This window comes from Ruegeria haliotis, from assembly GCF_013377785.1.
In the GTDB taxonomy this organism is placed as follows: domain Bacteria; phylum Pseudomonadota; class Alphaproteobacteria; order Rhodobacterales; family Rhodobacteraceae; genus Ruegeria; species Ruegeria haliotis.
Genome location: NZ_JABXWT010000003.1, coordinates 338,969 through 395,421, shown reverse-complemented (window position 1 = coordinate 395,421; position 56,453 = coordinate 338,969). Strand labels below are relative to the sequence as shown.

General features: G+C 58.6%; 56 protein-coding genes (2 of these 56 running past the window's edge). 26 read left to right on the top strand and 30 right to left on the bottom strand.

The genetic code is table 11. The features are described 5' to 3' along the window. The 3 genes in view from deoC to HW561_RS10440 are tightly spaced (at most 48 nt apart) and all read left to right on the top strand, a layout consistent with a single transcriptional unit that may run on beyond the window. Positions 1-256, top strand: partial view of a deoxyribose-phosphate aldolase gene (gene deoC / locus HW561_RS10450; RefSeq protein ID WP_176864407.1) — the end only. 743 nt of this gene lie to the left of the window's left edge; the window shows 256 of its 999 coding nt (coding positions 744-999); its start codon lies off the left edge, out of view; the stop codon is at positions 254-256. A 48-nt stretch (positions 257-304) separates the two neighbouring features. After that, positions 305-2,638: an aldehyde dehydrogenase family protein gene (locus tag HW561_RS10445; protein ID WP_176864405.1), complete on the top strand. Its 2,334-nt coding sequence runs from the start codon at positions 305-307 to the stop codon at positions 2,636-2,638. A 25-nt stretch (positions 2,639-2,663) separates the two neighbouring features. Further along, positions 2,664-3,473, top strand: a complete 810-nt coding sequence (locus HW561_RS10440; RefSeq protein WP_176864403.1) for an SDR family oxidoreductase — start codon at positions 2,664-2,666, stop codon at positions 3,471-3,473. Between the two features lie 21 nt (positions 3,474-3,494). Here HW561_RS10440 and HW561_RS10435 read toward each other — a convergent pair whose 3' ends face one another. From HW561_RS10435 to HW561_RS10405, 7 genes are all read right to left on the bottom strand, one after another. Continuing rightward, positions 3,495-4,805 carry a M16 family metallopeptidase gene (locus HW561_RS10435; protein WP_176864401.1) on the bottom strand — a complete coding sequence of 437 codons (1,311 nt, stop codon included), beginning with the start codon at positions 4,803-4,805 and terminating at the stop codon, positions 3,495-3,497. Next, complete coding sequence (locus HW561_RS10430; RefSeq protein WP_176864399.1) at positions 4,802-6,142, bottom strand: M16 family metallopeptidase; 1,341 nt, start codon at positions 6,140-6,142, stop codon at positions 4,802-4,804. Before HW561_RS10430 ends, HW561_RS10435 begins: the two co-directional genes overlap by 4 nt. 81 nt (positions 6,143-6,223) lie before the next feature. Beyond that, positions 6,224-6,739, bottom strand: coding sequence for a DUF3035 domain-containing protein (locus tag HW561_RS10425; protein WP_176864397.1), 516 nt, complete (start codon positions 6,737-6,739; stop codon positions 6,224-6,226). A gap of 50 nt (positions 6,740-6,789) precedes the next feature. Then, complete coding sequence (lspA, locus tag HW561_RS10420; protein ID WP_176864395.1) at positions 6,790-7,260, bottom strand: signal peptidase II; 471 nt, start codon at positions 7,258-7,260, stop codon at positions 6,790-6,792. Next, positions 7,260-8,849, bottom strand: a complete 1,590-nt coding sequence (gene purH / locus HW561_RS10415; protein ID WP_176864393.1) for a bifunctional phosphoribosylaminoimidazolecarboxamide formyltransferase/IMP cyclohydrolase — start codon at positions 8,847-8,849, stop codon at positions 7,260-7,262. The genes lspA and purH overlap by 1 nt, the downstream gene beginning before the upstream one ends. 22 nt (positions 8,850-8,871) lie before the next feature. Beyond that, a complete protein-coding gene (locus tag HW561_RS10410; RefSeq protein WP_176864390.1) occupies positions 8,872-10,611 on the bottom strand; it encodes a heparinase II/III family protein in 1,740 nt (579 codons plus the stop codon). Between the two features lie 88 nt (positions 10,612-10,699). Further along, entirely contained in the window at positions 10,700-11,959 is a 1,260-nt protein-coding gene (locus HW561_RS10405) for an RsmB/NOP family class I SAM-dependent RNA methyltransferase (RefSeq protein ID WP_176864388.1), read from the bottom strand. An 88-nt stretch (positions 11,960-12,047) separates the two neighbouring features. Here HW561_RS10405 and HW561_RS10400 point away from each other — a divergent pair, with 88 nt between their 5' ends. Continuing rightward, complete coding sequence (locus HW561_RS10400; protein WP_176864386.1) at positions 12,048-12,230, top strand: DUF1674 domain-containing protein; 183 nt, start codon at positions 12,048-12,050, stop codon at positions 12,228-12,230. Between the two features lie 4 nt (positions 12,231-12,234). On the opposite strand, the gene HW561_RS10395 is transcribed toward HW561_RS10400, so the two are convergent. Further along, on the bottom strand, positions 12,235-13,089 hold the full coding sequence (locus HW561_RS10395) for a LysR family transcriptional regulator (RefSeq protein WP_176864384.1): 855 nt from the start codon (positions 13,087-13,089) through the stop codon (positions 12,235-12,237). Positions 13,090-13,188: 99 nt separating this feature from the next. On the opposite strand from HW561_RS10395, the gene tmpA reads away from it, so the two are divergent. From tmpA to HW561_RS10380, 3 genes are all read left to right on the top strand, one after another. Further along, positions 13,189-14,325, top strand: a complete 1,137-nt coding sequence (gene tmpA, locus HW561_RS10390) for a 2-trimethylaminoethylphosphonate dioxygenase (RefSeq protein ID WP_176864382.1) — start codon at positions 13,189-13,191, stop codon at positions 14,323-14,325. Next, the gene (gene tmpB / locus HW561_RS10385) at positions 14,322-14,912 is read left to right on the top strand and encodes a (R)-1-hydroxy-2-trimethylaminoethylphosphonate oxygenase (protein ID WP_176864380.1); all 591 of its coding nucleotides are present in this window, start codon (positions 14,322-14,324) and stop codon (positions 14,910-14,912) included. The genes tmpA and tmpB overlap by 4 nt, the downstream gene beginning before the upstream one ends. Before the next feature lie 137 nt (positions 14,913-15,049). Then, complete coding sequence (locus tag HW561_RS10380; RefSeq protein WP_176864378.1) at positions 15,050-15,910, top strand: hypothetical protein; 861 nt, start codon at positions 15,050-15,052, stop codon at positions 15,908-15,910. Between the two features lie 417 nt (positions 15,911-16,327). Here the strand turns inward: HW561_RS10380 and dapB are convergent, their stop codons facing one another. After that, the gene (gene dapB / locus HW561_RS10375) at positions 16,328-17,137 is read right to left on the bottom strand and encodes a 4-hydroxy-tetrahydrodipicolinate reductase (protein WP_176864376.1); all 810 of its coding nucleotides are present in this window, start codon (positions 17,135-17,137) and stop codon (positions 16,328-16,330) included. A 92-nt stretch (positions 17,138-17,229) separates the two neighbouring features. Between dapB and rbfA the strand changes: the two genes are divergently transcribed. The 7 genes from rbfA (at position 17,230) to HW561_RS10340 (ending at position 21,937) form a co-directional block, all read left to right on the top strand. Beyond that, the gene (gene rbfA / locus HW561_RS10370; RefSeq protein WP_176864374.1) at positions 17,230-17,625 is read left to right on the top strand and encodes a 30S ribosome-binding factor RbfA; all 396 of its coding nucleotides are present in this window, start codon (positions 17,230-17,232) and stop codon (positions 17,623-17,625) included. Continuing rightward, positions 17,622-18,359 (top strand): phosphodiester glycosidase family protein, encoded by a 738-nt coding sequence (locus HW561_RS10365; protein WP_176864372.1) that lies wholly within the window; start codon positions 17,622-17,624, stop codon positions 18,357-18,359. The genes rbfA and HW561_RS10365 overlap by 4 nt, the downstream gene beginning before the upstream one ends. An 82-nt stretch (positions 18,360-18,441) precedes the next feature. Next, entirely contained in the window at positions 18,442-19,347 is a 906-nt protein-coding gene (truB, locus tag HW561_RS10360) for a tRNA pseudouridine(55) synthase TruB (RefSeq protein ID WP_176864370.1), read from the top strand. Between the two features lie 21 nt (positions 19,348-19,368). Then, positions 19,369-19,878: a DUF1643 domain-containing protein gene (locus tag HW561_RS10355; protein ID WP_176864368.1), complete on the top strand. Its 510-nt coding sequence runs from the start codon at positions 19,369-19,371 to the stop codon at positions 19,876-19,878. A 95-nt stretch (positions 19,879-19,973) separates the two neighbouring features. Then, complete coding sequence (locus HW561_RS10350) at positions 19,974-20,984, top strand: calcium-binding protein (protein ID WP_176864366.1); 1,011 nt, start codon at positions 19,974-19,976, stop codon at positions 20,982-20,984. Between the two features lie 144 nt (positions 20,985-21,128). Further along, entirely contained in the window at positions 21,129-21,398 is a 270-nt protein-coding gene (gene rpsO / locus HW561_RS10345; RefSeq protein WP_176864364.1) for a 30S ribosomal protein S15, read from the top strand. A 311-nt stretch (positions 21,399-21,709) separates the two neighbouring features. Then, positions 21,710-21,937 (top strand): hypothetical protein, encoded by a 228-nt coding sequence (locus HW561_RS10340; protein ID WP_176864362.1) that lies wholly within the window; start codon positions 21,710-21,712, stop codon positions 21,935-21,937. A gap of 542 nt (positions 21,938-22,479) precedes the next feature. On the opposite strand, the gene HW561_RS10335 is transcribed toward HW561_RS10340, so the two are convergent. The 3 genes from HW561_RS10335 to HW561_RS10325 all read right to left on the bottom strand — a co-directional run bounded on the left by HW561_RS10335 (position 22,480) and on the right by HW561_RS10325 (position 27,742). Continuing rightward, positions 22,480-23,931, bottom strand: a complete 1,452-nt coding sequence (locus HW561_RS10335) for a hypothetical protein (RefSeq protein ID WP_176864360.1) — start codon at positions 23,929-23,931, stop codon at positions 22,480-22,482. Between the two features lie 381 nt (positions 23,932-24,312). Continuing rightward, positions 24,313-25,914: a BCCT family transporter gene (locus tag HW561_RS10330; RefSeq protein WP_176864359.1), complete on the bottom strand. Its 1,602-nt coding sequence runs from the start codon at positions 25,912-25,914 to the stop codon at positions 24,313-24,315. A gap of 253 nt (positions 25,915-26,167) precedes the next feature. Continuing rightward, positions 26,168-27,742 (bottom strand): arylsulfatase, encoded by a 1,575-nt coding sequence (locus HW561_RS10325; protein WP_176864357.1) that lies wholly within the window; start codon positions 27,740-27,742, stop codon positions 26,168-26,170. Positions 27,743-27,890: 148 nt separating this feature from the next. On the opposite strand from HW561_RS10325, the gene HW561_RS10320 reads away from it, so the two are divergent. Continuing rightward, positions 27,891-28,793, top strand: coding sequence for a LysR family transcriptional regulator (locus HW561_RS10320; RefSeq protein ID WP_176864354.1), 903 nt, complete (start codon positions 27,891-27,893; stop codon positions 28,791-28,793). Here HW561_RS10320 and HW561_RS10315 read toward each other — a convergent pair. Then, a complete protein-coding gene (locus HW561_RS10315; protein WP_176864352.1) occupies positions 28,790-29,149 on the bottom strand; it encodes a hypothetical protein in 360 nt (119 codons plus the stop codon). The two genes, HW561_RS10320 and HW561_RS10315, sit on opposite strands and share 4 nt — an antisense overlap. A 765-nt stretch (positions 29,150-29,914) precedes the next feature. Here HW561_RS10315 and pnp point away from each other — a divergent pair. Continuing rightward, complete coding sequence (gene pnp / locus HW561_RS10310; protein ID WP_176864350.1) at positions 29,915-32,065, top strand: polyribonucleotide nucleotidyltransferase; 2,151 nt, start codon at positions 29,915-29,917, stop codon at positions 32,063-32,065. 169 nt (positions 32,066-32,234) lie between these two features. Continuing rightward, positions 32,235-33,215: a Hint domain-containing protein gene (locus tag HW561_RS10305; protein WP_176864348.1), complete on the top strand. Its 981-nt coding sequence runs from the start codon at positions 32,235-32,237 to the stop codon at positions 33,213-33,215. 73 nt (positions 33,216-33,288) lie between these two features. Here HW561_RS10305 and HW561_RS10300 read toward each other — a convergent pair whose 3' ends face one another. Next, positions 33,289-33,927, bottom strand: coding sequence for a DUF1326 domain-containing protein (locus HW561_RS10300; protein WP_176864346.1), 639 nt, complete (start codon positions 33,925-33,927; stop codon positions 33,289-33,291). Between the two features lie 447 nt (positions 33,928-34,374). On the opposite strand from HW561_RS10300, the gene HW561_RS10295 reads away from it, so the two are divergent. Both HW561_RS10295 and HW561_RS10290 read left to right on the top strand, forming a co-directional pair. Continuing rightward, entirely contained in the window at positions 34,375-35,064 is a 690-nt protein-coding gene (locus HW561_RS10295) for an outer membrane protein (protein ID WP_176864344.1), read from the top strand. A 70-nt stretch (positions 35,065-35,134) separates the two neighbouring features. Further along, entirely contained in the window at positions 35,135-35,902 is a 768-nt protein-coding gene (locus HW561_RS10290; RefSeq protein WP_176864342.1) for a glycosyltransferase family 25 protein, read from the top strand. 26 nt (positions 35,903-35,928) lie between these two features. Here the strand turns inward: HW561_RS10290 and HW561_RS10285 are convergent, their stop codons facing one another. After that, the gene (locus HW561_RS10285) at positions 35,929-36,579 is read right to left on the bottom strand and encodes a peroxiredoxin (RefSeq protein WP_176864340.1); all 651 of its coding nucleotides are present in this window, start codon (positions 36,577-36,579) and stop codon (positions 35,929-35,931) included. 216 nt (positions 36,580-36,795) lie between these two features. On the opposite strand from HW561_RS10285, the gene HW561_RS10280 reads away from it, so the two are divergent. Further along, complete coding sequence (locus HW561_RS10280) at positions 36,796-38,235, top strand: aldehyde dehydrogenase family protein (protein WP_176864338.1); 1,440 nt, start codon at positions 36,796-36,798, stop codon at positions 38,233-38,235. A 54-nt stretch (positions 38,236-38,289) separates the two neighbouring features. On the opposite strand, the gene HW561_RS10275 is transcribed toward HW561_RS10280, so the two are convergent. Both HW561_RS10275 and HW561_RS10270 read right to left on the bottom strand, forming a co-directional pair. Further along, the gene (locus HW561_RS10275; protein WP_176864337.1) at positions 38,290-38,724 is read right to left on the bottom strand and encodes a glyoxalase superfamily protein; all 435 of its coding nucleotides are present in this window, start codon (positions 38,722-38,724) and stop codon (positions 38,290-38,292) included. A 177-nt stretch (positions 38,725-38,901) separates the two neighbouring features. Next, the gene (locus HW561_RS10270) at positions 38,902-39,747 is read right to left on the bottom strand and encodes a methylated-DNA--[protein]-cysteine S-methyltransferase (RefSeq protein ID WP_176864335.1); all 846 of its coding nucleotides are present in this window, start codon (positions 39,745-39,747) and stop codon (positions 38,902-38,904) included. 116 nt (positions 39,748-39,863) lie between these two features. Between HW561_RS10270 and nth the strand changes: the two genes are divergently transcribed. Then, a complete protein-coding gene (gene nth / locus HW561_RS10265; protein ID WP_176864333.1) occupies positions 39,864-40,508 on the top strand; it encodes an endonuclease III in 645 nt (214 codons plus the stop codon). Continuing rightward, a complete protein-coding gene (locus HW561_RS10260; protein ID WP_176864331.1) occupies positions 40,505-41,494 on the top strand; it encodes an adenosine kinase in 990 nt (329 codons plus the stop codon). The genes nth and HW561_RS10260 overlap by 4 nt, the downstream gene beginning before the upstream one ends. A gap of 9 nt (positions 41,495-41,503) precedes the next feature. Here HW561_RS10260 and HW561_RS10255 read toward each other — a convergent pair whose 3' ends face one another. From HW561_RS10255 to HW561_RS10240, 4 genes are all read right to left on the bottom strand, one after another. Beyond that, positions 41,504-42,343, bottom strand: a complete 840-nt coding sequence (locus HW561_RS10255; RefSeq protein WP_176864329.1) for a DUF547 domain-containing protein — start codon at positions 42,341-42,343, stop codon at positions 41,504-41,506. Next, on the bottom strand, positions 42,340-43,713 hold the full coding sequence (locus tag HW561_RS10250; protein ID WP_176864327.1) for a radical SAM protein: 1,374 nt from the start codon (positions 43,711-43,713) through the stop codon (positions 42,340-42,342). The genes HW561_RS10255 and HW561_RS10250 overlap by 4 nt, the downstream gene beginning before the upstream one ends. A 104-nt stretch (positions 43,714-43,817) precedes the next feature. Further along, the gene (locus HW561_RS10245; protein ID WP_176864325.1) at positions 43,818-44,768 is read right to left on the bottom strand and encodes a glycosyltransferase family 2 protein; all 951 of its coding nucleotides are present in this window, start codon (positions 44,766-44,768) and stop codon (positions 43,818-43,820) included. A gap of 61 nt (positions 44,769-44,829) precedes the next feature. Continuing rightward, the gene (locus tag HW561_RS10240) at positions 44,830-45,315 is read right to left on the bottom strand and encodes an RNA pyrophosphohydrolase (protein WP_176864323.1); all 486 of its coding nucleotides are present in this window, start codon (positions 45,313-45,315) and stop codon (positions 44,830-44,832) included. A gap of 135 nt (positions 45,316-45,450) precedes the next feature. Between HW561_RS10240 and HW561_RS10235 the strand changes: the two genes are divergently transcribed. Beyond that, positions 45,451-47,478, top strand: coding sequence for an NADPH-dependent 2,4-dienoyl-CoA reductase (locus HW561_RS10235; protein WP_176864321.1), 2,028 nt, complete (start codon positions 45,451-45,453; stop codon positions 47,476-47,478). A 21-nt stretch (positions 47,479-47,499) separates the two neighbouring features. On the opposite strand, the gene HW561_RS10230 is transcribed toward HW561_RS10235, so the two are convergent. Both HW561_RS10230 and HW561_RS10225 read right to left on the bottom strand, forming a co-directional pair. Continuing rightward, entirely contained in the window at positions 47,500-48,108 is a 609-nt protein-coding gene (locus HW561_RS10230; RefSeq protein ID WP_176864319.1) for a LysE family translocator, read from the bottom strand. 98 nt (positions 48,109-48,206) lie between these two features. Continuing rightward, positions 48,207-48,647 (bottom strand): DUF4399 domain-containing protein, encoded by a 441-nt coding sequence (locus HW561_RS10225; protein WP_176864317.1) that lies wholly within the window; start codon positions 48,645-48,647, stop codon positions 48,207-48,209. A gap of 227 nt (positions 48,648-48,874) precedes the next feature. On the opposite strand from HW561_RS10225, the gene HW561_RS10220 reads away from it, so the two are divergent. Then, a complete protein-coding gene (locus tag HW561_RS10220) occupies positions 48,875-49,780 on the top strand; it encodes a LysR family transcriptional regulator (protein WP_176864315.1) in 906 nt (301 codons plus the stop codon). 74 nt (positions 49,781-49,854) lie between these two features. Here the strand turns inward: HW561_RS10220 and HW561_RS10215 are convergent, their stop codons facing one another. The 5 genes from HW561_RS10215 to HW561_RS10195 all read right to left on the bottom strand — a co-directional run bounded on the left by HW561_RS10215 (position 49,855) and on the right by HW561_RS10195 (position 53,382). Beyond that, positions 49,855-50,757, bottom strand: coding sequence for an OmpA family protein (locus tag HW561_RS10215; RefSeq protein WP_176864313.1), 903 nt, complete (start codon positions 50,755-50,757; stop codon positions 49,855-49,857). Beyond that, positions 50,754-51,326, bottom strand: coding sequence for a peroxidase-related enzyme (locus tag HW561_RS10210; RefSeq protein WP_176864311.1), 573 nt, complete (start codon positions 51,324-51,326; stop codon positions 50,754-50,756). The genes HW561_RS10215 and HW561_RS10210 overlap by 4 nt, the downstream gene beginning before the upstream one ends. 14 nt (positions 51,327-51,340) lie before the next feature. Then, positions 51,341-52,051: a GNAT family N-acetyltransferase gene (locus HW561_RS10205; RefSeq protein ID WP_176864309.1), complete on the bottom strand. Its 711-nt coding sequence runs from the start codon at positions 52,049-52,051 to the stop codon at positions 51,341-51,343. Continuing rightward, the gene (locus tag HW561_RS10200) at positions 52,048-52,770 is read right to left on the bottom strand and encodes a competence/damage-inducible protein A (RefSeq protein WP_176864307.1); all 723 of its coding nucleotides are present in this window, start codon (positions 52,768-52,770) and stop codon (positions 52,048-52,050) included. Before HW561_RS10200 ends, HW561_RS10205 begins: the two co-directional genes overlap by 4 nt. Before the next feature lie 69 nt (positions 52,771-52,839). Then, positions 52,840-53,382 (bottom strand): TetR/AcrR family transcriptional regulator, encoded by a 543-nt coding sequence (locus HW561_RS10195; protein WP_211198577.1) that lies wholly within the window; start codon positions 53,380-53,382, stop codon positions 52,840-52,842. A gap of 120 nt (positions 53,383-53,502) precedes the next feature. Between HW561_RS10195 and HW561_RS10190 the strand changes: the two genes are divergently transcribed. Continuing rightward, complete coding sequence (locus HW561_RS10190; protein ID WP_176864304.1) at positions 53,503-54,258, top strand: SDR family NAD(P)-dependent oxidoreductase; 756 nt, start codon at positions 53,503-53,505, stop codon at positions 54,256-54,258. Positions 54,259-54,297: 39 nt separating this feature from the next. Next, entirely contained in the window at positions 54,298-55,011 is a 714-nt protein-coding gene (gene sfsA, locus HW561_RS10185) for a DNA/RNA nuclease SfsA (protein WP_176864303.1), read from the top strand. 15 nt (positions 55,012-55,026) lie between these two features. Here sfsA and HW561_RS10180 read toward each other — a convergent pair whose 3' ends face one another. Together HW561_RS10180 and HW561_RS10175 are read right to left on the bottom strand one after the other, a co-directional pair. Then, complete coding sequence (locus HW561_RS10180; RefSeq protein WP_176864302.1) at positions 55,027-55,398, bottom strand: VOC family protein; 372 nt, start codon at positions 55,396-55,398, stop codon at positions 55,027-55,029. Positions 55,399-55,554: 156 nt separating this feature from the next. Then, positions 55,555-56,453, bottom strand: the 3' portion of a protein-coding gene (locus HW561_RS10175) for a tetratricopeptide repeat-containing sulfotransferase family protein (protein ID WP_176864301.1). 781 nt of this gene lie beyond the right edge of the window; 899 of the gene's 1,680 nt are visible here — the last part of the coding sequence; its start codon lies beyond the right edge, outside the window; the stop codon is at positions 55,555-55,557.

Below are 56,453 nucleotides of genomic sequence, written 5' to 3'. Positions count from 1 at the left end.
GGTGATGATCCGGGCAATCCGCGAGTACTATGACCGCACCGGATACCGCGTCGGGTATAAGCCCGCCGGTGGAATTTCCAAGGCCAAGGATGCCCTCGTCTACCTGTCTTTGATCAAGGATGAGCTGGGCGACCGCTGGTTGGAACCAGACCTGTTCCGCTTTGGCGCGTCGTCCTTACTGGGCGATATTGAACGGCAGTTGGAACACTATGTTACCGGCGCGTATTCCGCCGGTTATCGTCATTCAATTGGCTAGGCCAGTGGCGAAGATCGGGACAGTGAGTATTTGGGAAAAGATGAAGTCATGACAGTCAAAGAAATCTTCGAGACCATGGACTATGGCCCCGCCCCCGAAAGCGCCGCCGAGGCATTGGCCTGGCTGGTCGATCAGGGCGACAAGTTCGGCCATTTCATCGATGGGGCCTTCACTAAACCGGGCAAAGGGTTCGAAAGCCGCAACCCGGCGACAGGCGAAGTTTTGGCAACGCTGACACAGGCGAAACAGGCGGATGTGGACGCCGCTGTCAACGCCGCCCGCAAGGCGCAACCCAAGTGGGAGAAGCTGGGCGGTGCGGGTCGTGCGCGGTACCTTTATGCGATTGCGCGTTTGCTGCAGAAACACTCGCGCCTGTTTGCCGTGCTGGAGAGCCTCGACAATGGCAAACCGATCCGCGAATCGCGCGACATCGACATTCCGCTGGTGCAACGCCACTTCTACTACCACGCGGGCATGGCCCAGCTGATGGACAGCGAACTGCCAGAGGCACAAGCGCTGGGTGTGTGTGGGCAGATTGTTCCGTGGAACTTCCCACTGTTGATGCTGGCGTGGAAGATTGCTCCGGCTTTGGCCATGGGCAACGCGGTGGTTTTGAAGCCTGCCGAATACACTTCGCTGACCGCGCTGCTGTTTGCCGATATCTGTTCGCAGGCCGGGCTGCCCAAGGGCGTGGTTAACATCGTCACCGGCGATGGAACAGTCGGCGAAATGATTGTTGCGTCGGACGTGGACAAGATCGCCTTCACCGGCTCAACAGTCGTGGGCCGCCGCATTCGCGAGGCGACCGGTGGTTCGGGCAAGGCGCTGACATTGGAGCTGGGCGGCAAGTCAGCCTATGTCGTCTTCGACGACGCTGATATCGATTCCGCCATTGAAGGTCTGGTCGACGCCATCTGGTTCAATCAGGGTCAGGTCTGCTGTGCGGGCTCACGCCTGCTGGTGCAGGAGGGCATCGCGGACCACTTCCACGCTAAGTTGCGCGCCCGGATGGACAAGTTGCGCATCGGTGATCCGCTGGACAAATGTATCGATGTGGGCGCGGTTGTAGACCCGGTCCAGTTGCAAACCATCAAAGGCATGGTCGAAAGCAACACCGCCGGTCACGTATATCAGGCTGCTTGTGAGTTGCCTGCGAACGGATGCTACTACCCGCCGACACTGATCTCAGGCCTCGAAACGTCCGATCCGCTGATGCAGGAAGAGATCTTTGGCCCGGTGCTGGTGTCATCCACCTTCCGCACGCCTGCCGAGGCGGTGGAGCTGGCCAATAACACCCGCTACGGGCTGGCCGCGACTGTCTGGACCGAGAATGTGAACCTTGCCCTGGACATCGCGCCCAAGCTGGTTGCGGGCGTGGTCTGGGTGAACGCCACCAACCTATTTGACGCAGCTGCCGGATTCGGCGGTGTGCGGGAAAGCGGTTTTGGCCGCGAAGGTGGCTGGGAAGGTCTGAGTGCCTATACCAAGCCCAAAAGCAAAACCAAGCCATTGGCAAAAGTCGAGGCCGTAACAGGCGAGGGTGCCCCGGTTGATCCCATCGACCGTACCGCCAAGATGTACATCGGCGGTAAACAGGCGCGACCTGACAGTGGCTATTCGAAACCGATCTGGGGCAAATCCGGCCTGTTGGGTCATGTCGGCCTAGCCAATCGCAAGGATGTGCGCAACGCGGTTGAGGCTGCGGCTGGCGCAAAGGGCTGGTCTAACACCACCGGCCATCTGCGTGCGCAGATCCTGTATTACATCGGTGAAAACCTCTCAGCCCGCGCTGATGAATTCGCAGCCCGTATCGATGCCATGACTGGCAAGAAGGACGGTGCGAAAGAGGTCGAAGCCTCGATCCAGCGCCTGTTCACCGCTGCGGCCTGGGCTGATAAGTATGACGGTCAGGTGCATGGCGTTCCGATCCGGGGCGTGGCGATTGCCATGAAAGAGGCTGTTGGCGTCATCGGAGCTTTGTGTGCCGACGACGCACCTCTGTTGGGTCTGGTCTCGACCATGGCCCCGGCGATTGCGATGGGCAACCGGGTCGTTCTGGCCGCGTCCGAACCTTATCCGCTGGCGGCGACGGATTTCTATCAGATTCTGGAGACATCGGACGTCCCTGCAGGTGTGGTCAACATCCTGACCGGCAGCCACGCAGAACTGGCGAAACCGCTGGCCTCGCATCTGAACGTGGATGCTGTCTGGTCGTTCTCATCGACGGACCTGTCGAAGGAGATCGAGGTCGTCTCAGCTGGAAACCTGAAACGCACCTGGGTCAATAACGCGACGGCATTCGATTGGAGCATGGACCATTCCCGCCGCTTCCTTCAGGCTGCGACCGAAATCAAGAACATCTGGGTGCCCTACGGCGAATAGGGCACCCGCATCAGCGGAGGCCCACATGGATTTTTCAGGAAAGACCGTCATCGTGATCGGCGGCACCAGCGGCATCAATCGCGGCATTGCCGAGGCCTTCGCGGCCTCGGGTGCCAAACTGGCGGTGGCCAGTCGGTCTCAGGAAAAGGTTGATGACACCGTCGTTGCGCTGAAAGAGGCTGGTGCGTCCGACGCAATGGGCGTTGCGTTCGATGTACGCGATCCTGACGCAGTGGCAGATGGCCTGAAACAGTTCTACGAGGCGTTCGGCGATTTCGACGTTCTGGTCTCGGGCGCAGCGGGCAATTTCCCGGCCTTGGCGGCCGAGATGTCGGTGAACGCGTTCAAGACGGTGATTGATATCGACCTGATGGGTACGATCCACGTGATGAAGGGGGCGTACCCTTACCTCAAGCGCCCCGGCGCCAGCATCATCAACATATCAGCCCCGCAATCCTACCTGCCCTATGAAGGTCAAGCCCATGTCTGCGCGGCCAAAGCAGGTGTGGACCAGATTACCCGCACTCTGTCGATGGAATGGGGCGTCGAGGGCATCCGAGTGAACTCGGTCGTTCCCGGCTTCATCGAAGGGACCGAAGGCGCCAAGCGCTTGGCCCCCACCCCGGATGCCGGTGAACAGCTGCGTCGGGATGTACCGCTTGGTCGCTGGGGACAGCCACAAGACGTGGCCAATGCTTGCCTGTTCCTCAGCTCGGACATGGCCAGCTATATCAGCGGAACGATTCTGGCCGTCGATGGCGCGCTGTATCAACGCGGCTCGGGCAAGTTCGGTCAGATGATGGGGCAGATGCTGCGCAGTATGAGAAAGGGGTGAGCACAGCTCACCCCCATACAATCAGTTCGTGGTTTCAAGCCCAACCGGCTTACCCACCACAGTAAAGTGCAACCCATCCGGGTCCAGCAACTCGGACGCGACGCGGTTCACATCGTCCAGCGTCACCGCGTTCACCTTGTCGTTGCGGGTGGCGATGTAGTCGATGGGCAGACCTTCCATCTGCATGCCCACCATGATCCCGGCAATCTGGCCGTTACCATCAAAGCGCAGCGGATAGGCACCGGTCAGATAGGTCTTGGCGTCATCCAGTTCATTCTGTGTCACGCCCTCAGTGGCGGCGCGCGCCCACTCGTTGCGGATCACCTCAACCGCGTCCGCGATGCGATCATTGGCCGAAGACACCGACCCCAGGTAGACCGAGGCCAGATCCTTTGGCACCAGATAGGAATAAACCCCATAGGTCAGACCCCGCTTTTCGCGGACCTCCTGCATCAGGCGGCTTTCGAACCCGCCGCCGCCGATGATATGGTTCAGGATGTAAGCGGCAAAGAAATCCGGGTCGTCCCGATCAATACCCTTTTGCCCAAATAGCGCCACGGATTGCGGTGTGTCGAAATCCACGACGTTCACGCCCCCGGGGATGGTGACCTCAGCCCGGTCTGGAATAGGTTTACCGGTTTCCGGCAGGTCGGCCAGCAATTTGTCCAGCAATGTGCCCAACTCTGCTGCGGAGATGTCCCCGACGGCCCCCACATACAGGCGGTCCTTGGCGAAGACGCTGCCATAGGCGGTCACGACATCGTCGCGCGTCAGGGCCGAAACGCTGTCCATCGTGCCTTTACCCTCGGACCCGTACGGATGATCGCCATAGGCCATTTCCGCAAAGCTGCGACCCGCAATATCATTGGGGTCCTTCAGATCTGATTTCAGGCCAGACAGAATCTGAGCCTTCACCCGATCAACGGCGTCCTGATCAAAGCGCGGTTCGTGAATCGTCGTGCGCAACAGATTGATCACGTCCTCACGATTCTCGGTCAGAAACTTTGCCGAGATAGACACCGTGTCGTCACTGGCGCTATAGCCGAACGAGGCTGCCAGAGATTCCAGTTCACGCGCATAGGTGCGGGCATCCATGTCGCCGGCGCCTTCTTCGATCAGCCCGCTCATCAGATAGATCGCCCCGCGCGTGTCCGGATCATCAAGCGACGTACCACCCCGGAACCGCAGATCAAGCGCGGTGAACGGGATCGACTGATCCTCGACCAGCCAGGCCTTGATACCACCGGGAGATGTCACCTCCTGAATTTCGATCTCGGCCCATGCAGGCAAGGCGAGAGTGATGGCGATCAGGGTTGCGAAAATCCGTTTCATTGCGTCACCTCATCGTCGCGCATCATCCAGCCGGTAACCGACGCCTCGGGTTGCAGGACCTCGCGGGCGGCGGCGATGATTTCATCGCCGGTAACCGCCTGTAGAACCTCGGGCCAGGCTTGAACGTCCTCGACCGTCAAACCGGTGGTCAATGCCCGGCCATAGCGGTTGCCAATGCCATCAACATTGTCGCGCGCATAAATCTGAGCGGCGCGCAGCTGCATCTTGATCCGGTTCAGATCCTCTTCGTTCACACCCTCGGCGATAAAATCGGCAACGGTCTGATCCATGGCCTCTTCTGCCTCTTGCAGAGACACGCCTTCGGCCGGAACCACCAACAGATCAAAGGTCGTATCATCCAGTGATACGCCGCGATAGAAAGCACCGGCATAGACGACCTTCTGGTCCTCGAATTGCAACTTCTCGTTCAGGTAAGACGTTGTGCCGCCACCCAACAATTCAGCCAACAAGAACAGCGCAGCTGCTGTTTCCTGTTCCCCCGGGTCGCGTTCAGGTGCCAGATAGCTGCGCTGCACATAAGGCTGTGCGACGCGCGGATCCTTGTAGGTCAGGCGGCGCTCGGCAGTTTGCGGCGGCTCCTGAGAGCGAACGCGCTCAGGCAAGTCTGGATTTGCCGGGATCACGCCATAATATTGGTCCGCCAATGCGCGAACTTCATCCGGTTCCACATCTCCGGTCACAACAAGAATGGCGTTATTGGGCGCATAGTGGGTTTGGTAGAACGACAGCGCGTCCTCCATGTCCAGATCTTCCATCTCGTGCTTCCATCCGATGATCGGCACGCCATAACGATGGTTGAGGTATTGCGAGGCGCTCATCTGCTCGCCAAACAGGGCGCGCGGACTGTTTTCGGTACGCTGGTTGCGCTCTTCCAGGATCACGTCGCGTTCGGTGACGATGTCATTTTCGGTCAGACGGATATTACGCATCCTGTCCGCCTCCATTTGCATCATCAGCTCCAGCCGATCGGCTGCGACGCGCTGAAAGTAAGCCGTGTAATCGTAAGACGTGAAGGCGTTGTCATTGCCGCCATTGGCCGCGACGGTAGCCGACAGCTCGCCCGCCTCCAGCGTGTCGGTGGCTTTGAACAACAGATGCTCGAGAAAATGCGCCACACCGGAAGAGCCGATTGGCTCATCTGCGGATCCGGCCTTGTACCAGACCATATGCTGCACGACCGGCGCGCGGTGATCTTCGACCACCACGACATCCATGCCGTTGTCCAAGGAAAAGGTAGTGACCGCCTCGTGACCCTCTTTTGCAAGAAGAGGGGTCGCGGCGATCAGGGCAGCCGACAGTGCCAGGGCCCGAACCATGGGGCATCCTCCGTTTCGTTTCTGAGCTTCAAACTACGGTGGTACGCGCCGGGATCAAGGGAGATGACGGAAAGTTAAGAATTATTCATCCGGCGGCGACGACGGCGTTTCCAGCCCTGCACCCCGAGCTGCCTTGGTCTCAGTAAAGGGATCGATCGACTGCCGTTCATAAACTTGCTCGTAACGATCAACAGGGAACAGGCGCAGGCCGGTCCAACGGCCCCGGCGTTTGCGGAAGGCATCATCATCTGCCTCCACGACTTGCCGCGTGTTGGCGGGCACGCCATACCGACCCGAGGCATTCACAAGCGCTGCATCCGAAGATGGAATGGACGTGTTGGGGTTCAGTGCCGCTTCATTCCCACCCAGTGCTACCACAGCGTCCGCCTTGGGATTAGGGTCCGTCAGGTTCGCAGCACCCGGTGTGGGTGCAGGTAAAAAGGCGTAATCCTTGGGCTGCGTCAGCGGTTTGACAGGCAGGACCGAGAATTCATCAGGCCCCTCTCCAGGAGGATCGAGATTGCGCAAGCCGGGATTGCTGCATCCCGCAACAGCGACGACGAAGGTCAAAGCAAGTATGGCACGCGGCAACCGCATCAGAGTCTCCAGCCTGTTTCAGGCGCTTTTATCGCATATCATTCGGCGCGTCACGAGGGCTTTTTATTGTCAAACAGAACCAGACCCAACGCACCTGCGAAAATGAACACATCCGCCAAGTTAAACACGAACGGGTTGTTGATACCGCAGCAGGACATGTTCAGGAAGTCCAGAACATAGCCATACAGCAAGCGGTCCACGACATTTCCCAATGCCCCGCCGATCAAAAGGCCACCGCAGAATAACATGAACTTACTGGGTGTCACCCGGCGCAGCCAGATCAACACGCCGATACAGATGGCCAGCGAGACGCCGATCAGCACCCAGCGCGCCGCATCCGAGTTACCCTGAAACAAGCCGAAATTGATGCCGCGATTCTCGCCGTATTTGAACACGAGCAGTGGAGGCAGCACGTCGATTTCACCATCGGCCACGCGCATGACGTGAACGACCAGATATTTGCTGATCTGGTCGATCAGAAACGCGGCCAGACCGGCCCAGAGCAGCAACCGATACCGCATCAGTGCCGGAAATGCCGCATGCCGGTGAAGACCATGGCCAACCCGGCCTCGTCTGCTGCCGCAATCACCTCGTCATCGCGCATCGAACCGCCCGGTTGGATGACACAGGTGGCACCAGCCTCGGCGGCCTCCATGAGACCGTCGGGGAAGGGAAAAAATGCGTCCGAAGCCACAGCCGAACCGATGGTCAGCGGTTGTGATAAACCCAGCACGTTGGCCATGCGTTCGGCCTTTTTGGCGGCAATAAGCGCCGAGTCGACGCGGCTCATCTGACCAGCTCCCACGCCTACCGTTGCGCCGTCCTTGACATAGACGATGGCGTTGGACTTGACGTGCTTGGCCACTTTCCAGGCAAACAACAGGTCGCGCATCTGTTCTTCGGTCGGGGCCTTTTTGGTGACGACTTTCAAATCTTCCATGCCGACAACGCCGTTGTCCTTGTCCTGCACCAGCAAGCCTCCGGCCACCTGACGCACGGTTTTGCCACCTGCAGTCACATCCGGCAGCCCGTCGGTCGTCAGCAGACGCAGGTTTTTCTTGGCGGCAAAGATCGCCTTGGCCTCATCAGACGCGCCGGGGGCAATCACGACCTCGGTGAAAATCCCGGTGATCTCTTGCGCAGTTTCCACATCCAGAGGCTGGTTCAGCGCAACGATTCCGCCAAAGGCAGAGGTGCGATCGCAGTCGAATGCAGACTTGTATGCGTCCAACAGGGTCGCGCCCTCGGCCACACCGCACGGATTGGCGTGTTTGATAATGGCACAAGCAGCACCTTTGGCCGGATCGAATTCAGCCACCAGCTCAAACGCCGCATCGGTGTCGTTGATATTGTTGTAGCTCAGTTCCTTGCCCTGATGCTGCACAGCAGTGGCGACACCGGGGCGATTGGTGCCATCGGTATAAAACACTGCAGATTGGTGGCTGTTCTCGCCATAACGCAGCGTCTGCTTCAACTCACCGGCAAAGGCGCGACGTTTCGGGGCCTCAAGCTCCAGTGCGTCGGCCAGCCAGTTGGATACGGCAGTGTCATAGGCGGCGGTGCGGGCATAGGCCTTTTGCGCCAGCTTGCGGCGGAATTTCGGGCAAGTCGCGCCGTTGTGCTGATCCATATCGCCCAGCAGATTGTCATAGTCCTCGACATCAACGACCACGTTGACAAAAGCGTGGTTCTTGGCCGCTGCACGGATCATCGCCGGGCCGCCGATGTCGATGTTTTCAACACATTCATCGTAGCCTGCACCCTTGGCCACGGTCGCCTCAAACGGGTAGAGGTTCACAACCAGAAGGTCGATCGCATCGATACCGTGCTCGGTCATTGCAGCAACATGCGTGTCATTATCGCGCAGAGCGAGCAAACCGCCATGCACCATCGGGTGCAGAGTTTTCACACGACCGTCCATCATCTCGGGGAAGCCGGTCACCTCGCTGACATCCTTCACATCCAGCCCCGCATCGCGCAGCGTGCGGGCCGTGCCGCCAGTCGACAACAGTTCGACCCCACGCTCGGCCAGCGCCTTTCCCAGCTCGATCAATCCTGTCTTGTCGGAAACGGAAAGCAACGCGCGGCGCACGGGGTGAAGATCGGTCATGGGTCCAAAGGTCCTTTTGGCGTCAGTCAAACTCGGGCTCGTCCCGGTGCAGATCGCGCACGGCATAGGCAGTATCGTGTGCCTTGCTCAGCGTCCACCGGATGCGCGTCGCATACTCCATTGCGCGCCCGGATAGAACGATCTGTTTTGTCGCGCGTGGCTTTAAACGACCCTTTTCAAGGTAAACGCTTGGCTCGACGGACAATTTTCCCACGCCATCATGGCGGAAAACCCAGATCTCACCGCTTTTGAGCGCCATCGAAACCGCAGCGCCCCCCAAATCCAACGCCGCATCCACGTCCGGATGCAGATGAAACCGGATGTCGAACCCGATACCAGATAGACTGGAGGCATCCATGGCGCGGTCAAATTGCCGTTTCGCTTTGTCGGTTGCGGTCAGCAAAATGTCCTCACCCGTCAATTCACGCCCATCAAAGCGCATCTCGAATGTACGGGCATGGGTCAGACCGAAGACCCTGGTGTAGCCATCATGCCCGGCCATGAACCGCATACCTTTGAAGGCGTCCTCGAATTCGACCAGTACATCCTTCGGCGCATCCACAAGTGCCTGACCTTCACTACCCGGTATTGGGTTGGTCAGTCGGGCGCTGGAAAACCCATCCAGACATAAAGTAGAATGCGACGGCGTCGCTCGCCCAGCGCGCCGCCAATCCAATCCAAAACTCGCGCCTGACCCGCAATTCACAATCAAGGGCCGCCGCCCCGAGGTCAGTTCGAACGACAATGTAGACGCATGGGCATTGTACGAGGCTGCACCGGCGGGCGGCGCGCTGGCATCCACGATTGCCGTGGTTCGGGCGGCAGACAGGCGGGCATAGCCCATCGGCAATTCGCTGGCCGCCTGATGTTTTACACCGCTCTGCGCCAAAGCCTGATCCAATCGCCCCTCGACCCCACGTCCACCACCGTGGAACCGCGCCAATGCCCCGTCAGCATGACGCAGGCTGCGCAAGGTTGGCGCGATTCGTTTGATCGCATTGGCCTGCGCCACCGGCGTCCCCCGCCCCAGATCGCTCAAAGCTGCCGAGGTCCAGCTAAGCAGGGTGAACACCTCTAGCAGTTCTTCGGGATTGCGGGTTGGAATGCCGCCCTGCGCATCGACCTGCCTGTCGCATTCACGCGCCAGCGCGCGAACTGCAGGGTCTGCCATCTGCTCGTGCCCCTCCAGCGCCAATCCCGCCTGCACCAGACCTGCCAGAGCCTCGAACCGGGGCAGGCCCGGCGTCGCAGCTTGCCACCGTTTTGAAAGAAACCAGGTCTGCTGCGCCAGCGAGCGGAAAAACAACCTGCTTTGCTGCTCATCAACGCCGCGCAGCAGAAAGATCGCGTGGTTGATCCAACGTATCGCCCGCCGCCCGGTCAGGTCCGGCACCCATCCGGGCCCTTGCCCACGGCCATGCGCTTCGATCCAGCCCCAGACCCAACGCTGCGCTTTTTCGCGCGCGCGCACATCTCCGACTGCGGCCAGATCATCAAGCCAGGCAAAACCGTGGCGTTCTTCGTCGAAGCCTGTACTGGGGGCTGCAACCTCCCAAAGGCCAGTGTCCTGTGCTTCGACCAGATAACCTGCAAACAACAGGTTCCCAGCGACCAGCTGCCGCCCACGCGCAAACGATCCAACCGTGCGCGGTTCGGGTTGTGCAACAAATCCTGTGACAGCCTTTTGCCGCTGGCTCAGGCGTGCGTAGAAACGGTTCTGAAACCGCATCCACCGACTGGTCATGGTGTCTGAATTCGACATGACGCTCGTTACTCTGCCCCTTGCGCTCTGCTGGCGCTTGAACCAACGATAGACCGGGTCGATCGTCAAGTCATCGAAAAGCGTGTTCTCAGGTGGATTTGTTCAGGCAGGCGATATAGAACCCATCCATTCCACCAAGATCAGGCCAATAATCCGGGCGCAGACGCAACCCACCTTCTTCGGTGATCCAGCTGTCTTCGACACCCGGCACCCTCAGCGCGGATCGATCCACACTCATGTCCGGATACTGTTCCAGAGCCTCTTCGATCTGAACTTCGCCCTCGTCGGGCAGAAGGGAACAGGTGCAATAGATCAAACGACCACCGGGTTTCAGCAAAGTCCAGGCATGGGCCAGCATCCGGGCCTGCAACTCGATCAATGCGCCGAAATCTGAACCGTCCTTGGCGAAAGGCAGGTCGGCATGGCGCCGGATCGTGCCGGTGGCGGAACAGGGTGCATCCAGAAGGACGGCGTCGTACTGGCCCTCCTGTTCCAGCGCATCCCCGACAATCACCTGTGCAGTCAATTTCGTACGGGTGAGGTTTTCACTCACACGCTCAATCCGCGATTCCGAGATATCCAGCGCCGTAACCTTGGCCCCGGCCGCAGCCAATTGCAGCGTCTTGCCGCCCGGCGCCGCACAAAGGTCCAGCACCGCCTCGCCGCTTTTGGGCGCAAGAATCCGGACAGGCAAGGCCGCTGCCGCATCCTGAACCCACCAGTCGCCGGCATCGAAACCCGGCAAAGCCGAAACCTGACCAGCCCCACGTAACCGGATGGATCCGGTGGGAAGGGTGTCGCTTGCCGGCCCTTCAGATCCCGGTTTCACAGACAAATCCAACGGTGCGCCAGCGAAATGAGCTTGCTCCATGCCTGCAACAGCCTCAGACCCCCAAGCCGTTACCAACGGCCCCCTCAGCCATTCCGGCAGGCGCGGCACACGCATTTTCGGCCAGGCTTCAGGTCCTTCTGCGGCGACTTTGCGCAACACTGCATTCACCAACCCCTTCAGGCGACCATGCTTGCGTGAGCGTCCGACGATTTCGACCATGGAGTTCACTACGCCGTGCGCGGCTTCTCCGTTGCACAATTCCACCGCACCCAGTCGCAGTGCATTTCGCACGGTCAATGCGGGCGTCCGGTTCAGGTGATTGTCCAGCAGACGATCCGCGCGTTCCAGCCCGCGTAGTGTCTCCAACGCCAGCCGCTGCGCCCGGGCACGATCCTCGGGACCCAGACGGTCCAAAGCACCGGCTGCCAGACACTCGGACAGCAAGCGCCCCTCGCCCAGAACCTGATCCAGCAGATAGATTGCGCTGCGCCGCGCGGCTGTTGCGCTGTCGGACATAATATCGCCTTCGTATTGGTTGCGCCCGCATTGCCAACGGCGGACGGGGGCGTATATCAAGGCCGTGGACGGAAAGGAACCCGATGTCATGAGCGACACACGCAAAGACCTGCCCCCTGCCGCGCAGCGTGCCTTGGCCGAAGCTGAAGAGCGTCGCCGCAAAGCCGAAGCCGACGCAAAGCAGATCCCCCGGGAACTGGGTGGACGTGATGGCCCCGATCCGGCGCGCTATGGCGATTGGGAGAAAAAAGGCATCGCCATCGATTTCTGATCGTTTATCCGCGTAAGACCTGCAGGAAATCATCGATCAGCGCGCGCTGTTTTCTGGAGTGTGCCCGCTCTTCGGGCCAGGTCAGCCAGTAGCCGTCCTTGGTGTGCAATTCCGGCAAGCCCAGTCTACGCAATTGCCCTGATTGGAGCTCTCCAGTGGCAAGCGGAACAGATCCCAAAACCACGCCCATGCCTTGCCGGGCCGCCGAGATCGCGTGCTCCATCGAATCGAAACTGACCTTGGACGGTGGCAGTTCGGCCTGATCCGTTTTGCGGGCCCAATCCTGCCAGCCCGGCCTTTCACCGCGCAGATCTATCAATGGCGCACCCCAACGAATGTCGGGGGCGGCCATGGGAACCAGTACTTCAGGCGCGATCAGCGCCGCATCCCGCCCGGGCCACGCACCGCGGCCATAACGGATTTGCAACCATGTCCGCTCTTCATCCAGCGACGACCGGCGTGCAACGGAATCCGTCATCACGCGTACTTTGGGCTGCAAGTTCTGAAACCGCGCTAGTACGGGCAGGACCAGCGCGTGAATGTGCGACGACAGCCCCGCCACCCGCAATTCGCGGGGGGACTTGCCGAAGAGATCTTCGGTGTTGCGCTCCAGCGCCTGCAAACTGTCCTGCACCAACGGCAAATAGCTTTCGCCTTCGACGGTCAGCGATACGCCGCGCGCCTCACGCACGAACAATGACCGGCCCAGCCACGCCTCAAGGTTACCGATCCGCTGGCTGACCGCTGCCTGAGTCAACCCAAACTCTCGGGCCGCCGCCGAAAATCCACCGAGCCGTCCAGCAGCCTCGAACACACGCAACCAATCCAACGGTGGCAAACCGACCTTTTTCTTAGCCATAAGATTTTCCATGCCTCAGCAGAAAGAAGGATTAATTGTCGTAATGCCACAAGCGGCTTATGTCCTCAACCAAAGCCCGCGCTGAACAGGAGATCCCCAATGCTGCGCCTCGCCACCCATGACGCCTCGATCGTAACAGTTGAATTCGACACTGGCACCCAGGCCCGCTTTCACGCCATTTGGCTGCGCGACAACGCGCTCGACCCTGAAACCCGCGCGCCGGGCAACGGCCAACGCCTGATCACCATCGGCGATATCGCAGCTGACATCTCGGTCAGTGCCGCCAAGGTTCTGAACGGCGACCTGCAAGTGACGTTTCAGCCCGAAGGCAAAACGGTCATCTTCCCTGCGGACTGGCTGGCCACTCATATTTATGACATCGGCCACATTGGCGAAACCGGCCGTATCGCGCCCGGCATCACCACATGGGAACGCGGCATCGGTGCGCCCAGCGGTGACTGGACCCAAGTGCACGAAAACCCCACGGCCAAACGCGATTGGCTGGCAGCGGTTGCCGAGTTCGGCTTTGCCAAGCTGACCAACGGCCCGACCGAGCCGGAATCGCTGCTGAAGGTGGCCGATCTGTTTGGCTACGTGCGCGAGACAAACTATGGCCCCTATTTCGAGGTCCGCACCGAGGTAAACCCCACCAACCTCGCCTATACCGGCCTTGGTCTGCAGGCTCATACCGACAACCCCTATCGCGACCCGGTACCGACGCTGCAAATCCTGTACTGTCTTGAGAACAGCGCCGAGGGCGGCGATTCCATCGTCGTCGACGGCTTTCGCGCCGCCGAGCGCCTGCGCGCTGACAACCCCAAGGGGTTTGCCCTTCTGGCCGGATACCCTGCGCGGTTCGAATACAAGGGCTCGGACGGAATCTGCCTGCGGTCGCGCCGCCCTATGATTGAACTGTCGCCGGACGGCGAGTTGATCGGCATCCGATTCAACAACCGCTCCTCCGCCCCGTTTGTCGACGTTCCGTTTGACCAGATGGAGGCCTATTACGCCGCCTACCGCCAATTGGGTGACATCATTGACGATCCGGCCATGGGCGTGTCGTTCAAACTGGAACCGGGTGAGAGCTTCATTGTCGACAACACCCGCGTGCTGCACGCGCGTTTGGGCTATTCTGGCGCAGGCTCGCGTTGGTTGCAGGGATGCTACGCCGACAAGGACGGGCTGCTGTCGACACTGGCAGCGATGGATATGGCACAACCGGAGGCCGCGGAATGAAACCGGATTTCTCAGTCCTGAACCGCGAAAACATCGTCGCCTTCATCGGTGATATCTTCGAACGCCGGGGCGACGAGGAATATCTGGGTGAGCCGGTGACGATGGCCGAGCATATGTTGCAAGGCGCCACGATTGCCGAGCAGAACGGGCAGGCCGAGGAAATCATCGTCGGCGCGCTGCTGCATGATATCGGCCATTTCACCTCCGAGTTCGGCACCTACCATCCCGATGATACCGAGGATCGCCACCACGAGGACGCAGGGGCCGAAGTGCTGGAGCAGTTCTTCCCCTCGGTCATCACCGATTGCTGCCGCTATCATGTGGCCGCCAAGCGCTATCTCTGCGCCACCAAGCCCGAGTATTTCGCACGTCTTTCAACAGCCTCGGTCCACACGCTGGAACTACAGGGTGGGCCAATGAATGATGACGAGATTGCCGCGTTCGAAGAGAACCCAAACCTGAAAGAGATCATTCAGGTGCGCTATCTGGATGAGGCGGGAAAACGGGCAGACATGGCCACCCCGGATTTCACCCATTTCGCGCCGATGGTGCAGCGGATGGTCGACCGGCACATGGGCACGGCCTGATCCAGTGTCTGTGCCTGTCATTGAAACCATGCGGTTGACCTGCCGCACGGTTTTTAGATTTCGTTAATGTCTACTCCAGTCTTCTGCGATACTCTCAGGTAGAAAATCAACTGCCACAAAATCGGAGGATCGGTGATATGGAGCTGAACAGACGCAAAGCCGTTCAGTTGGGAACCGCCGCCACACTCAGCTCGATGCTGCCGGGTGGCGCGGTCGCAACCACGGGCCAGAGCGACGAATTTGAGGCGGCATTTCAGGACACTCTGACCCGCGTCAGAGACATATTTTCCGGCCTGGGCGTTTCGGAAGACCAGCCTTTGCCCATCGTGACCGGCATTTCGGATTACAACGGCGGCCTGCGGCATGATTTCGATCAATCCGCCTTGCCCACGGGCTCTTTCGTCGTCCAGCCACTGGCTCGTGTGGCGGACGTCAACGAAAAGAACCGCAAGGACATCCTGCCCCTGTTCCACGAAGTCGGCTGCCATCCTGCCCAAGTCGCTGACGGTCAAGTGACGACCCGGCTAATGGTTCGCGTGTTGACTGAGGACCTTGGCCTTGATCCATCCCGCATCGCTTTTGTCAGCGTCCCGCAGTCTACTGGTGTACGGCCTGCGCTGGACGAGATGGGCTTGCCCTTCTCTGAGAAGGTGCTGCTGCGCGATGAAACCGAGGCCTTGGCCGCCCGCGATGCCTCGGGTTATTTCTTTCCCGATCCGTTTGGTGAGGAGTATCTGATCACGATGGGCGTCTATTATCGCGTCGAGGACACGGATGAACCCGCACCCGCCACCTATCCCCCATCGGCCAACTGGACCGAGATCGGAGAGATCATCATCGGCGGCGAGGTCGCGCCTTTGGGCATCTCGATTGGGGCTGAACGGTTGACCTATGCACTGACCGGAGAGTTCCCGGCATGGGATCAGCGTTTGGGTGCATTATTCGCACAGGTCGAAAAGGAGGGCGCAGAACCGCCCGGACTAACCGCTTTTCGCTAGGAAGAACCACATCCCCACGAGGCAAGAAAGAACATAGATCTGCTGACTCTTTTTTTGTTTATGTTTGGCTTCGTGGTCGTCATGAGTGTCTCATCATGGGTCGCCATGCTTCTGCTCACTTCGACTTTTTCGATCTTCAACTTCAAAGAAGAATTTATCGAGTTTTGGACAAAAGCACGCGGCAGCCCTCCGTCACACAGAAGGCTTCTTCTGAATGCATATGGCGCGGCGAACTACTTTTTTATGTTTGAGAAATGCAATGATCAACATATGCCGAATGCAATACGTCTCGTTCCCAACGCAAACAATTTTCGCTTTCTCTTATTGCAGTTTGCCTCACTCATAACTGCAGTGCTGTTTTGGGTCGCGATGTTTATTGCCTACGTTTTTGTGAGAGCCTACATCTAGCTGCAGAGCCTATAATCCCAGAACATCAACCATGTCGTACTGACCCGGCGCTTTGCCTTGCCCCCACAGTGCGGCCTTCAGCGCCCCGCGGGCAAAGACGGCTCGATCTGACGCCAGGTGACGCAGAACAATCCGTTCTCCGGGGGCGGCAAACAGGACGTCATGCTCCCCCACGATGTCGCCACCCCGAATGGCGTGAAAACCGATATCGCCCCGTTTGCGCGGGCCGGTGATTCCGTCACGGCCCCGATCCGAAACATCTTCGAGCTTGACGCCGCGCCCTTCGGCTGCCGCCTCTCCCAGCATCAGGGCTGTTCCCGAGGGCGCATCGACCTTGTGGTGGTGATGCCCTTCGATCACTTCGATGTCGAAATCTTCGTCCAACGCGGCGGCAACCTTCTTGGTCAGTTGCACCAGCAGATTGACACCGAGGCTCATGTTCCCTGCCCTCACGATCACCGCATGGCGCGATGCCGGTTCCAGCGCCGCGATCTGCTCATCCGACATGCCAGTGGTGCCGATCACGTGCACGCATCGGGCTTGCGCGGCCAAAGCTGCGAACTCCAGCGTCGCCTCCGGCGCTGTAAAGTCAATGACGGCCTGCGCTTGCGCAAACGCCTCCAACGGGTCGTCGGTGACGGTGACGCCCAACGCCTGCCCACCCATCGCCTCGCCGATGTCCTGCCCGATCCAATCGTGACCCTTGCGCTCGACCACGCCGACCAGACGCGCCTGATCGCTGTCCGTCACGGTCTTGATCAACATCTGCCCCATACGGCCCGAAGCCCCTGTTATGACGATCCCCGGAATATGGGTCATTGCGCTGGTCCTTTTACTGAATTCGGCTCAAAGCGTCCTACCCGGTTCGGGGCCGCTTGGCAAAGCCCCGCTTTGGGCTTAGATCGGGGGTTATGGCAAAGAACAAATTCCACGATGGCCCCGGCCCGTCCCAAAGACAATTGCGCGTCGGCGAACTGATCCGCCGCACTCTGTCCGAAGTGCTGGCACGCGGAGATGTCCACGACCCCGACCTGAACCGCATGTCTATCACTGTGGGCGAGGTCCGCACCTCACCCGATCTGAAAATCGCGACGGCTTATGTGCTGCCTTTAGGCGGCAAAGGGCAAGAGAACGTGATCGAACTGCTGGCTCGCAACAAACACGAGCTGCGGCGCATGGTCGGCAAGAAGGTCGGTCTGAAATTCGCGCCCGATCTGCGATTCCGGCTGGATGACACGTTCGACCGTCTGGACGACGCCCGCCGTATCTTCGATCAGGACGCGGTGCGCCGTGATCTTGACGAGTGATTCGGGCGCTTGTCACATTGGGCGCGATCCTCTGGGCCGCGCAGGCCTCGGCGGTCACGTGTGAAAAGCTGACCGATGAAGGCAAGCGGTACACCATTTGCGAGGTCGATGCCGCCTCTGAAGATCTACGTCTGTTTCTGAACGACGGGAACGGCGAAGTACTAGGGCATTTCTCGTCGGTGAATGAGGCGTTGGAACCTGATGGCAAACAACTGACCTTCGCCATGAATGCGGGCATGTATCATGACGACCGCTCGCCCGTCGGACATTATGTCGAGAACGGTCAGGAAGAGATGCGCGTGATCTCTAATCCGGGTCCGGGCAACTTCGGCCTGCTGCCCAACGGGGTGTTCTGCCTCCGCGATGGCCGCGCTGATGTGATCGAAACGCTGAAATACGTCGATGAGGCACCGGAATGCCGTTTCGCCACCCAATCCGGGCCCATGCTGGTGATCGACGGCGAATTGCACCCGCGTTTCCTGCCCGATTCAACCTCGCACTACGTTCGCAACGGTGTTGGGACCAGCGCGGATGGCACGCGCGCGGTGTTCGCGATCTCGGAGGACTACGTTACCTTCCACGAGTTCGGCAGCCTGTTCCGCGATGTGCTGAAGGTGCCAAATGCGCTGTTCTTCGACGGCAATATCTCACGCATGTATGATCGGGCCTCCAATCGCTCGGATGTCGGATTTTCGCTGGGGCCTATCGTGGGCGTTGTGCAGGATATCCCCTAAGCAAACCACACCACCCATGCTAAATTGACAGCGCCCGACCGATCCGCTAGGTCGCGCGCCTCGGTAAGATGCAAGGTGCAAGATGGGACGCAAACGCAAGGGTCGCGACATTTCCGGTTGGCTGGTGGTGGACAAGCCCGCGGGCATAACCTCGACCGCTGTGGTCAACAAGGTTCGCTGGGCGATGGACGCCAAGAAAGCAGGCCACGCGGGTACGCTCGATCCCGAGGCGACCGGCGTTCTGGCAGTGGCTTTGGGTGAGGCGACCAAGACCGTTCCCTACATTACCGATGCGTTGAAAGCCTACACCTTCATCGTCCGTCTTGGTCAGGCCACCAACACCGACGATGCCGAAGGCGAAGTGATCGCAGAAAGCCCCATGCGCCCGACGGACGAAGACATCAAGCAGGCCCTGTCGCCGTTCATTGGCGACATCATGCAGGTGCCCCCCAAATTCTCGGCGGTGAAGATCGACGGCCAGCGCGCCTATAAACTGGCCCGCGACGGCGAGGATGTGGAACTGACCGCCCGCCCCCTTTGGGTCGAGGAACTGGTGTTGATCGACCGCCCGGACGAGGATCATGTCACGCTGGAAATGACCTGTGGAAAGGGCGGCTATGTCCGCTCGATCGCGCGCGATTTGGGTGCGGCGCTGGGGTGCCACGGCCACATCAGACAACTCCGCCGCATCTGGTCCGGCCCGTTCGAGGCCGAAGACGGGCTGAGCATCGAACAGATCGACGACATGGCCAAGACCACCGCGCTGGACGAGTATCTGCATCCGCTGGAAATCGGTCTGGCCGATCTGCCAGAACTGAAATGCACGCCCGAAGGCGCCACCCGCCTGCGTAATGGCAATCCGGGCATGGTTCTGGCCTCGGACATAGAATACGGCGACGAGGCGTGGGCCTCGCTGGACGGCAAGGCCGTGGCGGTGGGCGTCTACAAATCCGGCGAATTGCATCCCAGCCGGGTGTTCGTCGTCTGACAGCCATGCTAGGCGATGGGCATGATCACACGCTCCCATACCAAGGGCGACGCGCCCTCGACCGCCGTCTATTCCGATTGCGAGCTTTATCGCTACAGCCTGACCCGCATCTGGAACCAAAAAGGGCACAAGGCTTTGTTCGTAATGCTGAACCCGTCAACCGCGACCGAGGTGCAGAACGATCCAACGGTCGAGCGCTGCGAACGTCGGGCGCGGGCCTTAGGGTTCGGAGCGTTTCAGGTCACCAACATCTTTGCCTGGCGCGACACTGACCCGCGCAAGATGCGCGCCGCTGCCGATCCCGTGGGGCCTGACAATGACGCTGCCATTCTGGCAGGTGTGGATTGGTCTGATCAGGTCATCGCCGCATGGGGCACCCATGGCGCGCATCTGGAGCGGGGAAAGGCTGTGGAACAACTGCTACGCGGCACCGGGCAGCCCTTATCCCATCTGGGTTTGACACAAGGTGGACATCCAAAGCATCCCTTGTATATCGCATATTCCCAACAACCCGAACTCTGGGACCGGTGACAAACGGTTAACCACAGACTCAGCTTGGCTTTGACCAAGGCCCTGAATGCATGGGATATTTCACCCTCGGAGCAGCTCGCTTTCGGAGGGTTATCATGTTTCTGGCAGGTTTGCTTGGATTGGCCGCCGTTGGTGGCGCAGCATATGCAATAAGCGATCTCATTGTTGCTGACGAAGAGGGTGCGGATGACAGCCCCGAGGATGATGGACAGGCAGAAATCCAGGATGGGGCATTTCTGGATATCGGCGAAAACGTCGAAGAACCGGAAACATCCGAGGTTGAAGAACCCTCTACCGGCACAGTGATCTCTGAGTTCGAGGGTGATCTGGTGATTGCCGGAGGGGACGGCGTGGATGCGTTGACCGGGCAGCAGGGCGATGATCAGATCAACGGCTATGGCGGTGACGACATCATAGATGGGGGCTGCGGTGACGACGTACTGCATGGCGGCGACGGAGCTGACGTCATGTCAGGCGGGCACGGAGACGATGTTTTGCATGGCGAGGCCGACGATGACCAGTTGGCCGGGAATGAAGGCGATGACGATCTATATGGCCATTTCGGATCCGACGTGCTGGACGGCGGCGACGGCGCGGATGAGCTTTATGGCGGTCAGGACAATGACACGCTGACTGGCGGGGCAGGCGATGATGCGCTGTATGGCGGTTTCGGGGATGACGTCCTAGACGGTGGCGAAGGCGAGGATGTGGTCTTTGGCGGTGACGGCAACGATGTTCTGTTCGGCGGCGGTGGCGAGACCGATTTCCTGAACGGCGGCTCAGGAGACGATACCATCCTTGCCAACAGTGGTGACGTGGCAACCGGCGGTCAGGGGTCGGATGACATCATCGTGGATATCGAGGATGGCGAAGATGAAGTCACTGTCATGGGCTTTCAACCGGGTGAAGATAAACTGCTGATCACGTGGGAAGACCAGACCGACCCGGATATCGAGATTGAAACCGACGCCGAGAATTCAAATCTGACCCGCGTCATGATCAACGGGCAAGAGGTCGCCCATCTTTATGGCGCCGAAGGCATTACGGCAGATGACATTCAACTGATAACCGAGGCGCAGCTGGCGCAGTATGGACAGATGGGCTGAGCCCGTAGAATCCCTTTGCCATTCACTGCAAAAGCGCCTATACGCGCCCATCCGCATCGGAATCGGTGCGGTTTTCTCCATGGGCCTGTGCTGGACGACATCCCGGCCTGCGCCATTCACTCTAACCTTTTAAAGGAGACCCCGATGTCGATTACTGCCGCTGATAAAGCACAAGTCATGAAAGATTTCGCAACCAAGGACGGCGACACCGGTTCGCCAGAAGTCCAGGTTGCCATCCTGACCTCGCGTATCAACACCCTGACCGAGCACTTCAAGACCCACAAGAAAGACAACCACGGTCGTCGCGGTCTGCTGAAGATGGTTGCCCAGCGTCGTAAGCTGCTGGACTATCTGAAGGGCAAAGAAGAAGCGCGTTACCAGGACCTGATCAAAAAGCTGGGCATCCGCCGTTAAGCGCGACTTGTACGTTTCGTACAAGTTCTGAGACCCGCTTTGTACAGTTTGTACGAACCAAACGTCCGCCATTGGCGGGCGTTTTTTGTTCTGGCTCTTGAAGACCAACCAAATTCAAACGCAGGACAGATATGAAACTGTCGTTTGCTGCGCATGCAGAAATGGCGCGGCGGTGTGGCTTTTTAATCCGGATGTTGAGATCGCAGAACGCTATGGTCTTCTGATTGCCAGGTGTCTTCTTTTGCTGAAGCTGGAAAACCGACAGAAGTTCAGGCACTCTGGAGTCCTGCGCCCAGGTAGGAGATCCCAGGATGCCTCAGTACAACGACATGTTCGAACTGTCAGTCGAAGACATTGACCTTATCGAGGTCTCTCTGCGACGCGCATTAACGTCACTGTCCCACGAGTCGGCCAGTGAAGATGAGACTGACAAGGCGGAACGGGCAGAGTCCCTGCGCCGCATTCAAGACCTGCTGGGCCGGCTTCACGATCAGAAGATTTTCTACCGGCCAAAGAGCGGGGTTTATGTCGGCGGATAGGCCACCAAGCGGACCTTCGCTGCATAAGCGAAGCGATCCGCTGGGAGGGCGGGAAGCGGTCAATCTCTTCAGTTGCGAAGGCAATTGGTGCGTCAGGTAAAGCAGGCATTAACCGACCGATCCGCGGCTATTTAGCCGTATTGGCGACGCACCATAGCATGCTGGTTCTGTATCTTAATGATATTAGATCTTTCATCAGTGTTGCAGGAAGGCGCAGCGCGCCTTCCTGCAAGTGTTCTATTTGGCCCGCAGAAGCAAAGATTTGGCATCTTCAATGGCGATGTTGGCCTGCTCAAGTGCCTGAATCGCAACCATCGCGTCGCGCGCATTTGGATAAGGGCCGGGGGGAGGTAGCTCCCCTAGTGACGCAGAACGAACAAACCCAAAGGTTCGTCCACATGCAATTTCCGCGACTCGCCCGCCATTTACCCCAAACCATGCCGCTATGTCATGTTGTCTATCACCACGTGCCAACATTCCCTTTACAATGGCCGCATCCAAAACTGAGAGGCGAACGCCACTGGTTTTTGCTCGACTTAGCATTACTGCACCTCCATTGTTTCTTGGCGACGTTCTTCGAACAATGCGTTCCGAAACTCGCGAACACAAAATTCGTACGAGTTCGGGTCTTTAGAGATCTTCTGTGGATCCCATTTGGCCATATTCAACACCAGTTGGTAAGAGTCTGCTATTCGACCCAAGTTCCGATCAACAAAGGCAGCGGGATCATCAACAGCCCAAATGACGTGACCTTCTTCAATCGTCATCAGACCTTTCAATCCATAAATCAACGGGTAAATCAGGCCGATTGGGTAGTTGTCCTTGACCGGTTTTCGAAAGAACGGTGTCGACGGTTGTACAGTAGTGTATCCTTGCACATCCTTACCCGCCGCCAAGGCATTCTTTCGAGTTTCAGGGTCATAGATTTTGACGATTGGGTTTGAAGCAAAGCGGCGCTTTCCTCTGCCGTTATACGCCTTCGGGAAATCAGCATAGATTTGATCATAAAGCTTAGGGATGTCGGCGAGTACCGTGAATGCACTCTCAACGCCTTCGTGCTTTAGTTCACGCTGAGGCCCATGTTTCTGGACCGTAACATCATCGTGACTCATTAGCTCCTCGAAGCGTTTTGAGCATTCCCCCTTGTTTCTGTACGTGTTTTGAGGCGTCACACTAAGATCTATGGGAAGACCGTTAGAGTCGTTTAACTCGTTCAAAGGGATCCAAGAAAGTGACACCAGGTCCCGAACTTTGATAGGACGTTTTTCGTCATCGTCCTCCCAACTGTTTGGCTTCCATTCAACACGGGCTGCAAACTCATCAGAAACACTGGCCTTAATCGCGTCATAAAAGCCTTGTTTATTTGACTTTGCTTCAAGCGGGAGCTGAGCGTTGTTGTTACGCGCCTCACAGACTTCTAGGAGAGGCATCAAGAATGCGTCGAGATGATCTTCGGTCATGCCAGATGGAACAAGTAACTCCAATGGAACGAGGAAATCGAACAAATTTTTGACACGCTCAATTTCCTTGCGTCGCGCATCCCACTCAAATTTCATATCATCCCAAGATCTTACTTTTCTCCAGTCCGCATCTTCCATTAACTCCTTAAGCACAAACAGGCCAATTGCGAGCATGTTGTGCCCGCCATCTAGAACCCCTTCGATAGTGGGTTCGTTGAACACGAGGCGAAACCTATTGCGTTGCAATGGTTCATAGTTTGCAGTTCCGACAAGAACCCCCTTCGATTTGTATCGGAAGAGTGATGGTGATGTTGCCAAAGTGGATAGTATATCTTCGACAACTGAATTTCGTCGGGATGACCGAGGATTGGCCGCTAGGCCGGCATTGTCAAAAAGCGGAAAGAGGTTCTTAGCTTCTACAAACCCAATCAGCCTTTTGATAGGAGTATCTACTTCAAACTCACTATCTTTAGGGGAAGGCTGGGCCGCAACGTTGGCGAACCTAATTACGATGTCATTTTTTTTGTAGTTCATTGGGGTCTCCATATTAACCGTTTCAGGTGATGGAGCTGGTCCCAGAAATTCAAACGCTTTGAGCGTTTGACATGAAGGTCCTTAGTTTTCACCAAGTTAGCCATTCATCGCCTCCCATCCGGTCGGCCAAATCCCAGAACCCGCTCCGGGTTCTTCAATGCCCTTTATCCAAAGGACATTTCTTACATAAGCACTACATACCGATTTTTCAAGAGGGAGTCGGACATTAGAAATAATAGCCGCTACCGCAGTTCGCGGCGTGCCGCACAAGCGAAATGCTGAGGCACCTTTAATGGCAGCAAAGGGCTCGCAGCCGAATACAGCACCATAAGAAAACGCCCGCTTTTCGGCGGGCGTTTCTCGGTTTTTCTGGGCGCTGTCTTACATCTTCGCCCGTTCCGATTTCAGCGCCAGCCAGAGGCAGTAGCACATCATCAGAACCACCAGCGTGAACGGGATGCCGGTTGAGACCGCGGCCCCCTGGAGCGCGGCGAGGCCACCTCCGAGCAGCAGGGCTATGGCCACCAGACCTTCGAGCGTGCACCAGAACACGCGCTGCACCACCGGGGCGTCCATCTTGCCGCCCGCCGTGATGGTATCAATCACCAGTGATCCGGAATCCGACGAGGTGACAAAGAAGACCACGATCAGGACCAGCGCAATCGGGGCGACGATGGGGTAAAGCGGCAGCTCTTTCAGGAAACCGAACAGCGCGCCTTCGGGGGCGTAGCTTGCGATCACCGTGGCATGCACGCCCTCGGCTCCGCCTTCGTTCAGCATGTCGATCGCGGCACCACCAAAGGTCGACATCCACAGGGCGCAAACCGCTGTGGGCGCCAGCAAGGCACAGATCATGAATTCACGCACCGTACGGCCCTTGGAGATGCGGGCAATGAACATGCCGACAAAGGGCGACCATGCGATCCACCAGGCCCAATAGAACGTTGTCCAGCCGTGGAAATAGCTGGTGTCTTCACGCCCGAACGGGTTCGATAGCGCAGGCAGGTGTAACACGTAGTCCGTCATCACGCTGAAGTACCGCGAAATGGCTGTGCCGACGCCGGTGACGACGATCACGAAGATGAACAGGCCGACGGCCATGATCATGTTGATTTCGCTCAGCCGTTTGACGCCCGCATCCATGCCCATCAGGACCGAGCCCAGCGCGATCAGCGTGATGCCGATGATCAGGACGACTGTGACCGTTGGGCTGGGTTCGATGCCAAACACCTCGTACAATCCGGCGGCAACCTGCTGCGCGCCCAACCCAAGCGAGGTTGTGAGTCCGAACAGCGTGGCAAACACCGCCAGCGTATCGATCATATGACCCCACCAGCCCCAGACACGCTCGCCCAGCAAGGGATAAAACGCCGAGCGCAGTGTCAAAGGCAATCCGAGGTTATAGCTGAAGATCGCCAGGCTGAGGCCAACAGCGGCGTAGATTGCCCAACCTTCCAGACCCCAGTGGTGGATTGTCCCAACAACTCCAGCGTATTCATTGCCCGGCACCGCGATATCGATGCCCAGAGGGCGGGCACCGCCATCTTCGGCAAAGTTGTAGTAGACCGGCTCCATCACGCCAAAGAACAGAAGGCCGATACCGATACCGGCTGCGAACATCATCGCAATCCATCCGGCGTAGGAATAGTCCGGCGTGGCGTCCTTGCCACCAATGCGGACTTTGCCGACGGGCAGGACGATCAGGACCAGACAGAATATGGTGATTGCATCGACCGAGAGGACCAAAAACCAGTCGAATGTGCTGGTCAGCCAGGGCCTGAGCCATCCAAAGAACGTCGCTGCCGCCTCTTGGTTTGCAAGCGCGATCAAGACGAACGCAAAGATCAGGATGCTCGAGATCAGGAAGACGGGATTGTGGATATCCAGACCAAATGGCCGGACGTTATCCTGTCCCAGCTCGTATTCGGTCTCAAAATCATAGATCCGTGGATCCGGATCCAGCATTTTCTTGGTTTGTGCCATTCGACTGCCCCTCTGTTCGCTGGGTGCAAACGCCAAGGTATTCGGCCGGCAGACGGTTATGAGTGTAGTACCCCCCTTGGCGTGTTTCCGTCATCTCGACCGTGGGTTGTGTGTTGTCAGCCTACACCGTTGTCAGAAATTCACAAAATTCCCACATCTGCGAACAGGTTAACTGTTGTAAAACAACGAAAAACGCCCGCCATTCAGCGGGCGTTTGGACTTGGTTTTCAGCCTTGAACAACCGGTTCAGGCGTTACTGCGACATGCCGCCTTCGCTGCTGACTTGTTCCTGAACATGCGTTTCATTGCCGACAACGGCCCCGCGCGGCGGGAAATCGGCAAAGGTGGAGAGGTGTGCCTGCACCAGTCGCGCGGCAGGACCAAAGGCCCACATCTTATTGCCCATCCAGCGGGTATACATACCGGATTCTTCGGCGGCCTTCTCGTAAGGATCGCGGCGCAGGTTGAACAGAAGCGGGGCGTTCAGCTCATCCTTGGGGCCTGCCCAGCCGTTCTCTTGGATGGTGAAATGCGCCTTCCAGTCGTTGTAGCGGACGGCCTGCAGATCGGTGCCTTCGTAGTAGATGATTTCTTTGCGGTTGCTGTCAGAGTCACCGGTCAGATAGCTGAGCTGATTGTAGCCGTCCAAATGCACCTGATAGCCCTCAAAACCGTCCAGCAAATCGGCGGGCAGATCCTGTGGTCCACCGGCTGCAGCGACCAGGGTAGGCATCCAGTCCATGCCGTCAAAGACACCGTTCAACACCTGACCATCGGCAATCTTGCCGGGCCACCGGATGATCGCGGGGACGCGAAAGCCGCCCTCCCACGTGGTGCCTTTTTCACCGTGGAACGGCGTGGTGCCGCCATCAGGCCAGGTCATTGTTTCGGGGCCGTTATCCGAGGTAAAAACAACAATGGTATTGTCGCCGATACCCAGAGCGTCCAGATGGGCCACGACCTTGCCGACATTGTCATCCAGTTCCTTCATGACAATGTCTTGCAGTCCGCGCCCGTCGCCAAGCATTGCCTCGTATTCGGGGCTGAGATGGGTCCAGACATGGGCACGCGCCGGGGCCATCCAGACGAAAAACGGCGTGTCAGTGTCAACCGCACGGTCGATGAAGTCGATGGTGTGGGCGGTGACTTCGTCATCCAGTGTCTTCTGACGCTCTGGCGGCGCGGGGCCGTCATCGACAATGCGCTGTTTGCCAACTGGACCCCAGCGTGGTTCGACCGTCTCGTCGGCGGTGTCCGTTGCATAGGAGTGGATGATGTTGCGTGGACCAAACTGAGCCGCGAACTCAGGGTCCTTTGGCCAATCAGGGTCAGTGGTATATTCCATGGCATTCAGGTGGTAGAGCCAGCCCCAGTATTCATCGAACCCTTTTACCGTCGGCAGAAACTTGTTGAGATCACCCAGATGGTTCTTGCCGAACTGGCCCGTGGTGTAGCCCAGCGATTTCAGCATGTTGGCCAGCGTCGGATCCGCGTCGTTCAGACCAACCGGATCACCGGGCAGGCCCACGGTGTGCATGCCGGTCCGCACCGGATACTGACCGGTGATAAAGGCCGAGCGTCCCGCGGTGCAGCTGGGTTGCGCGTAGTAGTCCGTCAGCCGCGCGCCTTGGGCGGCAAGCTGGTCGAGGTTGGGGGTTTCGATGCTTTTGACACCCTGATGGTAACTGCCCAGGCTGGCCCAGCCGACATCATCGGCCATGATGACCAGAATATTGGGCCGCTCGGTTTCCGCTGCGGCCGTGGACACGGACGCGACGGCGCACAGAGCGGCAGCAACGCTGGTTGCTATCGTTTTGGTCTGAAACATCGAATTAATCTCCTTAGTTCGATGACTGGCGGCCAGATGGCCTGAATGAATATGTCCTAGCGGTTGGTCGCTTTGGCTCGCAACGCGGGTTTACTTTCTTGCAGTTTGTGAAACTTAATGACCGCATTCTGAAATCTCTGGAATTGAAATGCTGAACCAAAAATCATTGTCCGCGTTCCTGATCCTTGCCGACACCGGGAACTTTCAGGAGGCGGCAAAGCGCATGGGTGTCTCGAACGCCTCGTTGTCGCGTTATGTCGCGATGGCGGAAACTCAGGTGGGGTTTGCCCTGTTTCACCGCAAACGCGGCAACAGTGGCCTGACCCGCGACGGGCAGGCGTTCCTGAAAGTCGCCCGAAAGCTGCAGACCGAATTGCAGGCCTGCGAACGCCAGATTGCACATATCCGGTCCGACACCGGGCAGACCGTTCACATCGGTTGCGGGCCACTGACACCACGAACGCTGATCAAGCCCGCCATCGAAGGCGCGCTGCAAACCTTATCCGATCTGAAAGTTCGGGTCTCGGTCAGTGCCCGTCAGGCACCGATCGAGATGTTGGAAAGCGGAGAGATCGATATCTATGTCGGCGATCTGACCCATACGCCCGAAACCGAGAATATCGAGCTGATGATGTTTGAAAAACGCGCGGTCGTTTTTGCGGCCCATGTCGATCATCCGCTTCACAGCGCCAGTGTCTGCGCGCTGAGTGATGTGTTTGATTACTCGTTTGCGTCGCCACATCTGCACAAGCATTGGCGGGCGGCATTGACCAAGGCACTGGGCGGGACCGAAGAGGCCGCGGAAAAGGTCCGAGCCTTGCCGCAAATCGAAAGCGACGATTATGCCTTTCTGACCTCTCTGCTGGGCGACAACACCCTTGTCGTCGGCGGCATGCCCGAGACCTTTGCCGAGCTTGTCAGCACAGGGTCTGTCAAACTGATCGAAACGGACCCGCAGATCACATGGAACATTTGCGCTGCGCGAAAATCAGGTCAGGGACAGCCAGTGGTGGATCTGCTGTGGCAACAGCTGAAAGAGCTTATCGCCTAGCGGGTGGAGCCCTTGGCACCTGCTTGGGACTCGTCCGTTTGTGTTTGACCTGCCTGAGGTGATGTAATTGGCAGTCGCAACACCTGCGCCCGGAACTGCCGAGGCAGCCCGGCAGAGATCGGACCCGTTAGATAGAGACAATCCGTTCTGGTCGAGTCCGCAACGTCCGCTCGTCGCAAAAGCAGATCCCTTTGCTTTTCTTCAAGAGCACTGCGAAAGAGCTCGGTAATCTCGGATTTTTGCAAATTGCTTTGCCGATCCTTCGCATCTGAAAATGCGGGCGCGGTGCCGTCTGACGTCTCGCGATCAACCGTCCCGGTTTCAAACAGGCGGTTCAGAATTGATTTGAAGTGCATATTCAAACTCCTCCAGCAGCCGGACTTATAAGCACTGCCGCTGCGGGCCTGATCCGAACCCAGTGGGTTGGAGAGGGCTCAAGGATCATATGTTCCATGAGTGGCAGCCCACAGCGACAAGGCGCATCTAGGGACTTTGAAATTCATCGTTAGGGGGAAGAATCCGGCAAAAAGCGTCATATTTTGATCAGGAAGTCAAAAAATTGGTGAAAAACCGATGCCTAGGGTGGATCGCACCGCACCAGAGTTACGTTATTCGACGTAACGTCAAATCTGAAACGCCCACAAACCTGCCCTTCAGACCCGTTGAATTCGCACCGCAGCACCAGACAAAAAAAGGACGCGTCTGTATTAGGCGCGCCCTAGTCCACAGGGAGGATAATGATAAAATGCGCTTCGAAATATTTTAAAGCGCGGCTACTAGAATAGTAATAGTGTGGCAGGTTCCGGCAGATTGGTCAGTGATGTGGGTCACAGACCTATGCCGTGTGGTCTGGAACCGGTACGCCAGCATCCGGACCGGGGCAAAAACGCGCCGCATCAAAGTCCGTGGGATGTGCATCGGCGCGGCAGTCTGCGGTGCTGTGTGGCCCGTTCGGTTCCCCTTTCCTTCCAACGCAATCTCATGTATGCGCGCAACATCTGAGACGTTGTGCCCTGATCCTGGCACTCAGACGAAAGCTAAAATGGGATCGGCGGCAATGGGGCCGCCATGCAAAACGGGAGACCCGCAGGGGCGGGAGTGCTCCCTTCTAGGATACGCATATGTTTGATGTAGCTAAGAAATCAATGCAGTGGGGCGAAGAGACGCTGACACTGGAAACCGGCAAGGTTGCCCGTCAGGCCGACGGCAGCGTGATTGCCACGCTGGGCGAAACCAGCGTCATGGCGAACGTGACCTTTGCCCGCGCACAAAAACCCGGTCAGGACTTTTTCCCGCTGACCGTACACTACCAAGAGAAATACTATGCCGCCGGTAAGGTTCCGGGTGGCTTCTTCAAGCGCGAGGCGCGCCCGACGGAAAAAGAGACGCTGACCGCGCGTCTGATCGACCGTCCGATCCGCCCGCTGTTTGTGGACGGCTTCAAAAACGAAGTACTGGTGATGTGCACCGTGCTGTCCCACGATCTGGTCAACGACCCGGACATGGTTGCGATGATCGCGGCCTCGGCGGCGCTGACCATTTCCGGCGCACCGTTCATGGGCCCGATCGCTGGTGCCCGCGTTGGTTTCGAGGATGGTGAATACATCCTGAACCCGACCGTCGACGACATGCAGGACCTGCGCCTGAACCCTGAACAGCGTCTGGATCTGGTTGTTGCCGGTACCAAAGACGCCGTGATGATGGTTGAATCGGAAGCCTATGAGCTGTCCGAGGCGGAAATGCTGGGTGCGGTCAAATTCGCACACGAGCAGATTCAGCCGGTCATCGACCTGATCATTGATCTGGCCGAAGACGCTGCAAAAGAACCGTTCGACTTTCAGCCTGCCGATTACTCAGAGCTGTCTGCTGCTGTCAAAGCTGCTGGCGAGACTGAGATGCGCGCCGCATTTGCGATCAGCGACAAGCAAGAGCGCACTGCCGCGGTTTCCGCCGCACGTGACACCATCAAAGCCGCTTTGACCGAAGAGCAGCTGGGTGACGCGAATCTTGGTTCGGCCCTGAAAAAGCTTGAAGCTGGCATTCTGCGCGGCGACGTTGTCAAAACCGGCAAGCGTATCGACGGTCGTGCGACCGACGAGATCCGCAGCATCGTTTCGGAAACCGGAATGCTGCCACGGACCCACGGTTCGGCCCTGTTCACCCGTGGTGAAACGCAGGCGCTGGCTGTGACCACGCTGGGCACCGGCGACGATGAGCAGTTCATCGACGCGCTGCATGGCAACTTCAAATCGAACTTCCTGCTGCACTATAACTTCCCTCCCTACTCGGTTGGTGAAGTTGGCCGCGTTGGTGGTCCGGGCCGTCGTGAGATCGGCCACGGCAAGCTGGCATGGCGTGCGCTTCAGGCGGTTCTGCCTGCAGCGACAGACTTCCCCTACACGATCCGCATCGTGTCGGAGATCACTGAATCCAACGGCTCGTCCTCGATGGCGTCTGTCTGCGGCGGTTCGCTGTCGATGATGGATGCGGGTGTTCCGCTGAAATCAGCGGTTGCCGGTGTGGCCATGGGTCTGATCCTGGAAGATGACGGCGAATATGCCATCTTGTCGGACATTCTGGGTGACGAAGACCACCTGGGTGACATGGACTTCAAAGTGGCGGGGACTGAGAACGGCATCACCTCGCTGCAGATGGACATCAAGGTTGCGGGCATCACGCCCGAGATCATGGAGAAAGCCCTGGCGCAAGCCAAGGACGGCCGGATGCACATTCTGGGTGAGATGGGCAAAGCCCTGTCCGAGACCAACGAATTCTCGGTCCATGCCCCGCGCATCGAGACCATGAACATCCCCACCGACAAGATCCGTGAAGTGATCGGTTCGGGCGGTAAGGTGATCCGTGAGATCGTCGAAGTTTCAGGTGCCAAGGTCGACATCAACGATGACGGCGTGATCAAGATCGCCTCGCCCGATGGTGAATCGATCAAGAAGGCTTATGAGATGATCCACTCGATCGTCGCCGAGCCGGAAGAAGGTCAGGTTTATACCGGCAAGGTCGTCAAAATCGTCGACTTCGGTGCCTTCGTGAACTTCTTTGGCAAGCGCGACGGTCTGGTGCACGTGTCCCAGATCGAAAACCGCCGCCTAAACCATCCGTCAGACGTTCTGAAGGAAGGTCAGGAAGTGAAGGTCAAACTGCTGGGCTTTGACGATCGCGGCAAGGTACGCCTGTCGATGAAGATGATCGATCAGGAAACCGGCGAAGAGATCGCCCCTGAGAAGAAAGAAAAGAAAGAGGAAGGCGCAGAATAATCTGCACCCTCTTTTGAATGCGGAAAGGCCCCGGCGATTGACCGGGGCCTTTTGCTTTTTGGCGACACCATTGCCCTACTAAAGCCAAAAACCTATCGACTTGCACGTTTAACGTGTAGAATCATGGTGAAAACGTTAAACTTTCACTTTCGACGGATGCTGTTCGGCTATGAAATTTATCACGATTTACGAGATCGACGTCGACCCATTGGGCAGCGCGAATGTCGAAGTATTGAACGCATACCAGGTGGCGATAGTCGACAATGACGATGACCTGGAAGATCCCGATGCAGACGGTGGTTTGCAACTGGATGTGAGTGGCGTTCCCAGTTTTATCGGCAATTCAACTGATTTCCAGACTTTTGAAATCTACAACGGTGACGTTGGCGGAACCCCCGTTACGTTCACTTTGCTGCAATTTTCAAACCCGCAGTACATTGTCGTTACCTCGGGCGAGGTCGAAGTTGGCGACACAATTGCCAACACCAACAACACCATCGTCACCGCGCCACCATCCGAATACGAAACCATTCCAACCTTCGTGTGCTTTACCTCCGGGTCCCTGATCCTTACACCGTCAGGTCAACGTTTGATTGAGACGCTGGAGCCCGGAGACGAGGTGATCACCGCAGATGGCGCCACACGGCCGGTGCGCTGGATTGGCCGGCGCCAGCTGTCTGCGCAAGAGTTGAAACGTGATCCGCACCTCTGTCCGGTTCGTATCCGCGCCGGCAGCTTTGCCAAAGACTGTCCTAGCCGCGATCTTCTGATCTCGCCCCAACATCGGATTGCCGTGACCTCTGCCATGATGGAGCTGTATTACTTTGAACCGGTCATGCTGGCCCCGGCCAAGGGTATGGTCAACGGCAAAGCCATCGAGCAACTTTCCCCAGAACAAGGGGTCGAATACATCCACATTCTTTTCGACCAACACGAGCTGGTGAATGTGGAAGGCATCTGGTCAGAATCCTTTTTTCCCGGCGACACCACGATGAGCGCCATGGCCCCGGCCACCAAACGCGAGCTGTTTGATCTGTTCCCTGAACTCAGGTGCCCCAAGACCGGTTATGGCGAGACCGCTTTGCCGGTTCTGAAGCCATACGAGGTCCGCATGATGCGGTCGAACCTATCGGTCCCGGGGTATTGGTGAGGTCACGCACGCGGCCTGATCTCGCCCGGAAAACCCATACGGGGCGGCGGAATTGAGCCCGGTTTGGTCGCGCTTATCCTTGCGCAACACCGCTGGGGCCGTGTTTCAGGGTGTGCCACTGACCGTAGCTGTCGATGAGATCGAGGTTTATCGCCGTATCCGCGCGGGTCGAAGCACTGCCGACCTCGGCAATGGTGAACTCAATACCACCGGGAATATCGATCCGCACGCGGTGTTCTCCACCACCGTGAGGCGCTTGAATGGGGCGGCCTGTCGATTTCAGAACGTCACCGACTGACACTTTGGCGGTACGGGCATCAATATCCATGGCAAGGTCGATCGGCAAATACAGCGTGTCATGCAATGTGTCGCACATTGCGCGAAAGACGTACCAATGCGTGGCCATTTCTTCGGTCTCTTCGCCCTGAAAAACACGCTGCAGAGCGGTCCGCTGCGCTTCGGTCGCGGCGGAATCCACAATGACTTGCATCTCGCCGCCGCCTTCAAAGATCGGACCGGGCCAAGCATACAACAACGCCGCTTTGGTGCCACTTAAATCCGTGTCGCCGAAATGTCCTTCGGTGACCTCCAGCACCTCAAACCCACGACAATTGCCATGGGTGGGTATTTCCTCGAATTGACAGGGGCAGGCGTAACCGCAATTGCAGTTTCCAAAGCTGTTCCCCTCAATATACCAATCTGTAAATGCCACCGCCTTCTCCTTTCCCGCAAAGTGTGAAAGTCCAGAACCCGTTGGGTTCACCCCCTGCCCCGCAAAATGAAATGGGGCGATACCGAGTCCGAGACGCTTTTTGGGAACGCTCGGCCAATCAGCCATGTCAGACTAGCACAAATTGGGCGATTCAAGAACTGCGGCTGCGGCGACACGCTGTTCTTGCGAACTGAGCGCTTGCATTCTGGCGCAGTTCATCCGGCTCGGACCCGAATGCAATCGAAGCGTTGAAAAGGCTCACACTGGCCAGCTTGAGGTATCCGATCCTGTGTTTTGCGCGTGGAATCAAAGGTCTCTTGGGATTGGCGGATTATTCGCTCACACTGGCCTAAGATTACGTGACGCGAAGTGAAGGCGCCGTACCTTTCCTTTGATCCAATGTTCCCCAGATGTCTCCATGAACCATATGGAATAAAGGACACGATCATGGTCAATCGTCTTATCCTGGCCTCGACGGCCCTGATTCTGGGCGCCTCCGCCGCCAGCGCACAGAGCCTGTCGGACGGCACCTACATTCAGGGCTTTATCGGCTATAGCCAGCTGCAGGACAGCGATTTCTCGGGCACGATCGGTGGGGCGGGCCAGTCCGTCGATACCGATTTCGACGGCGGCTATGGGCTGGGTCTGGCGATCGGTACGGAAATTCCGCAATGGTCCAACGACATCATCGGTACGCGGATCGAGCTGGAATTGTCCTATCGCGACAATGATGTCGACGGCGTCAATTTCACCGGAAACGGGCCGGGGTCTGAGGCGAACGTGTCGGGTGACATCAGCCAGACCTCGCTGTTTGCCAATGTGCTGTTTGATTTCAAGCAGTCGGGTCCGCTGACGCCGTTTGCCGGGTTTGGTCTGGGCGCCACCTATTCGGACATCGATTTCTCGTATGGGCCGGGCGTCTCGCTGGATGACAGCGACACCAACTTTGCGGCGCAACTGATTGCCGGTGTCGCCTATGACCTGAACGCCACCACCGCATTCACCGTCGACGCCCGCTATTCCCGCGTTTTCGACGTCTCGTCCGATCGTCTTGCGCCTAACGGCGCCTCAACCGGTTCGGTCGAGGACGATCTGGATACGTTCAGCGTCAATTTCGGTGTGCGTTATCGCTTCTGATCACACAGGGGGAAGCGTTTCTCTCCGGTTTCCCTTCCCCCGCATGCCCTCGTGTTCTATGCACGGGGGCATGCGCTCATTCATCATTCATATGTCCTCAAGCACAGCCCGGCGACCCAATGCCGAGAAGCTGTGCAATGACCTGCCCAACGCCGAGTTGTTCGAAGCCGTGAACGGGCGCGACCCGGATCAGATCGCGGATGTCAGCATGCATCTCGGCACCCTGCACCGCCCCTATTATCCGTTTGCTTTGCGCCCTGCAGAGATTGGTGTCTTTCAAAGCCACCGCCGGATCTGGCGCAAGATGGTGGATGAGAATATCGATCTGGCAATCATCACCGAGGATGATCTGCGTATAGACCCGGACCGGATGCAGCAGGTTCTGGACATGCTGCAGCCCATTGCGACCCCGGATCACTACATCCGCATTCCGGTCAAGCAACGTGAGATCCCGGCCCAGACGCTTGCCGAACAGGACGGGCTGCGACTGATTCTGCCTTGGATCGTCGGTCTGCAATGTGTCTGTCAGATGGTTGGACGCCGCGCCGCCGAGCGGTTGCTGGCCGCAACCGACCACATCGACCGTCCGGTGGACACGTTCCTGCAAATGCACTGGCTGACCGGTCAGCCGATCCACGCCTTGTTGGGCAGTGGTAATCAGGAGGTGGCTCGGGAAATCGGCGGTTCGACCATTCAGATGCGACCGCCGCTGAGTGACAAGATGACCCGCGAATTCAAGCGCGCGGCCTATCGGACGAAGCTGTATTTTTATCCGCAGCGTCCACCTGTGTCATTTGACACGGACTGCCCTCAGGGGGCATCGCGCCCGCAAGAGTAGCGGGGGCCAAAACCCCCGCCCTTGATTTATGACGGCGCCTTGGTCTTGCGCAGATAGGGGAAAATCGTCTCGAACTCGCCGAATTTTGCCTTGGCATCTTCGTTGGAGACGGTCGGAGGGATGATCACATCCTCACCCGGCACCCAGTTCGCAGGCGTGGCAACACCCTTGGACGACATCTGCAACCCATCCAGCGCGCGCAGAATCTCGGCAAAGTTCCGGCCGACGGTCATCGGATAGGTCATCGACAGTTTCAGCTGCTTGTCCGGCCCGATGATAAAGACCGAGCGCACGGTGGCGCTGTCGGCGGGGGTGCGGCCATCGGGCAGGTATGCCTCGGCGGGCAACATGTCGAACGCCTTGGACACGGCCAAGCCATCGTCGGCGATGATCGGGAAACCGGGATTGGCGTTTCCATAGGCTTCGATGTCTTTTTTCCACTTCTTGTGGTCTTCGACACCATCGACCGACACGCCCATCACCTTGGTGTTGCGCGCGGCCCATTCATCGTTCAGCTGTGCGACGGCCGAAAACTCGGTGGTGCAGACAGGGGTGAAATCCTTGGGGTGAGAAAACAGGATGGCCCAGCTGTCGCCGATCCAATCGTGAAACTGAACGGTTCCCTGATCCGTTTCTGCCGTGAAATTCGGGACCGTATCGTTGATGCGCAAACCCATGGTGCATCTCCTTTCCTGTGAAAAATCTCGAGTCGGTTGCCGTGAACCTAATCACTTTGCGTGCAGGTTAAACCATTCCCGGGGTACTGCGATACGCATTTCGTAATCGTAGGGGTTAAAAAATTTGATCAAATTATTCTATTGCCCCTCTTTCACCTGAGTGACAGAGTGGCCGCGAAAGTCCGGTTTCAGGCTGCAATGTCAGGAGGATGCGCCATGATCGAGAAACGAAATTTCTATATCAACGGCAAGTGGGTCGCCCCGTCCAAGGCGCATGATTTCAAGGTGATCGACCCGTCGACTGAAGATCCCTGCGCGGTGATCTCATTGGGGTCTGAAGCAGATACCAACGCCGCCGTTGCCGCCGCCAAATCCGCCCTGCCCGGTTGGATGGCCACCCCGGTGGAAGACCGGATTGCGTTGGTCGAAAAACTGATCGGCATCTACCAAACCCGGACCGAGGATTTGGCACAGGCTATGTCGATGGAAATGGGCGCGCCAATCGACATGGCGCGCAGCCAGCAGGTTGGGGCTGGATCCTGGCATCTGACGGAATTCGTCAATGCCGCCAAGGGATTCGCGTTCGAGCGCCCGTTGGGCGACCACGCCCCCAACGACCGCATCATCTATGAGGCTGTCGGAGTCGCAGCGCTGATCACGCCGTGGAACTGGCCGATGAATCAAGTCACGCTCAAGGTTGGGGCCGCCGCGATTGCGGGGTGCACCATGGTGCTGAAACCTTCGGAACAAAGCCCGCTGAACGCAATGGTCTTTGCCGAGATGATGGACGAGGCCGGGTTCCCGCCCGGTGTGTTCAATCTGGTAAACGGCGATGGCGTCGGCGTCGGCTCGCAGCTGTCGGCGCATCCGGACGTGGATATGGTCAGCTTTACCGGCTCGACCCGCGCGGGGACTGCGATTTCAAAAAGTGCAGCCGATACGTTGAAGAAGGTGCATCTGGAGCTGGGCGGCAAAGGCGCAAACGTGGTTTTTGCCGATGCGGATGAGAAGGCCGTCAAACGCGGTGTTCTGCACATGATGAACAACACCGGCCAAAGCTGTAACGCTCCCAGCCGGATGCTGGTGCAGCGCCCGATCTATGATCAGGCTGTGGAAACTGCCGCAGAAGTGGCCAGCAAGGTATCCGTCGGCCCCGCGCGGGAAGAAGGTCGCCATATCGGCCCTGTCGTGAACGAACTGCAGTGGGGCAAGATTCAGGACCTGATCCAGAAAGGCATCGACGAAGGCGCGCGTCTGGTGGCCGGTGGCACCGGGCGGCCCGAGGGGCTGAACAAGGGCTACTATGTGCGCCCGACAGTCTTTGCCGACGCCAACAACCAGATGACCGTTGCGCGCGAGGAAATCTTTGGTCCGGTTCTGACCATGATCCCCTTTGACACCGAAGAAGAGGCGGTCGAGATCGCCAATGACACGCCCTATGGCCTGACCAACTATGTGCAGACGCAGGACGGCGAACGCGCCAATCGGATGGCGCGCGGGCTGCGGTCGGGCATGGTCGAGATGAATGGCAAGGCGCGCAGCGCAGGTTCACCCTTTGGCGGCATGAAGCAATCCGGCAACGGGCGTGAAGGCGGCGTATGGGGCCTGGAGGATTTCCTTGAGGTCAAAGCCGTGGGCGGCTGGACTGCCGGGTAACCCCTGTCCGGTTAACGAATTGGGCGAGGCACCGTTGCGTGCCTCGCCTTTGTCTTATGCGGGTCGCACCACAAGCTGCGGTTCGCCGTCCGACGTGTGCCGGGCGGAGCGGCCATCCCACCCAATTTCGCCCGTGACGCGTTGACGAAAGGCCGAGAAGCTGTCGAACTGAACCACATCCACGGGGTCGTCGAAATGAAGGGTGACACGCCTGTGCGTACCGTCACCAATCGTGGTCAGGCCGCGAATTTCCGCCGCGAAGGGCTGACCGAGATAGCGCCCCTCGACCCGGTCCCCGACCCCCAATCGCATCCGGTTTCCCGCCATCGCATGTAACGTGTTCCAGTCTTTGGCACCGTGTTGATGGGCCACCAGTTCCAGTGTTTCGCTATGCGACAGCTGTACACCAGCGCCGCGCAACCTGTCGCGCAGACGTTTTGCCTGCACCTTCAGCTCTTCAATCGGAGCGATGTTGTCTGTGTTTGTCATTGCTTGCCTCGTTTCCTTGAACGGGCGCGAAATCTGGACGGGGTTCGCATTACCATCCGCGCGCCGGGAAAAGGCAACAGATGTTCATTCAACCGGGTTTCACCAAAGCCAATTGGCCGCGAACGGCAGGAGACCCAAACCTGTACGGCTTTTGGCATTGGGTCCGCGATCTGTCAATCAGGCATCCGCTTGCGCGGCCTCGAAGGCCAGCATGGCGCGTTTGACCGGCAGGCCCCAGTGATAGCCGCCCAACCCACCCGATTTGCGCAGGGCACGGTGGCACGGGATCACCCAGCTGACCGGATTGCGCCCTACAGCCGTTCCAACGGCACGGACGGCCTTGGGCGCGCCCACCCGCTGCGCGATCTCGGAATAGGTCGTGACCTGACCTGAGGGGATGTGCATCAGCGCCTCCCACACTTTGATCTGCAACGGAGAGCCAATCAGATGCAGCGGTGTCAATTGGGACCGGTCCGGGCCAAACGCGCTGAGCGCCCAGGGACGCAAGCGTTCCGTGTCTTCCACGAAATGTGCGTTGGGCCAGCGTGACATCATATCGTCCATGGCGGCTTCGGCACCGGTTTCCGCGCCAAACGCCATGCCGCAGATACCCTTGTCGGTGCCCATAACCAGCGCCGGACCAAATGGGCAGTCGAACCAACCCCAGTAGATCACCAGCCCCTCACCCTTTCGGGCGTATTCGCCGGGGCTCATGGATTCCCATTTCAGGAACAGATCGTGCAGGCGACCACTGCCGGACAGGCCGACATTATGGGCGGTTTCCAGTGTTGTGAATCGCTCGCGCAGCAGCGCCTTGGCGTGGCCTAGTGTCAGATATTGCTGATAGCGTTTCGGAGACACGCCGGTCCAGCGCGAGAACAGGCGTTGGAAATGCGCCGGGCTCATGTCCATCTGGCGGGCCAGATCTTCGAGGCTGAGGCTTTCGCCGCCCTGATCGATCAGGTCGATGGCGCGCCGCATGACGTTGTAATGATATCCGGTCTCGGGGTTCTGGATGTTCATGTTGCACCTCTTTGTCTGGGTTAAATCATAGCGCGCGGGCCACGCCCCCGCGACCCGGAACTTGCGCATTGGCTTTGGGCTTGTGTCACGCCCTTGTGGTCGGCATTAAGGCGCGGATGGCAAAACAACTCGATTATCACACGATCCGTGAGATCTTTACGCGTTTTCAGGACGCCGACCCCGAACCCGAGGGCGAGTTGGAGCATGTGAACGTGTACACTCTGGTCGTGGCGGTGGCGCTGTCGGCGCAGGCCACGGATGTCGGGGTCAACAAGGCCACGCGCGAACTGTTCAAGATCGCTGACACGCCGCAAAAGATGCTGGATCTGGGCGAAGACGCACTGATCGAACATATCAAGACCATCGGTCTGTTCCGTCAGAAGGCCAAGAACGTGATCAAACTCAGCCGTATTCTGGTCGACGATTACGGCGGCGAGGTGCCCAATTCCCGCGCCGCGCTGCAATCGCTGCCGGGTGTCGGACGCAAGACCGCCAACGTTGTTTTGAACATGTGGTGGCGGCAACCGGCGCAAGCGGTGGACACACATATCTTCCGCGTCGGCAACCGCACCGGCATCTGCCCCGGCAAGGATGTGGACACGGTCGAACGCGCCATCGAAGACAATATTCCAGCCGATTTCCAGCTGCATGCACATCACTGGCTGATCCTGCATGGGCGTTATCACTGCAAGGCACGCAAACCATTGTGCGGCACCTGCATCATCCGCGATCTCTGCGAATTTGAGGACAAGAACCTATGAAAACCTATCAACTGACCGGCATCGGAAATGCCGTTGTGGACGTGATTTCCCAGGCCGATGACAGTTTCCTGGAACTGATGGGCATTGAAAAAGGCATTATGCAGCTGATCGAACAGGAACGCGGCGAGGTTTTGTATGCGTCCATGGAATCCCGGGTGCAAACGCCGGGTGGGTCAGTTGCGAACACGATTGCCGGGGCTGGCGCATTGGGGCTGGAATCGGCATTTATCGGGCGCGTGCATGACGACGCGCTGGGACGCTTCTATGCGGATGCGATGAACGAGGACGGCGTTGATTTCGTCAACCCGCCGGTGCCGGGCGGGGAATTGCCCACCTCACGCTCGATGATCTTTGTCTCGCCGGATGGCGAGCGGTCGATGAATACATATCTGGGGATTTCCTCGGAACTGTCGTCGCAGGATGTTTCATCCGATGTGGCGGGCAACAGCCAAATCATGTTCCTTGAGGGCTATCTGTTCGACAAGGAAAAGGGCAAGGCCGCGTTTCTGGAAGCCGCGCGCAACTGTCACAAAGGCGGCGGCAAGGCCGGTATCGCCATTTCCGATCCGTTCTGCGTGGAACGTCACCGGGTGGATTTCCTGTTGCTGATCGAAAACGAACTGGATTTCGTGATCGGCAACGAGGCCGAGATCAAATCGCTGTTCGAAACCGACGATCTGGAAGAAGCGCTGGCCAAGACCGCTGCCATCTGTCCGTTGGTGGTTTGCACCCGCTCCGGCGACGGCGTGACGGTTCTGAACGGTGAAGCCCGCGTCGATGTCCCGGTCAAGAAAATCGTACCGGTGGACGCAACCGGTGCCGGCGATCAGTTCGCAGCTGGTTTCCTGTTCGGCATGGCCACGGGGCGTGACTATGAGACCTGCGCCAAGATGGGCAATATCTGCGCCCGCGAAGTGATCAGCCATATTGGCCCCCGGCCCGAAGTGAACGTGCTGGAACTGCTGCGCGAAGACGGGCTGATCTGAGCCACGTCTTTAGCGCGCCGTCGCCGCATCATTCAGCGCCCAATCGTATGTGTAGGCGCTGACACGCGGCGCAGCGTGTAGGCGCGCGCGCAGGTCAGGGTCTGCCGCCCGCGCGATATCTGCGATCACTGCCGGTTCATCGGCTCCGAAATCCTCGCGGAACCAGATGTAGATCTTGGACAGGATCAACCGCCCCCTTTGATCAAACCGGACTCCGCGCGGGTCGTTAATATAAGCGCGCTCGGCAGCGACCAGATCCCGCTCCAGCATTTCGGCCTGCCAGGCGCGGTTCATCAGGTTGGGGCACCCCACGGCGGCACAGTTCAGAGCATAGTGAATGCGCGGCTCAGCAAATGTGGGTCGGATGATCCGGTGTTCGATGTCATTCAGGGTCAGGCTTTGGCCCACCACCTGCGCCAGAGGTCGATCCCACGGCCCAAAAGACAAAGGCCCGTCGGTGATGTCGCGGATCGAGGCGACCGGGTAATGATCAAGGATCAGATCCACCGTCAGCGCATTATACAGATTGATCCAATACGCCAGTTGCTGATCCCGGGTCAGGCGCGACGGGTCGACCTTTTGCAAATCTGCCAGATACCTGTCCAGCCGCGTTCGGTCGACTTGCGAAACCTGCGCATACGCCACGCGGTTCACGCCGCCTGCATCAGGGGCCACATTTCGATGCAGGAACGTGCTCCAATCATGATGATCGATTCGCTCTCCCGGTGGCAGGGACGTACGGGTCAGGGTCTGATCCGCCAGAGGTTTCGCTGCAGGAAGGGCCAGACGCTCGACACTCGCGCAGGCGGCCAAGAGAGGTAAGAGCATCGCAAGAAACAGAGGTTTCATCGCGTTCCCTTCACATTCTTGCGCCTTGCGCGCAGTTGGCCCTTGAGGCGCTTGATCGGCGCAATATTGGGATCATCAAGGTCGGGCAGATCAGGACGGTCAGACAAATCCTTCACAGCCGCGTTCCACCAATGCCGGCCCATCGGGCCATCCACCCGATCCGGCGTCGTCAAATGAACATCGCGCTGTGCATTATGCGCGCACATGGACAATGGCCCTTTCGCGGTGGCCACCATGAACACGCACGCGGCGCAACGATCGTCCTCCAGTGCATCGGCGGCCATGAAATTGTGGATGAAAACCGCCTGCCGCCGAACCCTGCCCCGCAAAAGCCCCGAGCCCAGCCGCATCACGCAGCCGACCAGATGCGCTGCTGCGCGCAGCGCCAGCAACGGCTGACGTATCGCCATGCTCAAAACGCTGGCGCGGATGGGGATATGGGCGTCCTCGTTGCGGTCCACCCGCTCCAGCGCGGCAATCACTCGCGGCACCAAACGGCGGTTTGACAAGACCGAAACGGCACGCCCGCCAGCCGTAAGCACGCTGGTATACCGGTTGCACGATGCGTGCCCGACCGACGCCGCATCAAAATGCAAGGGCGTCGCATAACCCTGCTCAACCGCCCGCATGACGCTGGCCTGCGTGATCGCATCAGGGCGTTCCCGCAGCACCCCGCGGCCGGTATCGGCCTGCATCTGGAACGAGACAAAGGCGACCTCGGGCTGATCGCGCAGGAACCGGGCCAGCGCAGGGATTTCTGCAAGGTTTTCGCCGAAAACGGTTGTGTTGATCAGGATACGCAGCCCCAGACCCCGCGCCCGTGCGATGTATTTCCGGCGCACGCGGTTCAGATCGGCCTCGGAATGGAAGCCTGCACGCTCCTGCGTCATGTCGACGTGAAATGCGACATCGTTCAGGCCCGCCGCAGCCAGCCGGGTCAGGAACGCGCGGCTGGCGCGGATTCCGTTGGTCATCAGACAGGACCGCATACCCAGTCGGTTGATCTCGCGGCACAGCGCCTCAAGGTCTTCCACCTTACGCAGGGTCGGGTCGCCGCCGGTCAACTGAACCGAAACGCCGGGCCCGTAGTGGCTATGGATCGAGGCGAGGCGAGCAAAGAGAACCGAAAGCGGCGGATCATAGGTCATCTCGGCCCGGTCCGAGAGGTAACACAATGTGCAGTCCAGATTGCAGCGCTGTGTCACTTCCAGCGCAACGCAGGCGATGGGATAGAACCGGCCGGCTGTCTGCGAAGCGCCATATTCGCCGCATCCACGCAGCCCCTCGCGCAAGGGCGCGCGGCGGTCCGAGCCGTGGAATGTTCGTCCGGCGGGGGCGAACCGGGACAGGCCTGACGCGATGTCTTTCATGTACCCAAAGCTAGACACGGCGGGTCTGGCGGGCCACGCCCCTTCACGGCAACGTGCGGCGTGGTGATCTGTAGGGGCCTCCGGGACGTGGCGGCGCGCGGATCCTACATGGTCAGATCAGCGATGCGCTGAGAGGTCAGGTACCGATCCCGGCGGTCCTGAAACACCCGCAGAGCATTCTGTTCAAGGCGCCGCAGCTCGGTATCCTGCAACCATTCGGACAGCAACGCCTCGACATCGTCGATGCGTTCGAGAATTCCGGTGTCATGGACGTCGTTGCTGTTGTGACGTCTGAAGAAGGTTGAATTGAGGTAATACTTCTTGTGTTGATGTCCCATTCCGTCGCCGCGATCGTTCTTCATGAGAAATATATCCAGCGAGCGGATGGCATAGTGATGGATGCAGGCGACGTCCCAAGTCAGCTTGTCACCGGGAACGCCATACCGGGCACGTTTGGGGTTTTTGATCGACTCGCTGCTGATCTCATCGCCTTTGGAATTGACGCTCAGGATATCGAGGTCGTGCGGCATTTTCGGCATGTGGTCGGTGGCAAAGCTGAACTTGGCGGGCCGGAACATGGATTTGTGACCAGAGTTCGGCGGGCGGGGGCGTCCCTGACATCGCAAAAAGCTGCGCAGCACGCTGCCACCGCGCCAGTACCGATGTCCGGAATTTCCGAACGGGCGCCACATCAGCGCAATGTTGTCGGCGTGCCCACACACCTCCAACAGATCGCCAACGCGCCCTTCGCCCACCGAAACCCTGAGGAATTCATCCGCATCGATATGCAGCAGCCAGGATGTGTCCGACATCTGCGGCAATCCGAGAATGGTCTTTAATCCGTTCAGTTGCGGGCTGTGCCCTGGGGGGACCGTCTGGTCGTGGTGGTGCACCACGCCAATGGCTTGCAACCGCTCAAGGATCAGGTCCGTTCCGTCGGTGCAATCGTTGGTGACGACATAGATATCATCAAAGCCGATGGCCTTGTGGTACGCGACCCATTCCAGAACGAAAGGTCCTTCGTTCTTCATGCAGGACACCACGGCAACTTTCAAATTACGCTCCTGTTCAACTCATGCCAACCTGATAGGGCGGTGCAACACGCCCGGATCAGGTTCATTTCAAATGCGATCCGAATGCGTCGATTACACGGGCGTACACGTCACGTTTGAACGGGACGATCTCTGCGATTAGCTGGGCCGGGTCCTGCCATTTCCAGCGGGTGAATTCCGGATGTTCAGTTTCGATATTGATCTGATCATCACGGCCCGTATAGCGCAGCAGGTACCACTTTTGCTCTTGCCCGCGATAGCGGCCTTTCCAGATCTTGGGCACGATGTCGTGGGGCAGATCATAGGGCAGCCAGTCGTCGGTCTCAGCCACGATCTCGACCAGATCGGCGGTCACGCCGGTTTCTTCCCACAGCTCGCGCAGGGCCGCGTCGCGCGGATCTTCGCCCTTGTCCACGCCACCCTGCGGCATTTGCCACGCGTCTTTGTGACGGTCGTTACGCTGGCCCACAAAGATCTTGCCCTCGGCATTCATCAACATCAGGCCGACACACGGGCGATAGGGCAGTTTGGCGATTTCTTCGGGGGTCATGTGTGGCCTCATGGGTTGTACAGCCCACCTGTAGCAAGACCGGCAGCAGCACAAAAGAGTGTGACGTTAGGTTTCGCGTGACAAAGCTTACGTGCACGTCAATTTTGACCTCAAAATCACGAGGGAGAGTTCGCCATGACTGCGTACCCAAACATGCTGGCCCCGCTGGATCTGGGCTTTACCACGTTGAAGAACCGCGTCCTGATGGGATCGATGCATACCGGGCTGGAGGAAACCGGCGACTGGAACCGGGTGGCCGAGTTTTATGCCGCGCGCGCACGGGGTGGTGTGGCGCTGATGGTGACCGGAGGGATCGGGCCAAACCTTGAAGGATCGGTATTGCCCGGGGCGTCGATGATGACGACCGACAAGGAAGTTGCGAACCATTCTATCGTGACAGATCGCGTGCATCAGGCCGGTGGCAAGATCGCGATGCAGATCCTGCATGCGGGCCGTTACGCTTACGGACCGAAATGCGTGGCGCCCAGCCCGGTGAAATCCCCCATCTCTCCGTTCCCGCCTGCCGAGCTGGACGAGGATGGGATCGAGAAACAGATCCGCGACATCGTCAACGCCGCCGTGCTGGCGCAAAAGGCGGGTTACGACGGGGTCGAGATAATGGGGTCCGAGGGGTATTTCCTGAATCAGTTCCTTGTGACCCACACCAACAAACGTACCGATCGCTGGGGCGGATCATACGAGAACCGGATGCGTCTGCCGATTGAAGTCGTGCGCCGCACGCGTGAAGCCGTTGGAACGGATTTCATCATCATATACCGCCTGTCGATGATCGATCTGGTACCCAATGGCTCGACCCATGATGAGGTTGTGCAGCTGGCACGCGAAGTTGAGAAAGCGGGCGCGACCATCATCAATACCGGCATCGGCTGGCACGAAGCACGGATTCCCACCATCGCCACCAGTGTTCCGCGCGCGGCCTTTGCCTGGGTAACCAAGAAACTGATGGGCAAAGTGTCGATCCCGGTGATTACATCAAACCGGATCAACACGCCCGAAGTCGCCGAAGAGGTGCTGTCGACCGGCTGCGCCGACATGGTGTCGATGGCGCGTCCAATGCTGGCAGATGCGGATTTCGTGGCCAAAGCCGAGACAGCCGAGGCCGCTACGATTGCACCCTGTATCGCCTGCAACCAGGCCTGTCTGGATCATACGTTCAGCGGCAAACTGACCTCATGTCTGGTCAACCCGCGCGCCTGTCATGAGACCGAACTGGTGATCGGCAAGGCCGATATGGTCAAAAAGGTCGCCATTGTCGGCGCAGGACCTGCGGGGTTGTCCACCGCGATGACAGCGGCGCAACGAGGTCATGACGTGACCCTGTTCGACCGCGCGGATGAAATTGGTGGGCAGCTGAACATGGCCAAACAGGTTCCCGGCAAAGAGGAATTCTGGGGGCTGGTCGACTGGTACCGCACCATGATTGCTGATCTGGGCGTCAAGGTTGAACTGGGGCGCGACGTCGGGGCGGATGACCTTGGCGGGTTTGACGAGGTGGTGATCGCCACTGGGGTCATGCCGCGCGATCCGCAGATCCCGGGGCAGGAGCGCGAGAATGTCCTCAGCTACATCGATGTCCTGCGCGGCAAGGCCAAGGTGGGCAAATCGGTTGCTGTGATCGGCGCAGGTGGGATTGGTTTCGACGTGTCCGAGTTTCTGCTGGAAGAGGGCCACAGCCCGACCACTGACCTGCCGCTGTGGATGAAGGAATGGGGCGTCACGGATCCCGCCGAACATCGGTCTGGTCTGGCCCCCGAAGGGCCGCAGCCCGAGGCGCCCGCGCGTCAGGTCACACTGCTGCAGCGCAAGGCACAGCGGCATGGCAAGGGGTTGGGCAAGACCACCGGCTGGATTCACCGTGCGACGTTGAAGATGAAGAATGTCGATTTCGTTGGCGGCGTGAATTACGAACGCATCGACGATGAAGGCCTGCATGTCAGCTTTGGCGAAGAGCGCTCCGATCCGACCGTGATCGCGGCAGACACCATTGTTCTGTGTGCCGGTCAGGTGTCAGATCGCAGCCTTGCAGATGCGCTGGCCGAACACGGGATTACAGCGCATGTCATTGGTGGCGCGGATGTCGCTGCTGAATTGGACGCCAAGCGGGCGATCAATCAGGGCACACGGCTGGCAGCAGAATTCTGAGCCTATCGGCTTGGAGGTAGTCTAGTCGGACAATGCCAGCTTGACGCCAAGCGCCCCGAATGCCGTTGCAAAACAGCGTTTGATCCACGCCATCACCGATGGGCGGCGGATAACGTAGTCGCGCGCAAGCGCGGCACAGGCGCCGTACCCAACAAAAACCACCAACGTCATCACCATGAATGCGAGGGCGAGCTTGGCCAGCTCGATCCCTGCATTTGCCGGGTTGGCGGGCAAAAACTGCGGCAAGAAAGCCAAGAAAAACAGGGACAGTTTGGGGTTGAGAACATTGATCAACGTCCCGGTGAGCGCGATTTTCTGGTAACTCGTATTGGATTTCTCGGCATTCACCTCCATCGTGCCGCCGTCCTTCACAATGCCCCATGCCATATAGAACAAGTAGAGCACGCCAAGATACTTGATGATCTGAAAGGCCAGCGCGCTGGTGTGCAACACCGCCGCGAGCCCGACAATGCAAGCCAGGGCTGCAGGTACGATTCCAAGGGTGCACCCAACCGCAGCGGCAAGGCTGGCCCGGAACCCGCGTCCAAGCCCGATGGCCAGCGTGTAGATCACGCCGGTCCCCGGCAACAGCACAACTATCAAAGATGTCAGGAAAAACTCTAGCGACATGCACGCCCCCTGTGATTGCCAGCACAGTTCCCGACATTATGAGATTTGTAAACTGTCCCCGTTCAACTGCCCGGTGGGATTGACACCGCGCCCGGCGGCTATTCGACCGTGATCGTAATCACCTCGGACACAATCGGCGTGGCGTGTGGCACGTGACCGGCGTCACCCAGGACCAATTGCAATGTGTGCTGCCCGGCGGGTAGGTCCAGCGTCACCTCGGTCTGGCCACCGCCGAAATGTATGTGGTTATCATCAGAGGGTAGCCCATAGGCCAGCTCATCGGCGCCGTCTTCGCCCTCACCCAGCGGCGGGCGGTCGATCAGCAAATGATGGTGGCCGGTATTCTCCGCCTCGGTTCCGGCTGGCGCAACGCCCATGCCGCTGAGTCCGAAGACCACGGTTACAGGTGATTGTACCGAATCCCCGTCCGCCAGGTTCACAAAATAAACCTGCGCATCTGGGTTGGATGGGGTTTCTCCTTGGGCCTGCGCGAAGGTCGCGGACAGGCAAAGGGCAGCGACAGCAATAATGGCTTTCATGATCTTCTCCCTGGTCACAAAAATGCCATTCTCAGCATAGCACATTTGAGAAAATGTCCAGAAAACCCGCCCTGACAAGGGCTGTCGGCGGTTCGGAAACCACTGTTTCCGCGTTTCCCATCTGCAAACGATCCGATTCAAAACCCTGATATTATCCCATGTCTGCCCCGTTTCCGCCCAGATTGAGCGCCATTGTCAGCAATGAACGCAAGACCTGGGGTACGAGAATGGACCGACTGACCGAAATGGAAGCCTTTGCCAATGTGGTGGACCAAGGTGGCTTCACCGATGCGGCCAAAAAGATGGGCATCTCCAAATCGGCCGTGTCCAAGCACGTCTCGAGCCTCGAGGCGCGGTTGGGTGCACGGCTGCTGAACCGCACGACGCGCCGGGTTTCGCCGACCGAGATCGGGCTGGCTTATTATGACCGCGCGCGCCGTGTCCTGAATGATGCAGGCGAAGCGGACGCGTTGGTGACCTCGATGCAATCGGCCCCGTCAGGTCTGTTGCGCATCAGTGTGGCGACGGATTTTGGCGTCAATCACCTGTCACCGGTCCTGTCCGACTTCCTGTCGGCTTATCCGGACATCACCGTGAACATGGTGCTGAACAACCGCTATGTGGAACTGATTTCCGAAGGATTCGACGTGGCCGTGCGTATTGGTGAGCTGGAAGACAGCACTCTGCGCGCCCGCAAACTGACCGAGACCGTGAAACGCATGGTTGCGGCGCCGTCTTATATCGAAAAATTCGGACGCCCGCAAAAAATTGACGACCTGAACGAGCATAAACTGCTGCATTACTCCAGCCAGTCATCAGGCAATGTCTGGAAACTGACTGCACCGTCGGGCGAAAAGAGGCAGGTGCGCACGGCCGGATGGCTGAGCGTCAATGACGGGCAATCACTGTTGAACGCCGCCATTTCCGGTCTGGGGATCGCATACCTGCCCAGCTACCTGTACGCAGAGGCGCTGAAATCCGGACAGGTGCTGGATGCGATGCCGTCCTTGCCGGACGAAGTGCAGGGTGTCTATGCCGTCTACCCGCCCGGTCGCTTTACGCAGCCCAAGGTACGCGCATTCATCGATTTCCTTGTCGATTCCTTCAACGAAAAGGGACCGATGGACTGGTAAGTTCTCCCACCGAAGACTGATGGCCCGCACATCGTTGTGCGGGTCTTTTTTTGTCTGCAAGGCAGGCGCAACTGTCAGTTGACCAGCAAAACAGCCTCGACCCGGCGATTGAGATCACGACCTTGTGCAGTGGCGTTCGAGGTGATCGGGGACAGATAGCCCACACCCTGCGCCTCGATCCGGTCAGCGGCGACGCCATGTGCGTCGATCAGCCTAGAGCGCACGGCCTGGGCGCGCTTGGTACTGACCGAAGTGTTGGTCTGCAAATCGCCGGTATCATCCGTGTGGCCCACCAGCGCCAGCCGCATGCCGGGATTGTCGGCCAGAAACCCGGCCAGCAACGCCAGAGAGGCAAACGGTCCGTCACCCAGCGCCACTTCGCCGGTGCGGAAGTGAAGATCGTCCAGAATGACATGACCGGTCTTTTTGAACTCGGACAATAGGCCGCCTGCGCCATCGACCGTCTGTTCGATCACCACCGGGGGCAGTGCCGGGGCGTCTGTCGGCGTGACGCGGATCATCTGGACATAGCCGTCCGGGGGGTTGCGGCTGACCAGCAGGCTCAGGACCACAGATCCTTTAGTGGCGGACAGAAACCGATAATCCTGAATGGCGACATACATATCCGGGGTCGGGACCACTTCGGTACCAAAGCGAAAATCGAAACCGCCACAGGTGCGGGCCTCGCACTCGAACTGGATGTCATAGCCCTGCGCCTCGATCTGGTCGCGCAACGGGGCCAGAAGCTGCAGGGTCGTGCTGGACCCGGCCTGCAAGCGCCAAGTAAATCGCTCGACCCGTCCTTCGACCGTGCGCGCAGGAACAGAGCCGTCCGCGAACGGTCCCGTCGGCAGATCATAGCTGTCCAACGGCGATGTGCGGTCGCTGACTTGCCGGGCACTTGGCGGCAGGGTCAGATCCTGCGCCGCGACCGGCCCGGCCAGTATCAGGGTCAAAAGGGTGAGAAATCGGATCATCGGTGCTGTGCGTGGTACTCTGGGTTCGGAACCATGGCAGTGGCGCTGGCCACCCGGTTCGACATGTTGAAGAACCCGGTCACGTTGGCAATGTCCCAGATGTCACGGTCGCTGAACCCGACATCGCGCAGTTTCTGACGATCAGGTTCTTCGATCTCGGCGCTGGTGGTGGTCATCCTGGCCGCGAAATCCAGCATGGCGCGCTGACGGTCGTCCAGCGGCGCAACCCGGTAGTTCATCACCAGCATCTCGCCCAGTTGCGGATCGCCTGACAACTGCCGCACCGCCGCGCCATGCGCGACCAGGCAATAGAAGCATTTGTTGATCGAGGACACGACCACGGCGATCATCTCACGTTCCAGTTTGGACAGGCCACTATCTGCCAGCATCAGGTCGTTATACATCGCCGCAAACGTGTTGAGCTTGTCGATATCGAAGGCATTGGCCTTCAACACGTTCGGCACCATGCCCAGTTTTTCGACACAGATATCAAAGTATTTCTGCGTCTCGGGCGGCAGCGGGTCGACCATAGGCAGGTCCAGCGCGGTGGGCGTGTCTTGTTTTGTCACGGCAGTCTCTCTCCTTAGACCTTCTGACGGTAGTGGTATTCTCCGGCGATCTCCATCCCGAGCGCACGATAAAGACCATTCGCCCCATCATTGGCCTTGGTGCAGATGACGCTGAGGGTCTGCGCACCGTTGTCGCGCGCCCACAAGGCGGCGGCCCGCATGGCCCATCGCCCCAAACCCTGACGGCGGTGATCGGGCAGGATTTCCAGAGCATGCAGCATGGCCACATCGCCATGCATCGCCACAAATGCGGTTCCGCAGGGCTGATCCTCATGCCGCAGCAGCAGGCCGATCTTGGGGCCTTTCGCCCGCTCCATCACCGCGACTCTCTCGGGTCCGATACCACCCCTCGCCCAGATGTCCCGCATGATCTCAAGAGGTTCCCAGATCGAGAACACCATGACCGGAGGCAACGGCAGGTCGGTCAATCGATCGACCGGGCAGGCATAGATGTTGACCGGGTCGAGAATGTCATAGCCACGGTCTGCCAGCTGCGCATCCAGCGCCTCGTCCCCGGGGCGCAGGCAGAAGATACGTTTTTGCCCCATCGCGAGCATTGCAGCCTCTGCCGCATCGATATCGGCCTCGCATACCGGACCTTGTGCACTGGCCGCGGATACACGCGACCCGCCCCCTTGCCCTTGGCGTAGCTGAAACGGCCCCAGCCGTTCGTACCGTGCGGCGGGCCATGTGCCGTCAAGGGTTTCAACCCAGTTGAAGCTCATAGATCCAGATCTTTCGCCAACCGCGTCATCGCGGCATCGATCTGCGCCCCGTCGGTGCCACGCACCACCACGTTGGCGCCAAAGGCACCATTGATCTGGAACGGGTAGCATCCGATTGAAAGGTCCTGGTACGTATCGGCCAATGCGGACAGGGTTGCGGCAATATCACCTTCGCCCCGATCCACGCGCAGGGTTTGGGACAAAAGCGGGCTGCCACCGGTCAGCGTTGGCAAGACGCTCGCGACCATGGCCTGAAATACCAAGGGCACCCCGGCCATCACATGCACGTTTTCGATGGTAAAGCCCGGCGCGGTCGAGACCGGGTTGTCGATCAATACGGCCCCGTCCGGTATGCGCGCCATTCGAAGACGGGCCGCGTTCAGCTCTAGCCCGGACTTGTCGTAATGGGCCTGCAACAGCGCACGGGCGTCGTCTCGGATGTCGATATGCGCATCAAAGGCGCGCGCCATGCAATCAGCAGTGATGTCATCGTGGGTCGGGCCGATCCCGCCGCTGGTGAAGACTTGGTCAAACGCCTCGGACAGCGCCTTGACCGCGGCCACGATCGCCGGGGCGTCATCGCTGACGATGCGGACCTCATTCAGGTCGATGCCCTGCTTGGTCAGTTCCTGTGCCAGATAATGCATGTTGGCATCGCGGGTGCGGCCCGACAGGATTTCATCCCCGATCACCAGCATGGCTGCGGTAGGGTTTGGCATGGCCTGTCCTTTCTTGCTGTGGCATGGGGGCAAGATATCTGTCTTGCCCGGCCTCGCAAGTCCCGTTCGTCAAAGGCGCAAGGTTTCTGCCGGTAATTCGGCGGTTATCCGGTCGAACAGGTCCATGTCATTCAGTGACCGCGCAAGAATCATCGCACCTTCGAGCCAGGCGATTGTTTCCCCTGCACGTCGTCGGGGATCAGAAGAATTTCCCGCTTTGAAAACGGATTCAAGCCAATCCAGATTACGCTCAAAAAACGCCCGCGTCCGCTTGGACACAGGCGCGGGCAGTTTGGCGATTTCGGCACCGAACATTCCGCACAGGCACATCAGTTCCTGTTCAATCAGGGCCTTTCTGTACACAGCCACATATCGTGCAAGCAGTTCTGATGGCGTGGCCCCATCAACTTGCCCCAGCGCGTCAAGAAATCGGTCCGTGTATCGCGACACCAGCGCCTCACCCAGATCTTCCTTGGTAGGAAAATGGTAGTGAATACTGGCGGATTTTATGCCGATCTCTTTGGCGATGTCGCGAAAGCTGAACGCGTTGTAGCCCCCCTGCCGCGCCATGCGCTCGGCCACGTCCAGAATGCGGGTTGCAGTCTCTGACACGGGTTTGTCCGGATTCTTCATAGGTCATGCGCCCAATTAGCCACCTATCATTAGATAGGGGGTTGAAATGGGATATGCCACCTCAATATATCTACCTATCAGTAGATAGGAAACCTGATCATGACACAGACAACAACACTTATCATCGGCGGATCCAGCGGAATGGGTCTGGCCACAGCACGACAAATCACGGCCAAGGGTCAACATGTCACGCTGGTCGGTTCATCATCGACCAAACTCGAAGCGGCCATATCCGAATTGGGAGAGTCTGCGGAAATCTTTCGGACCGACCTGCGAAATGCGTCAGACGTCAAAGCCCTGATCGAACAGATCAAGACAAGCGGACGACACATCCACGCCTTGGTCAATGCGGCCGGGACATTCTCGCCGAAACCATTCCTTGAGCATGGGTCCGAGGATTATGACAGCTACATGGATCTCAACCGGGCAACCTTTTTCATCACCCAGGCCGTGGCCGAGAACATGAAGGCCAATGGCGGCGGCAGCGTCGTCAACATAGGCTCTATGTGGGCGAAACAGGCCGTTCGCGCGACCCCGTCTTCGGCCTATTCCATGGCCAAGGCCGGGTTGCATTCGCTGACCCAGCACCTTGCGATGGAGCTGGCCCCCCACGGCATTCGCGTGAACGCCGTGTCGCCTGCCGTCGTGGTGACGCCGATCTATGGTGCCTTCATCGATCCGGATCAGATCGAAGAGACTTTGACGGGTGGGTTCGATGCCTTCCACCCAATTGGTCGCGTGGGCCGACCCGAAGATGTGGCCAGCACGATCACGCATTTGCTGTCAGATGATGCGTCTTGGGTCACCGGGGCAGTCTGGGATGTAGATGGCGGGGTGATGGCGGGTCTGGTCTGACCCTTTTCTTGCGGGCGGGTGCGCGTTAAGGCCGTGGGTATGAAATTTGCCACACCCCTTGTCCCCGCCCGCCTTGTCCGTCGCTACAAACGCTTTTTGGCCGATTGCACGCTGGAGGACGGGTGCGAAGTGACGGCACACTGCGCCAATCCCGGCTCGATGATGGGGTTGGCGAATCCGGGGACGCGGATCTGGCTGGAACCCAATGACGATCCGAAGAAAAAGCTGAAATACGGCTGGCGACTGGTCGATCATGAAAACGGACATTTCACAGGGGTCGACACATCAGTGCCCAACAAGGCCCTGCGCGCGGCATTGCAGGCGCGGGAAATCCCTGAACTTGCCGCCTATCAGAGCGTACGGCCCGAAGTGAAATACGGCGAGAACAGCCGCATCGATTTCCTTCTGACCCAGCCGGGTTTGCCGGATGCGTATGTCGAGGTCAAAAGCGTGACGTTATCTCGCCAGCCGGGGCTGGCCGAGTTCCCCGACAGTGTCACCGCACGCGGCACCAAGCATCTGGGTGAGCTGGCTGCGATGACCGGACAGGGACACCGGGCGATCATGCTGTATCTGGTGCAGCGCACGGATTGCGACCGCTTCGCTTTGGCGGCGGATATCGACCCGACCTATGCGGCGGCATTTGATGCGGCGCAGGCGCAGGGAGTGGAGCGGTTGGTGTATGGGACGCGGATTTCGCCAGAGGGGGTTTGGGTATGCGCAGAGAAACCTCTGCGCACATTACCATATTAGGTCAAAAAATCGGGCTTACCCAAAGACGTAAAAGCACAGTTTGTTGCCGTCGGGATCCCGGGCATAGGCGCCATAAAACCGGTCGGGAACACGCTGACCGGGCTCGCCTTCATCTGTAGCACCCAGAGCGATGGCTTTGTCATACAGCGTGCTGACATCTTCCTTTGACGCGGCGGCAAAAGCCACCATGGCACCATTGCCGCTGGCGCAGGCTTCGCCGTCATAGGGCTCGCAAATCGCCAGCATCGGGGCGGCGGGATCACTTCCAATAAAGACGATGCGGCCCGCATCAATCTGAACTTGTGCGCCCTTGCTGGAGAGCAGCTCGGTATAGAATTCTTTCGCCCGGCTCAGGTCCGAGACGCCTACGGTTACATATCCGATCATGTGGGGTTCCTGTATTGGAGAGGTTGCAGTTGCGGCGCAGGTTTCTGCATCGCAGACAGATTATCAAATCAATAAAACGGCATCGGTTTTTAGGGCCTGCTTTTGACGTTCATAACGCAGGCGGATGCTGGTTTCGTTGACGACACTCCGCCATCTTTACTGGCGCAGGTCACCTGCCTCTTCCTTTACCTCTGGCCACAGATCTGCATCCAAACCCTGAACAAACGGTGCCAATTGGTCCGCCGCAATACGCCAGCGCCCAACCGATGCCGCGTTCACCGGCCGTCGGACCTGCAAGCTGCTGGCGGTCTTGACGGCATCCGAGGAGCTTTGCGGCGACAGCATACTGTCTTCGAATTGCAGATCGCAGACCCGCGCGAGATCCTGAACGGCGTCTTGCAGGTTGTTGACCAGATATTCATATCGAATGTCATGGATTCGGCCCGGCAGCATGGTCTGCCAATGCAGCATGTAACGGCGATACCGGTTTGCCTCGGCTGCCATCCATTTGAGATCATGCGTAAATGACAACCCTCTTGCGCCAAAATACTCGCGCCACATCGACAAGGCGACGTCCCTTGGATCCCGCTGCACATTCAGGATCAAAGCGTTGGGAAATGCCTGTGCAATCGCCCCGAGATAGGCATAGTTTCCCGGCGCCTTGTCCACGAAGGCTGCGGCGTCTTCGGTAAGGTCCGGCAGGCATTCGACATAATAATCCGCCAGTTTTGGGACCTCTTGTCCTTTCGATGGCTGAGCTTCGGCTTTTCTGGCCCAGTACTGAACGCTGGCAAGCTCTCCTAATCCCTGAACCCTGGAATGCGCGGACAGAATACGCTCGACCAGCGTTGTGCCGGATCTGGGAAGGCCAACTACAAAAATCGGGCGAGGAATGTCCGACCGTGGCTCGGGTGACGCAATGGGCACAGGGGCGTCCAGACGTTTACGGCAGTCTTGTTCTCTGCGGTCTTCCCACGTCTGCAAACCATCACGCAACAGTTTGTGGGCCTCACCCAAGTGGTGCATCTCTCGCGTCGTGTCTTTGTCCCGGCGCG

Bases quoted from the DNA above. Each gene is read 5' to 3' on its own strand.
- HW561_RS10340 (WP_176864362.1), top strand. From the start codon at position 21,710: ATGCCTCAGTACAACGACATGTTCGAACTGTCAGTCGAAGACATTGAC.
- purH (WP_176864393.1), bottom strand. From the start codon at position 8,849: ATGACCGATCTTCACCCCGTGCGCCGCGCGTTGCTTTCCGTTTCCGAC.
- dapB (WP_176864376.1), bottom strand. From the start codon at position 17,137: ATGACCCATATTCCGGGGATCGTCATAACAGGGGCTTCGGGCCGTATG.
- HW561_RS10235 (WP_176864321.1), top strand. From the start codon at position 45,451: ATGACTGCGTACCCAAACATGCTGGCCCCGCTGGATCTGGGCTTTACC.
- nth (WP_176864333.1), top strand. From the start codon at position 39,864: ATGGCAAAACAACTCGATTATCACACGATCCGTGAGATCTTTACGCGT.
- HW561_RS10205 (WP_176864309.1), bottom strand. From the start codon at position 52,051: ATGAGCTTCAACTGGGTTGAAACCCTTGACGGCACATGGCCCGCCGCA.
- HW561_RS10240 (WP_176864323.1), bottom strand. From the start codon at position 45,315: ATGACCCCCGAAGAAATCGCCAAACTGCCCTATCGCCCGTGTGTCGGC.
- lspA (WP_176864395.1), bottom strand. From the start codon at position 7,260: ATGCGGTATCGGTTGCTGCTCTGGGCCGGTCTGGCCGCGTTTCTGATC.
- HW561_RS10425 (WP_176864397.1), bottom strand. From the start codon at position 6,739: ATGCGGTTGCCGCGTGCCATACTTGCTTTGACCTTCGTCGTCGCTGTT.
- HW561_RS10405 (WP_176864388.1), bottom strand. From the start codon at position 11,959: ATGTCCGACAGCGCAACAGCCGCGCGGCGCAGCGCAATCTATCTGCTG.
- HW561_RS10295 (WP_176864344.1), top strand. From the start codon at position 34,375: ATGGTCAATCGTCTTATCCTGGCCTCGACGGCCCTGATTCTGGGCGCC.
- HW561_RS10215 (WP_176864313.1), bottom strand. From the start codon at position 50,757: ATGATCCGATTTCTCACCCTTTTGACCCTGATACTGGCCGGGCCGGTC.
- HW561_RS10410 (WP_176864390.1), bottom strand. From the start codon at position 10,611: ATGTCGAATTCAGACACCATGACCAGTCGGTGGATGCGGTTTCAGAAC.
- HW561_RS10270 (WP_176864335.1), bottom strand. From the start codon at position 39,747: ATGAACATCCAGAACCCCGAGACCGGATATCATTACAACGTCATGCGG.
- tmpB (WP_176864380.1), top strand. From the start codon at position 14,322: ATGAAACCGGATTTCTCAGTCCTGAACCGCGAAAACATCGTCGCCTTC.
- HW561_RS10355 (WP_176864368.1), top strand. From the start codon at position 19,369: ATGATCACACGCTCCCATACCAAGGGCGACGCGCCCTCGACCGCCGTC.
- HW561_RS10280 (WP_176864338.1), top strand. From the start codon at position 36,796: ATGATCGAGAAACGAAATTTCTATATCAACGGCAAGTGGGTCGCCCCG.
- HW561_RS10200 (WP_176864307.1), bottom strand. From the start codon at position 52,770: ATGCCAAACCCTACCGCAGCCATGCTGGTGATCGGGGATGAAATCCTG.
- HW561_RS10260 (WP_176864331.1), top strand. From the start codon at position 40,505: ATGAAAACCTATCAACTGACCGGCATCGGAAATGCCGTTGTGGACGTG.
- HW561_RS10285 (WP_176864340.1), bottom strand. From the start codon at position 36,579: ATGGGTTTGCGCATCAACGATACGGTCCCGAATTTCACGGCAGAAACG.
- HW561_RS10320 (WP_176864354.1), top strand. From the start codon at position 27,891: ATGCTGAACCAAAAATCATTGTCCGCGTTCCTGATCCTTGCCGACACC.
- HW561_RS10430 (WP_176864399.1), bottom strand. From the start codon at position 6,142: ATGGTTCGGGCCCTGGCACTGTCGGCTGCCCTGATCGCCGCGACCCCT.
- rpsO (WP_176864364.1), top strand. From the start codon at position 21,129: ATGTCGATTACTGCCGCTGATAAAGCACAAGTCATGAAAGATTTCGCA.
- HW561_RS10220 (WP_176864315.1), top strand. From the start codon at position 48,875: ATGGACCGACTGACCGAAATGGAAGCCTTTGCCAATGTGGTGGACCAA.
- HW561_RS10445 (WP_176864405.1), top strand. From the start codon at position 305: ATGACAGTCAAAGAAATCTTCGAGACCATGGACTATGGCCCCGCCCCC.
- HW561_RS10380 (WP_176864378.1), top strand. From the start codon at position 15,050: ATGGAGCTGAACAGACGCAAAGCCGTTCAGTTGGGAACCGCCGCCACA.
- pnp (WP_176864350.1), top strand. From the start codon at position 29,915: ATGTTTGATGTAGCTAAGAAATCAATGCAGTGGGGCGAAGAGACGCTG.
- HW561_RS10395 (WP_176864384.1), bottom strand. From the start codon at position 13,089: ATGGCTAAGAAAAAGGTCGGTTTGCCACCGTTGGATTGGTTGCGTGTG.
- HW561_RS10315 (WP_176864352.1), bottom strand. From the start codon at position 29,149: ATGCACTTCAAATCAATTCTGAACCGCCTGTTTGAAACCGGGACGGTT.
- HW561_RS10305 (WP_176864348.1), top strand. From the start codon at position 32,235: ATGAAATTTATCACGATTTACGAGATCGACGTCGACCCATTGGGCAGC.
- HW561_RS10230 (WP_176864319.1), bottom strand. From the start codon at position 48,108: ATGTCGCTAGAGTTTTTCCTGACATCTTTGATAGTTGTGCTGTTGCCG.
- HW561_RS10180 (WP_176864302.1), bottom strand. From the start codon at position 55,398: ATGATCGGATATGTAACCGTAGGCGTCTCGGACCTGAGCCGGGCGAAA.
- HW561_RS10190 (WP_176864304.1), top strand. From the start codon at position 53,503: ATGACACAGACAACAACACTTATCATCGGCGGATCCAGCGGAATGGGT.
- HW561_RS10335 (WP_176864360.1), bottom strand. From the start codon at position 23,931: ATGAACTACAAAAAAAATGACATCGTAATTAGGTTCGCCAACGTTGCG.
- sfsA (WP_176864303.1), top strand. From the start codon at position 54,298: ATGAAATTTGCCACACCCCTTGTCCCCGCCCGCCTTGTCCGTCGCTAC.
- HW561_RS10350 (WP_176864366.1), top strand. From the start codon at position 19,974: ATGTTTCTGGCAGGTTTGCTTGGATTGGCCGCCGTTGGTGGCGCAGCA.
- HW561_RS10330 (WP_176864359.1), bottom strand. From the start codon at position 25,914: ATGGCACAAACCAAGAAAATGCTGGATCCGGATCCACGGATCTATGAT.
- HW561_RS10255 (WP_176864329.1), bottom strand. From the start codon at position 42,343: ATGAAACCTCTGTTTCTTGCGATGCTCTTACCTCTCTTGGCCGCCTGC.
- HW561_RS10325 (WP_176864357.1), bottom strand. From the start codon at position 27,742: ATGTTTCAGACCAAAACGATAGCAACCAGCGTTGCTGCCGCTCTGTGC.
- HW561_RS10225 (WP_176864317.1), bottom strand. From the start codon at position 48,647: ATGAAAGCCATTATTGCTGTCGCTGCCCTTTGCCTGTCCGCGACCTTC.
- rbfA (WP_176864374.1), top strand. From the start codon at position 17,230: ATGGCAAAGAACAAATTCCACGATGGCCCCGGCCCGTCCCAAAGACAA.
- HW561_RS10440 (WP_176864403.1), top strand. From the start codon at position 2,664: ATGGATTTTTCAGGAAAGACCGTCATCGTGATCGGCGGCACCAGCGGC.
- HW561_RS10250 (WP_176864327.1), bottom strand. From the start codon at position 43,713: ATGAAAGACATCGCGTCAGGCCTGTCCCGGTTCGCCCCCGCCGGACGA.
- HW561_RS10435 (WP_176864401.1), bottom strand. From the start codon at position 4,805: ATGAAACGGATTTTCGCAACCCTGATCGCCATCACTCTCGCCTTGCCT.
- HW561_RS10400 (WP_176864386.1), top strand. From the start codon at position 12,048: ATGAGCGACACACGCAAAGACCTGCCCCCTGCCGCGCAGCGTGCCTTG.
- HW561_RS10275 (WP_176864337.1), bottom strand. From the start codon at position 38,724: ATGACAAACACAGACAACATCGCTCCGATTGAAGAGCTGAAGGTGCAG.
- HW561_RS10290 (WP_176864342.1), top strand. From the start codon at position 35,135: ATGCGCTCATTCATCATTCATATGTCCTCAAGCACAGCCCGGCGACCC.
- truB (WP_176864370.1), top strand. From the start codon at position 18,442: ATGGGACGCAAACGCAAGGGTCGCGACATTTCCGGTTGGCTGGTGGTG.
- tmpA (WP_176864382.1), top strand. From the start codon at position 13,189: ATGCTGCGCCTCGCCACCCATGACGCCTCGATCGTAACAGTTGAATTC.